The sequence below is a fragment of the Glaciimonas soli genome (assembly GCF_009497155.1).
Lineage (GTDB): Bacteria > Pseudomonadota > Gammaproteobacteria > Burkholderiales > Burkholderiaceae_D > Glaciimonas > Glaciimonas soli.
The window spans coordinates 57,672-115,342 of the sequence record NZ_WINI01000006.1; the positions used below are offsets into that span (position 1 = coordinate 57,672).

54 protein-coding genes (2 of these 54 cut by a window edge) are annotated in these 57,671 nt (G+C 46.5%); 26 read left to right on the forward strand and 28 right to left on the reverse strand.

Annotated elements, in window-relative coordinates; translation table 11 throughout:
- Positions 1-365, forward strand: the end of a protein-coding gene (locus tag GEV47_RS11425) for a winged helix-turn-helix domain-containing protein (RefSeq protein WP_153234906.1). Its footprint begins 973 nt before the window's first position; 365 of the gene's 1,338 nt are visible here — the last part of the coding sequence; its start codon lies beyond the left edge, outside the window; it ends in the stop codon at positions 363-365.
- 416 nt (positions 366-781) lie between these two features.
- On the opposite strand, the gene GEV47_RS11430 is transcribed toward GEV47_RS11425, so the two are convergent.
- Positions 782-1,336: a hypothetical protein gene (locus tag GEV47_RS11430; RefSeq protein WP_153234907.1), complete on the reverse strand. Its 555-nt coding sequence runs from the start codon at positions 1,334-1,336 to the stop codon at positions 782-784.
- 389 nt (positions 1,337-1,725) lie between these two features.
- Here GEV47_RS11430 and GEV47_RS11435 point away from each other — a divergent pair, with 389 nt between their 5' ends.
- A complete protein-coding gene (locus GEV47_RS11435; RefSeq protein WP_228124677.1) occupies positions 1,726-2,964 on the forward strand; it encodes a BamA/TamA family outer membrane protein in 1,239 nt (412 codons plus the stop codon).
- A gap of 159 nt (positions 2,965-3,123) precedes the next feature.
- On the opposite strand, the gene GEV47_RS11440 is transcribed toward GEV47_RS11435, so the two are convergent.
- Positions 3,124-3,867, reverse strand: a complete 744-nt coding sequence (locus GEV47_RS11440) for a carbonic anhydrase (RefSeq protein ID WP_153234908.1) — start codon at positions 3,865-3,867, stop codon at positions 3,124-3,126.
- Positions 3,868-4,221: 354 nt separating this feature from the next.
- Between GEV47_RS11440 and GEV47_RS11445 the strand changes: the two genes are divergently transcribed.
- From GEV47_RS11445 to GEV47_RS11455, 3 genes are read left to right on the forward strand one after another with little or no spacing between them, the layout of a single operon-like run.
- On the forward strand, positions 4,222-5,160 hold the full coding sequence (locus GEV47_RS11445) for a hypothetical protein (RefSeq protein WP_153234909.1): 939 nt from the start codon (positions 4,222-4,224) through the stop codon (positions 5,158-5,160).
- A gap of 39 nt (positions 5,161-5,199) precedes the next feature.
- Positions 5,200-6,030, forward strand: coding sequence for an isocitrate lyase/PEP mutase family protein (locus GEV47_RS11450; RefSeq protein ID WP_153234910.1), 831 nt, complete (start codon positions 5,200-5,202; stop codon positions 6,028-6,030).
- Positions 6,031-6,032: 2 nt separating this feature from the next.
- Entirely contained in the window at positions 6,033-6,611 is a 579-nt protein-coding gene (locus tag GEV47_RS11455; RefSeq protein ID WP_153234911.1) for a transglutaminase-like domain-containing protein, read from the forward strand.
- 110 nt (positions 6,612-6,721) lie between these two features.
- Here the strand turns inward: GEV47_RS11455 and GEV47_RS11460 are convergent, their stop codons facing one another.
- On the reverse strand, positions 6,722-7,354 hold the full coding sequence (locus GEV47_RS11460; RefSeq protein ID WP_153234912.1) for a TetR/AcrR family transcriptional regulator: 633 nt from the start codon (positions 7,352-7,354) through the stop codon (positions 6,722-6,724).
- 116 nt (positions 7,355-7,470) lie between these two features.
- Here GEV47_RS11460 and GEV47_RS11465 point away from each other — a divergent pair, with 116 nt between their 5' ends.
- The 3 genes from GEV47_RS11465 to GEV47_RS11475 all read left to right on the forward strand — a co-directional run bounded on the left by GEV47_RS11465 (position 7,471) and on the right by GEV47_RS11475 (position 11,112).
- Positions 7,471-7,896: a DUF6130 family protein gene (locus GEV47_RS11465; RefSeq protein ID WP_153234913.1), complete on the forward strand. Its 426-nt coding sequence runs from the start codon at positions 7,471-7,473 to the stop codon at positions 7,894-7,896.
- Positions 7,897-8,236: 340 nt separating this feature from the next.
- Positions 8,237-8,746, forward strand: coding sequence for a cupin domain-containing protein (locus GEV47_RS11470; RefSeq protein WP_153235058.1), 510 nt, complete (start codon positions 8,237-8,239; stop codon positions 8,744-8,746).
- Positions 8,747-8,823: 77 nt separating this feature from the next.
- A complete protein-coding gene (locus GEV47_RS11475; RefSeq protein WP_153234914.1) occupies positions 8,824-11,112 on the forward strand; it encodes a patatin-like phospholipase family protein in 2,289 nt (762 codons plus the stop codon).
- A gap of 145 nt (positions 11,113-11,257) precedes the next feature.
- Here the strand turns inward: GEV47_RS11475 and dapA are convergent, their stop codons facing one another.
- On the reverse strand, positions 11,258-12,220 hold the full coding sequence (dapA, locus tag GEV47_RS11480; protein ID WP_153234915.1) for a 4-hydroxy-tetrahydrodipicolinate synthase: 963 nt from the start codon (positions 12,218-12,220) through the stop codon (positions 11,258-11,260).
- Positions 12,221-12,271: 51 nt separating this feature from the next.
- Entirely contained in the window at positions 12,272-12,568 is a 297-nt protein-coding gene (locus GEV47_RS11485) for a hypothetical protein (RefSeq protein ID WP_153234916.1), read from the reverse strand.
- A gap of 400 nt (positions 12,569-12,968) precedes the next feature.
- On the opposite strand from GEV47_RS11485, the gene GEV47_RS11490 reads away from it, so the two are divergent.
- Together GEV47_RS11490 and GEV47_RS11495 are read left to right on the forward strand one after the other, a co-directional pair.
- Positions 12,969-13,148 carry a hypothetical protein gene (locus tag GEV47_RS11490; RefSeq protein WP_153234917.1) on the forward strand — a complete coding sequence of 60 codons (180 nt, stop codon included), beginning with the start codon at positions 12,969-12,971 and terminating at the stop codon, positions 13,146-13,148.
- Between the two features lie 70 nt (positions 13,149-13,218).
- Positions 13,219-14,130, forward strand: a complete 912-nt coding sequence (locus GEV47_RS11495; protein WP_153234918.1) for a 5'-nucleotidase — start codon at positions 13,219-13,221, stop codon at positions 14,128-14,130.
- An 80-nt stretch (positions 14,131-14,210) separates the two neighbouring features.
- Here GEV47_RS11495 and GEV47_RS11500 read toward each other — a convergent pair whose 3' ends face one another.
- Entirely contained in the window at positions 14,211-16,523 is a 2,313-nt protein-coding gene (locus GEV47_RS11500; protein WP_153234919.1) for an NADP-dependent malic enzyme, read from the reverse strand.
- 362 nt (positions 16,524-16,885) lie between these two features.
- Between GEV47_RS11500 and GEV47_RS11505 the strand changes: the two genes are divergently transcribed.
- From GEV47_RS11505 to GEV47_RS11515, 3 genes are all read left to right on the forward strand, one after another.
- On the forward strand, positions 16,886-17,368 hold the full coding sequence (locus tag GEV47_RS11505) for a rubrerythrin family protein (RefSeq protein WP_153234920.1): 483 nt from the start codon (positions 16,886-16,888) through the stop codon (positions 17,366-17,368).
- Positions 17,369-17,442: 74 nt separating this feature from the next.
- Positions 17,443-17,607: a rubredoxin gene (locus GEV47_RS11510; protein ID WP_153234921.1), complete on the forward strand. Its 165-nt coding sequence runs from the start codon at positions 17,443-17,445 to the stop codon at positions 17,605-17,607.
- Between the two features lie 149 nt (positions 17,608-17,756).
- Entirely contained in the window at positions 17,757-18,938 is a 1,182-nt protein-coding gene (locus GEV47_RS11515; RefSeq protein WP_153234922.1) for an NAD(P)/FAD-dependent oxidoreductase, read from the forward strand.
- 78 nt (positions 18,939-19,016) lie between these two features.
- Here GEV47_RS11515 and GEV47_RS11520 read toward each other — a convergent pair whose 3' ends face one another.
- From GEV47_RS11520 to thpR, 6 genes are all read right to left on the reverse strand, one after another.
- Complete coding sequence (locus GEV47_RS11520) at positions 19,017-19,373, reverse strand: DUF3147 family protein (RefSeq protein ID WP_153234923.1); 357 nt, start codon at positions 19,371-19,373, stop codon at positions 19,017-19,019.
- Between the two features lie 30 nt (positions 19,374-19,403).
- The gene (gene recQ, locus GEV47_RS11525; protein WP_153234924.1) at positions 19,404-21,227 is read right to left on the reverse strand and encodes a DNA helicase RecQ; all 1,824 of its coding nucleotides are present in this window, start codon (positions 21,225-21,227) and stop codon (positions 19,404-19,406) included.
- Positions 21,228-21,501: 274 nt separating this feature from the next.
- Positions 21,502-22,374, reverse strand: a complete 873-nt coding sequence (locus GEV47_RS11530) for an undecaprenyl-diphosphate phosphatase (RefSeq protein ID WP_153234925.1) — start codon at positions 22,372-22,374, stop codon at positions 21,502-21,504.
- A gap of 65 nt (positions 22,375-22,439) precedes the next feature.
- Entirely contained in the window at positions 22,440-23,012 is a 573-nt protein-coding gene (locus GEV47_RS11535; protein WP_153234926.1) for a DUF1439 domain-containing protein, read from the reverse strand.
- 20 nt (positions 23,013-23,032) lie between these two features.
- On the reverse strand, positions 23,033-23,302 hold the full coding sequence (locus GEV47_RS11540; protein WP_153234927.1) for a YkgJ family cysteine cluster protein: 270 nt from the start codon (positions 23,300-23,302) through the stop codon (positions 23,033-23,035).
- A 121-nt stretch (positions 23,303-23,423) separates the two neighbouring features.
- Complete coding sequence (gene thpR, locus GEV47_RS11545; RefSeq protein ID WP_153234928.1) at positions 23,424-24,032, reverse strand: RNA 2',3'-cyclic phosphodiesterase; 609 nt, start codon at positions 24,030-24,032, stop codon at positions 23,424-23,426.
- 311 nt (positions 24,033-24,343) lie between these two features.
- Here thpR and GEV47_RS11550 point away from each other — a divergent pair, with 311 nt between their 5' ends.
- The 3 genes from GEV47_RS11550 to GEV47_RS11560 all read left to right on the forward strand — a co-directional run bounded on the left by GEV47_RS11550 (position 24,344) and on the right by GEV47_RS11560 (position 26,754).
- On the forward strand, positions 24,344-25,033 hold the full coding sequence (locus tag GEV47_RS11550; protein WP_153234929.1) for a protein-L-isoaspartate O-methyltransferase family protein: 690 nt from the start codon (positions 24,344-24,346) through the stop codon (positions 25,031-25,033).
- 12 nt (positions 25,034-25,045) lie between these two features.
- Positions 25,046-25,369: a rhodanese-like domain-containing protein gene (locus GEV47_RS11555; protein WP_153234930.1), complete on the forward strand. Its 324-nt coding sequence runs from the start codon at positions 25,046-25,048 to the stop codon at positions 25,367-25,369.
- Positions 25,370-25,434: 65 nt separating this feature from the next.
- Positions 25,435-26,754, forward strand: coding sequence for a TolC family outer membrane protein (locus GEV47_RS11560; RefSeq protein ID WP_407646236.1), 1,320 nt, complete (start codon positions 25,435-25,437; stop codon positions 26,752-26,754).
- A 41-nt stretch (positions 26,755-26,795) separates the two neighbouring features.
- Here GEV47_RS11560 and GEV47_RS11565 read toward each other — a convergent pair whose 3' ends face one another.
- Positions 26,796-27,431, reverse strand: a complete 636-nt coding sequence (locus GEV47_RS11565; protein ID WP_153234931.1) for a TetR family transcriptional regulator — start codon at positions 27,429-27,431, stop codon at positions 26,796-26,798.
- Between the two features lie 360 nt (positions 27,432-27,791).
- Here GEV47_RS11565 and GEV47_RS11570 point away from each other — a divergent pair, with 360 nt between their 5' ends.
- The 10 genes from GEV47_RS11570 to GEV47_RS11615 all read left to right on the forward strand — a co-directional run bounded on the left by GEV47_RS11570 (position 27,792) and on the right by GEV47_RS11615 (position 41,506).
- Positions 27,792-29,054, forward strand: a complete 1,263-nt coding sequence (locus GEV47_RS11570) for an efflux RND transporter periplasmic adaptor subunit (RefSeq protein ID WP_153234932.1) — start codon at positions 27,792-27,794, stop codon at positions 29,052-29,054.
- 11 nt (positions 29,055-29,065) lie between these two features.
- Positions 29,066-32,215: an efflux RND transporter permease subunit gene (locus GEV47_RS11575; RefSeq protein ID WP_153234933.1), complete on the forward strand. Its 3,150-nt coding sequence runs from the start codon at positions 29,066-29,068 to the stop codon at positions 32,213-32,215.
- On the forward strand, positions 32,208-33,659 hold the full coding sequence (locus GEV47_RS11580; protein WP_153234934.1) for an efflux transporter outer membrane subunit: 1,452 nt from the start codon (positions 32,208-32,210) through the stop codon (positions 33,657-33,659). Before GEV47_RS11575 ends, GEV47_RS11580 begins: the two co-directional genes overlap by 8 nt.
- Positions 33,660-34,043: 384 nt before the next feature.
- Positions 34,044-35,648 (forward strand): ArnT family glycosyltransferase, encoded by a 1,605-nt coding sequence (locus tag GEV47_RS11585; RefSeq protein ID WP_153234935.1) that lies wholly within the window; start codon positions 34,044-34,046, stop codon positions 35,646-35,648.
- A gap of 4 nt (positions 35,649-35,652) precedes the next feature.
- Positions 35,653-36,324, forward strand: a complete 672-nt coding sequence (locus tag GEV47_RS11590) for a hypothetical protein (protein ID WP_153234936.1) — start codon at positions 35,653-35,655, stop codon at positions 36,322-36,324.
- 55 nt (positions 36,325-36,379) lie between these two features.
- Entirely contained in the window at positions 36,380-37,366 is a 987-nt protein-coding gene (locus GEV47_RS11595) for a glycosyltransferase family 2 protein (RefSeq protein WP_153234937.1), read from the forward strand.
- Positions 37,363-38,496 carry a glycosyltransferase gene (locus GEV47_RS11600; protein ID WP_153234938.1) on the forward strand — a complete coding sequence of 378 codons (1,134 nt, stop codon included), beginning with the start codon at positions 37,363-37,365 and terminating at the stop codon, positions 38,494-38,496. The genes GEV47_RS11595 and GEV47_RS11600 overlap by 4 nt, the downstream gene beginning before the upstream one ends.
- Positions 38,493-39,302 (forward strand): class I SAM-dependent methyltransferase, encoded by an 810-nt coding sequence (locus GEV47_RS11605; protein WP_153234939.1) that lies wholly within the window; start codon positions 38,493-38,495, stop codon positions 39,300-39,302. The genes GEV47_RS11600 and GEV47_RS11605 overlap by 4 nt, the downstream gene beginning before the upstream one ends.
- A complete protein-coding gene (locus GEV47_RS11610; protein WP_153234940.1) occupies positions 39,299-40,249 on the forward strand; it encodes a lysylphosphatidylglycerol synthase transmembrane domain-containing protein in 951 nt (316 codons plus the stop codon). Before GEV47_RS11605 ends, GEV47_RS11610 begins: the two co-directional genes overlap by 4 nt.
- Before the next feature lie 123 nt (positions 40,250-40,372).
- A complete protein-coding gene (locus GEV47_RS11615; protein WP_153234941.1) occupies positions 40,373-41,506 on the forward strand; it encodes an acyltransferase family protein in 1,134 nt (377 codons plus the stop codon).
- 61 nt (positions 41,507-41,567) lie between these two features.
- Here GEV47_RS11615 and waaA read toward each other — a convergent pair whose 3' ends face one another.
- The 15 genes from waaA to GEV47_RS11690 all read right to left on the reverse strand — a co-directional run.
- Positions 41,568-42,872 carry a lipid IV(A) 3-deoxy-D-manno-octulosonic acid transferase gene (gene waaA / locus GEV47_RS11620; RefSeq protein ID WP_153234942.1) on the reverse strand — a complete coding sequence of 435 codons (1,305 nt, stop codon included), beginning with the start codon at positions 42,870-42,872 and terminating at the stop codon, positions 41,568-41,570.
- Positions 42,872-43,753, reverse strand: a complete 882-nt coding sequence (locus tag GEV47_RS11625; RefSeq protein ID WP_153234943.1) for a Kdo hydroxylase family protein — start codon at positions 43,751-43,753, stop codon at positions 42,872-42,874. The genes waaA and GEV47_RS11625 overlap by 1 nt, the downstream gene beginning before the upstream one ends.
- A gap of 25 nt (positions 43,754-43,778) precedes the next feature.
- Positions 43,779-44,768 carry a lipopolysaccharide heptosyltransferase I gene (gene waaC, locus GEV47_RS11630; RefSeq protein WP_153235060.1) on the reverse strand — a complete coding sequence of 330 codons (990 nt, stop codon included), beginning with the start codon at positions 44,766-44,768 and terminating at the stop codon, positions 43,779-43,781.
- A gap of 2 nt (positions 44,769-44,770) precedes the next feature.
- The gene (locus tag GEV47_RS11635; protein ID WP_153234944.1) at positions 44,771-46,159 is read right to left on the reverse strand and encodes a phosphomannomutase/phosphoglucomutase; all 1,389 of its coding nucleotides are present in this window, start codon (positions 46,157-46,159) and stop codon (positions 44,771-44,773) included.
- A 122-nt stretch (positions 46,160-46,281) separates the two neighbouring features.
- Entirely contained in the window at positions 46,282-46,596 is a 315-nt protein-coding gene (locus GEV47_RS11640) for an H-NS histone family protein (protein WP_153234945.1), read from the reverse strand.
- A gap of 112 nt (positions 46,597-46,708) precedes the next feature.
- The gene (locus tag GEV47_RS11645; protein ID WP_153234946.1) at positions 46,709-47,812 is read right to left on the reverse strand and encodes an MraY family glycosyltransferase; all 1,104 of its coding nucleotides are present in this window, start codon (positions 47,810-47,812) and stop codon (positions 46,709-46,711) included.
- A 111-nt stretch (positions 47,813-47,923) separates the two neighbouring features.
- Positions 47,924-48,484: a sugar transferase gene (locus GEV47_RS11650; protein WP_153234947.1), complete on the reverse strand. Its 561-nt coding sequence runs from the start codon at positions 48,482-48,484 to the stop codon at positions 47,924-47,926.
- A 201-nt stretch (positions 48,485-48,685) separates the two neighbouring features.
- Complete coding sequence (locus GEV47_RS11655) at positions 48,686-49,966, reverse strand: glycosyltransferase family 4 protein (RefSeq protein WP_153234948.1); 1,281 nt, start codon at positions 49,964-49,966, stop codon at positions 48,686-48,688.
- A gap of 42 nt (positions 49,967-50,008) precedes the next feature.
- Positions 50,009-51,136: a non-hydrolyzing UDP-N-acetylglucosamine 2-epimerase gene (gene wecB / locus GEV47_RS11660; protein WP_153234949.1), complete on the reverse strand. Its 1,128-nt coding sequence runs from the start codon at positions 51,134-51,136 to the stop codon at positions 50,009-50,011.
- A gap of 2 nt (positions 51,137-51,138) precedes the next feature.
- Positions 51,139-52,245, reverse strand: a complete 1,107-nt coding sequence (gene wbjC / locus GEV47_RS11665) for a UDP-2-acetamido-2,6-beta-L-arabino-hexul-4-ose reductase (protein WP_153234950.1) — start codon at positions 52,243-52,245, stop codon at positions 51,139-51,141.
- 4 nt (positions 52,246-52,249) lie between these two features.
- On the reverse strand, positions 52,250-53,284 hold the full coding sequence (locus GEV47_RS11670; RefSeq protein ID WP_153234951.1) for a polysaccharide biosynthesis protein: 1,035 nt from the start codon (positions 53,282-53,284) through the stop codon (positions 52,250-52,252).
- A gap of 45 nt (positions 53,285-53,329) precedes the next feature.
- A complete protein-coding gene (locus tag GEV47_RS11675) occupies positions 53,330-54,064 on the reverse strand; it encodes a glycosyltransferase family 2 protein (protein WP_153234952.1) in 735 nt (244 codons plus the stop codon).
- Between the two features lie 124 nt (positions 54,065-54,188).
- Positions 54,189-55,358 carry a hypothetical protein gene (locus GEV47_RS11680; protein WP_153234953.1) on the reverse strand — a complete coding sequence of 390 codons (1,170 nt, stop codon included), beginning with the start codon at positions 55,356-55,358 and terminating at the stop codon, positions 54,189-54,191.
- A complete protein-coding gene (locus GEV47_RS11685; protein ID WP_153234954.1) occupies positions 55,355-56,260 on the reverse strand; it encodes a glycosyltransferase family 2 protein in 906 nt (301 codons plus the stop codon). Before GEV47_RS11685 ends, GEV47_RS11680 begins: the two co-directional genes overlap by 4 nt.
- Positions 56,261-56,473: 213 nt before the next feature.
- Positions 56,474-57,671, reverse strand: the 3' portion of a protein-coding gene (locus tag GEV47_RS11690) for a flippase (RefSeq protein WP_153234955.1). The gene runs 80 nt beyond the window's last position; 1,198 of the gene's 1,278 nt are visible here — the last part of the coding sequence; its start codon lies beyond the right edge, outside the window; it ends in the stop codon at positions 56,474-56,476.

Genomic DNA, 57,671 nt, shown 5'->3' on the forward strand with positions numbered 1-57,671 from the left:
TTACCTTAGCCTGGGTGGACCCGCAACCGGAACTCGCCCACGCCGCACGTCATTTCGTGGAAAAGAACCGCTATGCGCACGCCCTCACTTCCAGGGGCGTTGCTTACATACTTGCGCGTTGCGGTGATCATGCAGGAGCGCTGGAAGTCATTGAAAAGCATAGCAGTATCCATGGGATACATCTGGCGGCTTTAACTGCAATGGGAATGCTTGACGAGGCAATGATAAAAGTGAAAGCTGCTGCTGAAACCGGATTTGGCGGCTTGCCTTATTCACTCAACGCTCCAGAATGTGCAGCGTTTAAACAGCATCCTGACTATCCTTTGGTGCATGAGAAAGTATTTTCCCGTATGCCAAAAAAATAAATTTAGCGGCAATCCGAATATGACATTTTCCTTGGTGCAACTAATATTGAACCAAATGGAATGGACGTCCTCTCTGAGAAGAGGTAGAGAAAACTAGATGAGCTTGGAAAGCTTTAGTTTTCAGCTGCTAAATTGGAGGCTTGCTCGCTAGCCTCAACCGTAGGTGAGGACGCGGGTTCGATTCCCGCCGCCTCCACCATCACTTTGATAAACCGTTAGCGACTAACGGTTTATCGTCATAATCGGCGTACTCAGAACGATATTCGTAAATATTGTTTTGAGTACAGTTGTAAGCCAAAACTCTTCTTTTCTCATCGCCCTTCTGGTTTATTTTTGCGTTGTTCAGCAGCCACTGACGTGCTGTTGCAGGCCGATTCGTAATTTGTCGTTCGCGCCCTAAATGGTTTCAGATAACGTTAAAAACCACCTCCCATAGCCGAACCACCTCCGCCCATGCCACGTCCCTTGCCAGCGGGTTTATTCTTGGGCGCCTCCGAGCTGCGGTCGCAAGCAGCTGTATCGACACGTTGTAGCCGATCGGCCAGGAAATCCCTTGCAGTCTGCCGTTGATGGTCGTCGAGAGCATCGTTCATGGTCAGCCACAGCTCGCGCAGTTGATGCCCGTCCTGTAACGACAAAGCCGATTCCGCATCAATCGCAGCCGATAACTGACGCAGATCAAGCGCCGGATTGCTCAAGCCGTTGACCATACTCGCCTGGATTTCATGCTGCCGCCTTTCGCGCTCTCTGATGATCGCGTGCGATTTGCTTTCCAACTGATTCCATAAGATTTTCTGGTTTGAATTCAGATGCAAATCGTCCTTCACAACGTCGGCTGCCGACAAGAGGTCTTCACTACGAATATCCATCACCGGCGAGGCCAGTGCAGACATCGCCAGCCCCAGACTCAGGCTAGTTACGACGACTAGTGAAGCACGCTTAAAAATTGATGCCTGTGGCTTTTTGTGCATTGCTGTTTCCTCGAATTAAAACCTGTATTTAACCGGAGTTGTCGCGCCAAGTCGGCACATGAATCATTTGGTAACAGCAGGCCGCCTATTGATACATCCTGTTGCCGCGCGCAATTTATCGTTGTTGGCGCGGATTGCTTCGTTGGCGGGACTTAAGCAAAGGAGAAGTTGAGATGCCGACGGGCGCTCCTATCTTGTCGTGCGCCTCCAGATGGCAATTGAAATGCACCAAAGGGCAATACTCACAGTCACCAAGGTCCAATTTCTTTCGACTATTGCTTGTACGAAGATGGGACACTTCAATTGCATTTTAATCACTGCTTGGTCGAATCAAAATCGATGCGGCAAACAGAATGCAACCCCCACTACTTCCTTCAATGAGATCGCCCATGCGAATCGAACTGAGTTTTACACTTGCCATGGCGATGGCTCTTTCAGGAAGCGGAGCCGCTCTCGCCGATGACAATACAGTAGTAACGTCGCAGGAAGTACCGATCACGAATCCCGAAAGTGGAACTGCTCCCACAGTTAACAATACTGTTGCAACGTCGAAAGGAGGACTGTTCACGGATCCCGAAGACGGGCATTTCGATATGTCGCGCTGGCTGCTGGAACACCGTGGCTTTCTGCCGGTTCCCATCATCGTTACCGATCCCGCAGTAGGATATGGAGGCGGCATTGGGCTGGCGTTCTTCAGTCGGCCTGAAGGTAGCGCACCAACGCGTACCAGACCCGATGGCAGCATCGCGATGATCGCCCCGAACATCTACGGCATTGGCGCCATGAAAACCGAGGATGGCACCAAGGCGCTCGGCTTCGGCGGGGTCATGCACTTCGACAACGATACGTGGCGCTATCGCGGCGGTGTGGGTTTGGTAGATATGAACCTGGATTTCTATACCAATGGCGTGTTAGGAGCAGCGCAGAAGATCGGTGTCAACATGAAAGGTGTCGTGTCCGCACAACAGGTGTTCCGCCGCATCGGCGATCAAGATCTGTTCCTGATCGGTAGCTGGATCTTTATGGACATTGATCCACGTCTAAACCTCGCCTCCGACCGCGCTCTTCTTACGAATCTGGATTTCAAACAGCGCAGTTCTGCATTGGGCCTGGCGCTGGAATACGATACCCGTGACAACCCGTTCACACCGTCCAGCGGCTACGAGGCCTCATTGGATACATATTTCTATGACAAGGCGTTCGGCAGCGACGTCACGTTCCAAAGTTACCGCGCACACGTATTCGGTTACTGGCCGCTGGCCAAATCCGTCGTACTCGGCCTGCGTGCAGACGGCCGCATGGTCAACGGTGACGTGCCATTCTACCGCCTGCCGTATATCGACCTGCGCGGCATACCGTCGGTGCGCTATCAAGGACAGCGCGTTGGCATGCTGGAAAGCGAGGTACGTTGGAACGTTACGCCGCGTTGGGGACTGGTGGCATTCACTGGTGTCGGACGTGCCTGGGGCGAGCGAACTACGTTCGACGAAGCCAGCAACGAGGTTTCAAAGGGTGTCGGTTTTCGCTATGAGATCGCGCGCAAGCTGGGCTTACATGTAGGCGTGGATTACGCGTGGGGGCCGGAGAACAAGACGTTCTACATTCAAGTCGGCAGCGCCTGGCGCTAGGCTTGAGGGGGAATACCTCTCCTTGCGCATCATTATGTTTTGTCCCATACACGGCACTGAAACAGGACCAAGACTATCTAAAAATGCGCAATGGCAAACCCGGATTGGTATCCTCATAGGTCAAGAAACGGCTGACAAACAATGTCACCCTTTGAATTTTCAAATCATTTCAACTTTACCTGTAGCCAGCTTGTATACCCCGCCAACAATCATTAGCTTTTTTTGGCTGACAGCATCGCTCAAAATCTTCGATGAACTCTGGAGTTTGCCGACGTTATCGACAACGTTCTGGCGAATAGCATTATCGAGCAGGCTGCCGCTCTGACTTAACACTTGTTGAACAGCAGGCTTAAGTGCATCGGCTATTGCCTGAATCTGACCTGGATATTTCGCATTATCTTTTTCCGCCTTGACAGCCGCATCTATTGCACCACAACTATCATGTCCAAGCACCATGATCAAAGGCGCATTCAACACAGCTACGGCGTATTCAAGGCTACCAAGACCATCGTCGGTAACAAAATTTCCAGCAATGCGTACCGCGAAAATATCTCCACGCGCACTATCAAAAGCATATTCTGGAGCGATGCGAGAATCGGCACAACTTAGCAAGGCCGCATACGGATTCTGGCCACCTTCCAATGCTTCCCGCTCGTGACGAAAATCATGGCGACGCGCGACGCCTTTCACATAACGGGCATTGCCTGCCATCAGATGCTTTAGTGCTTCCTGAGGCGTCAATATATTTTGTGGCTTTGGGGGAGACTTGTCATTTTTCGAGGATGCAAACACATCGGTTGTCAGCAGTTGACTCGATAGTGCTGCGATACCGACTGCCGAGGTGCCAGTCAATTGGAGGAATCTACGACGCGTGGGAAGCGTATGAATATCAGATTTACACATTTTGTGCCTCACTAAAAGCTGATAAGAATTATCGATGTGCCAAGTGAAAGGTCAAAGTCCTGTGTGACATTGGAGCGGGCTAATTCTGCGGAGACTGGACAAGTCCATAATCGAAAAATTGTCTTTAATTCACCGTAAGTTATCTACTGAGGCCCGCTCTCTTCCCGCATAATATACCCATGTTGCGCAGGCGTCGTTTTGCGTACTGTTTAAGGTACTTCTTATCTGGCCGTTCAGAATTACAATTCAACCGGACCTCCGGTTTCACTTCTCCGCCAGAGAAATTTAATAAGACAATTTCGTAAAAATGGTAAATCCCGAAAAATTGAAAGTTAAACGCAAGTCGAGTTCCAAATGACACTTGGGTTTGATCTGTTGATGCGCGTCTATTACAACGTCATAGACCCGATTTTTGTCCGTTTGCGCAAGCAAGAACGCCTGAATGACTGGGCTTCTGACGGACATCCTCAGACGTTAGATCTTAATCTGAGCGAAAACTTGGCAAAAGGCGCCGGTGCCGCGATGGCGTTACAACGCTTTCGGCGCGTCGCGCTCCGCTATGACATGCGGTTTGGTGCAGAAAACGCGCAACGAGCCAAGCGACGTGCAACACCGATGATGCTCGATCTCAGTACATGCATCGACAACGAGGCGTTCGAGCGAATATTACGGCGACATTCCAACCGGACTCTGCCCAAAATTCGTAAAGCACTGCGCCTGAACTATTCGGTCAGGCAGTTTGCGCTGCCCATGCATGTCTATGACCTGCACGAGGTTAAAATTTCGATGCCGATTCGCAGTGGCGGCCCCGTCGCGGCACGCTGGTTGCTCAAACCGGACGATCTCGCGACACCGGCACAAACGTCTGTTGCGGCAGATGTTCCTGAGTGTCCGACTCACTGGACAGTCTGGTGGGGCGTATTTCTGCCGGAGCCGGGGCACATGAATGGGGCTCTGCAAACGAATGAACGGCTGGTGGCCTATATTAAGTTGACGCGGTGTGGTGATGTAGTGCATTACCTCGATATCATGGGGCACAAAGATCACCTGGAAAATGGCGTAATGATGCTGGTTCATGCACACATCGTGGCATGGTTGCAACAGGCCGCGGAACCTTCGGCCGTCGGCGTAAAGGCCATCTGGTACGGTGCATTGGAACATGGCGTACCCGGTCTCATCACCTGGAAAAAGCGGGCAGGGTTTGTTCCGGTGCGTGTCCGATTGCATCTCTCGGCGGATGCGGGCATAAGTGAACAAAAGCGCCTCGTCGAAGAGGTTCTCGAAACTACTTAAAACACAACAAATCCTTACCAACACCTACTGAGGAATGCCATGGTAACCCAAGCAGAAAAAGCGTCGATCTTTCAAGCATTACACCAACAACAAGGCGCTTTCATCATTCCCAATCCATGGGATCAAGGTAGCGCTCACCTTCTGGAAATTCTCGGCTTCAAAGCATTAGCAACGACCAGTGCCGGTTACGCCTTTACTCTGGGAAAAGCGGACGGCCAGGTGGGACGCGAACAAATGATGCGTCATCTTATCGAGCTCACTTCAGCGACAACGCTGCCGGTCAGTGCTGACCTGGAGAATGGTTTCGGTGACGCCCCGGAATATGTCGCAGAAACGATCTTGCTTGCCGGGCAGTCTGGTGTCGTTGGGGGATCGATTGAGGACTCAACCGGACGAGCAGACGATCCTATATATACAATCGATGTGGCGGCGGAGCGCATACGCGCAGCGGCTGAGGCAGCCCGTTCTTTGCCATTTAAGTTCACGCTAACGGCAAGAGCAGAGAACTTCCTTGTCGGCAGAGCAGATCTCAAGGACACCATCAAGAGATTGCAAGCCTACCAAGATGCCGGTGCAGATGTGTTGTTTGCACCTGGCCTGAAAACCCGTGATGATATTGCGGCCGTGGTCAGCTCCGTCGACAGACCAGTTAACGTGATCATGGGCATGGCGGGCGTGAAACTGACTCTTGGCGACCTGGCCGATATCGGCGTGAAACGTGTAAGCACTGGCAGCTCATTGGCCCGCGTTGCTCTCGCTGCTTTCATCAAAGCTGCAAAAGAATTGCAAGATCAGGGTACCTTCAATTATGCTGACCTTGTGATTCCCTCGCCACAAATTAATGCGCTGTTTTCACAAAACACGAGGTAGCCTTGAACCTGGAACCATTCATTCTTGCTAGTGATGTTATCAACTATGACCACCCGTCTGTCGCGAAATTAGCATTAGCATTAAAAGCCGAAACGCCGGAAGCGACAGCCAAGCGCTGCTTTGATTGGGTGCGAGACAATATTCAGCATTGCGTCGACTTTAAGCGGGAAGAAGTTCCTTATGTAGCTTCCGATGTGCTAACCATAGGAACCGGGTTTTGCACTGCCAAAAGCCATTTGTTAGTCGCTTTGTTGCGCGTCAATAAAATACCTGCTGGTTTCTGCTATCAGCGATTAACACTGAATGGAGCTAACCCGCCTTATTGTTTGCACGGATTTGTTGCTGTGTGGCTGGACGGTTTTGGTTGGTACCGCTGCGATGCACGCGGTAATAAAGCAGGAATACATTGTGAATTTACCCCGGGAATTGAGAACCTTGCCTTTCCAGTGCAATATCCAGGCGAATGCATCTACCCTGTCGTTTTAGCGGAACCATGGCCAGAACTGATACAGGCAATGGATGAGCTAGAGAATACTTCTGCGTATCTTGTCGCGCCGATCGATTTGCCTCCACCACAATAAAAAATTCTGAGTGCCCTCAACTTTTCACTTCAAAAATCTCTTACATATTTTCATTTCGATTAGCACGTCCATTTGCGAGCGCTAAGACTCGACGTGTTGGTTATGCAATGTCATGCCCGAATAGACGAAATAAACTGATCCAAAATCACGATGCTTTCCCCAAGCGCCTCACGCTCATTGAGCTCCCAACTTGGAAACTGGCCATCGATGTACATGCGCCCCAAACCGTAGACCAGTGCACGTGCGGCGATTTGATGTCGGCCTACATCTCCGGTTCTTAACAAACCTGCCGCAGCAGCCTGCTGCATCAACACCGTCATTTTGGTGCGAATCACATCATTGCGCTGCCGAAGAGTTGAGCCCTCAAAATTAATGACAGCACGGGTTGAGATCACCTGAAAATGCGTGGGATTGGCAAATACCCAGCGTAAAAAACCAACACCTATTGCACGAAACTGTAACAACGGATTTTCATCAGCGGCGGCTTGTAAGGACAAATTAATCTCCCCAGTCAACCGGTCAATCGCTTCCTCGGCTACCGCCGTCAGCAATGCAGTGCGTGTTGCAAAATGGCGAAACGGAGCGCCAGGGGAAACGCCTGTCATTTTGGCGACTTCCCTCACACTCACGGCATCCAGACCGCGTGCTTCGATTAGCTGCACTGCGGCTTCCAACAACGCTTTGCGAAGATCGCCATGATGGTAGCTGCGAGGCTCCTCTGAGAGAGAACGTTTATTTGTCATAGTAGGAAATTTTCGCGGCAGGTAAATGTAATCATTGCACACATTCTATGGAAGTCTCGCTATAATCGCAAATGTAATCATCGATTACATTTGTGCAATTCACTTTTGAGGACTTCATGAAACTCCCATTACCGGTCTTGCGTTACCTTATCATTCCATTTTTCGTTCAAACGCTGAGCATCGCCCGCGCCGATGATCACGATGCTCACTCCCTGCCTGCGATATCAGCAGAACCTGCGGCACAATTGTTTGTTGATGCACCATTGCCCGGCCCATTGGCAAAAGGCTTGGTGGTCGTACCGTTTCGCACCGAGCATGCGAAGATCGTTCCCGTATACGGCGAAGCCGCTACGCATGTAGTCCCACGCATCAGCCATCTGCATATCACACTGGATCACGCATCCTGGCATTGGCTACAGACGAATGACGAACCCATCGTCATTCAGGGATTGTCACACGGACCGCATCAACTGATGGTGGAGTTGGCAGACGCAAATCATCATCAGCTTGCGATGCAAACCGTGGGCTTTGCTATCCCCTGACTCCAGTTGAGTGGTCGCTCATTTTGAATTCGAAGGCATGTTGCAGATAAAAAATGGGCATCTCAAATAGGTGCCCATTTTTATTGACGAGGAAAATAAAACGGCGCTGTTTTCATTGCTTTTTAGACACTGAAAAAATCTCAATACCGGACAACGCATCACCAAATATGATGAATAAAAATTTAAAATCATCTGAAAATGTGCTTTTTTTATGCCCTTCACTCTATAAATTCCCCTCAGCATAGAAACATAAAAGTAGAATCTCTCACACATACCAAAAGCAAGACTTACAAGATATTTCCTGGCATCGAGCTATGCCTGCATACGGAGACGAATGACTATGACACGACCAGAGTGCATCAAACATTGGCAAGAAATTCAAAGTGAGGACAACGCTAGCTACCCCAACAGTTCAGAACTGTTGGCGATCAGCTCGCGGTTCGGCAAAGTCTTTGGCCTGACGCGCTTAGGTATCCATCATCAGGTATTGCCACCAGGTCGGCGTACGTCGTGGCCGCATGCTGAGAAAACGGAAGAGGAATTTGTCTACGTAATTGACGGGACGCCAGACGCCTGGATTGATGGCGCTTTGCACAGACTGGCTCCCGGCGACGGCGTTGGCTTCCCGCCTGGTACCGGCATCACACATACCTTCATCAATAATACCGACTCGGACGTGCGTTTGTTGGTAGTGGGCGAACATCGTTCGGACAATCAGTTCTGCTACCCACTGCATCCCAAAAGGAATGCAGAAGTCGGTGAATCATATTGGAACGACGCCCCCGCTGCTTCGCTTGCTGGACATGATGGCTTGCCCGATGCGCTGCGCAAATCGAATGGGCCATTCTAAACGTGCGCCGTCATCTGCAATTTGCTCCATCACGCAATAAATTCCGCAACAAGCGTGTTAAATCATTTTCTGCGAGTTTGACGTTCGTTATATTGGCTGCATTGTTCAGTCACTCGGCATCCGCGCAAGAAGCAACGCAGAGCATCGCACCTTTTCCGGCAACTGGAAAACCTCGCCCACGCATCGGCTTGGTGCTTTCTGGCGGCGGTGCGCGCGGCTACGCGCATTTGGGCGTATTGAAAGTATTGGAAGAACTGCATGTTCCAGTCGACTACATTGCTGGCACCAGCATGGGTGCGGTAGTAGGCGGGCTTTATGCCAGTGGCTTATCCGCCAATAATCTGGAAACCAAATTAAATAAAACCAACCTTAGTGATATTGCTTTTGATCGCAATGAACGTCAGCAATTAACTGAGTCACAACGCGAGGACAACTATCAATATCCGATTGGTTTGAATGCCGGATATGGTGACGGAAAACTTAAAATACCAGCGGGTCTGGTGCAAGGCAATCGCTTGTTGGCATTGATGCAAAATTGGACTCCGCAATTGCCAGGCAATATCAATTTTGACGATTTACCGATCCCCTTTCGTGCGGTCGCAACCGATCTTGGTACTGGTGAAGAAGTGGTATTAACACACGGTTCTTTACCGCGCGCGATTCGTTCCAGCATGGCCGTACCGGGCTTATTTGCACCATATGAACTGGATGGCCGAACTCTGGTCGATGGTGGACTGGTCAGTAATTTACCGGTTCAGCAAGCGCGCGACATGGGTGCGGACATCATCATTGCCGTGAATATTTCGACACCATTGGAAGACGCGGCGAACCTGGAATCAGCAACCTCGGTAGCACAACAAATGATTACCATTTTGCTGCGTCAAAATGTCAAAGCACAACTAGCCTTGTTGAAACCTGATGATGTGCTGATTGAGCCCGATTTAGGGGATATTTCCGTTACCGATTTTGCGCGCGGTAAAGATGGCGTCGCAGCGGGTGAAAAAGCGGCGCAACAAATGACCGAGAAATTGCGCGCATTCTCTTTATCACCTGACCAGTGGCAAGCTTATTTGAAGGCTAAGCAACCTACCAGACTTGCTGGAAAATTATTAACAGCAGAAACGCGCATTGATACCATCGACATCACCGCCAAAGGCAGAGTCCCGGCGCGCGTCGTGCAACAGCAACTGGATGTGCATGTTGGCGATCGTTATGATGTGGATACTCTCAATCAGGATTTGGCGCGACTATCGACCAATGGTGATTTTAAAAGTGTGACACAAGAATTGGTCAGTGAGAATGGCAACAACATCCTGAAAGTCAATGCCGAAGAAAAATCGTGGGGCCCACAATTTCTCTTATTCGGATTTGGCATGTCCAGCGGCTTTGATGCACACGGCGACTTCAATTTGCAGGTTGGCCACCGCTTCCCGTGGATCACCGCCAGCGGGTTGGAGTGGCGTAACGATGTGATACTCGGTACCTCCCAGATAAAGTTGCATAGCGAATTACGACAACCAATATGGGACACCGTCGGTGTATATCTTGCTCCCTATGTTGAGTATGGGCGCCGCCGTTCTGATATCTACCTTGACGATAGCAGCCCCGGTGCCGACACTTTGCCTATTACCGCATATCAATTGGACACCTCCATCGTCGGCGCAGATATCGGTGTTCCGATAGGACGATTGGGCGAATTCCGTGCAGGGATCAATTATCGTTGGTTCCATGGCTCACCTGCTTATAATGTGTCTTACCTGCAACTCGAAGACTCAGGTAACGTTCGCATTAATCAGGCAACGGCTCATGCCGCAATAACCATAGATCAGTTGGACGACCCGTTATTTCCTCGCAAAGGTTATTACTTGTATGCGAACACCGATCTGGCATTATCCAAGACAGACAATCCATATAACCAAGTCAGCGTAAAGGGATTGTGGGCAACCAGTTATGGATCACACACGTTCAACATTGCGCTGGAAGGTTCCGGCGTTTATGGAGAAAGCGGCAGCAATCCGAACAGTTTCGGCACCGACGGTTTAGGATTTACGTTAGGCGGTTTCCAGCATTTGTCGGCGTATGCCACCAATCAATTCACTGGTGATTACCTACTATATGCGCGGATGACCTATCTGAATAACTTACGGAAATTTACCCTGCCCGGCTTTACCAGTACGGTGTTAGGCAGCAGTCTGGAAATTGGTGATACCTGGATAGAACGCAACGATTTTGGTCACGGGCCGTACAAGAAAAGTGTCAGCCTGTTTTTGGGCGGAAATAGCTTGATTGGGCCACTCTATTTCGGCTTCGCCATGGCACCACAAGGCGTATGGAATGCATATCTGCAATTGGGTCGAGTGTTTTAACAGGACTCGCGCAAATTCATGCATTCAGCTCCCCTCGCTCGCGGGAAAGAGACTGGAAGAAAAGGAACACTCGACGTATTTCGCGGATGTGCTCCTCTTATTTCAAGCTCTCTCCCGCAAGTTGGAGAGAGAGGGGGACTGATCTTTACGCAGACATCAATTTTTTCGACGGTAGCTTCAGTGTATCCGCCAACCCTGGAATCTCAGGTACTAATTGTGGATATCTCGACAAATGCATAGTCTGTTCCAGTGCAATTGCCAAACGACGTTGTCCACCTTCGGACATCGGTGTCATCGGCAAACGCAACGTATTGCATAAACGGTTTTGCAAGGCTAACGCCGCTTTGACTGGCGCTGGATTTGGTTCTGAAAACAGAATACGAATCAACGGTAAAAGATTGTCGAAAATCGCCCGTGCCTGCGCCACTTCGCCGGCTCGCATCAAGGCATATAAACGCACATAAAGATCAGGCCGAATATGGGCCGCAGCCGAGATCGCACCGTGACCACCCAATAACAGTGTTGGCAAAATTAAAGTGTCGTCGCCGCATAAAACCTGCAACTCCGTGTTGTGCACCAACTCCGTCAGTTGCAATACGTCGCCACCGCTTTCTTTAATCGCGACGAACTGTGGGTTTTTCGCCAGTAATTCCACCGTTCCCAACGTGATGTTGACGCCGGTTCGACCGGGAATGTTATAAATAATAATCGGATGATCCGTCTCAGCAGCGATAGCCTGAAAATGGCGCACAATGCCGACCTGCGCAGGTTTCACATAAGCTGGTGCGGATATCAACAAACCAGCAAGATCATAACAATTAAATCGCGCCGCCTTGGCGGCCACCGCTCGCGTGTCATTACCGGCAATTCCCATCACAACAGGACAACGACCATCCACCGCTTCAATCACTGCTTCTAGCAATGTGGTTTGCTCTTCCTCCGACAACGTAGCCGCTTCACCAGTGGTACCGCCCACCACTAAACCGTGCACACCGTTTTCTACCATGTGATCGGCCAATTTTTGCGCGGCATCCACGTCAATATGTTGATCCTGCGACTGTGCAAACGGTGTGACTAAAGGAACCCAAATACCTTCAAAGATAGACATGATTTTCTCGCTTAGTTTAATAGCTGGAAATGCGTTGAAAATTAGACTCACTTAACATGGCTTAATCTTGCCAAATTCTGCACTCGGTAAATTTTGCATTACCGAAATCATCAACTGATTAACGGCAGAGGTGCTGAGCCCTAACCAAACCCGCATACGAGTAGCATGTGCCATCGGTTGAATGCGGATGAATGTCACCACACCACCGGCCATGACTAAACGTCGCAATTGCGTGACGCACTCGGTGCTAATCGTCAAATCCATAATGCATGCTTTTGCAACGTGTTGCTGTGCTTGCACAGATGGCAAGAATGAAAAATTCGATGCCTGAAACTGATTCGCTCTCATCTATAACTTTCGTCGTTACGATGGAATCAAGATTAATGGATCGCTCGTAAAGATGGTCTAAAAATATTGCGTTGCAATGTAAACATGTCGTAAAAAAACAAAGTCCATTTTTACAGCACAGGATGTATTCATAAAAGGCGATTAAATTGACACAATCACGCCCCTGTTAGAAAATTCGCCATCGTCGATTTTGACTAACCCATTTTTATAGGAAAGGAACGGCATGCCACGTACGGCTATCAACTCCAGAAAGTCATAGCCCCTGCATGTGCTCGGGCGATGACGATTTATCATTGCCCCGAGCTGGTCGTTCTGCTTCTTGAACCCCGGTGAGGAAACTCGCCGGGGTTTTGCTTTATGCACTCTCGGCCTTAGTGATATATACCCATGAGGATTTACGATGAAGATAAAAATAAAACTGCCAAAATCAGCCAAGCCGCGCAACCCGCTGGTTGCGCCCAGCAAGTTTCGCAAAGCCGGAACACATGCGCCCAGCAACCCGACGCGTCACGCCAGACGCGATGCCAAACATCGTTTGTACATGCAACTAACTGGTCGCAAGATCGAAGATGATGCGTAATGTCATTTCAAGTCAGCATAAGATGAACCTATAATGCGGAAACAACTTTCATCACCTACCCTCCAATACCATGCCAGTTTCCCTCGATAATCTGCTCGTCATCGGTATCTCATCTCGTGCCCTATTTGATTTGGAGGCCGAGCAAGTCATTTTCGAAACTCAGGGATTAGCGGCATTTAGGCAGCATCAACTTGACAACGAAAGTCAGATACTAAAAACGGGGGCGGCGTTTGCATTGGTGAAAGCGTTGTTGAAATTAAATCAGTTGCAAGCTGACAGACGCCTGGTTGAAGTCGTCATCATGTCGCGCAATTCGACGGAAACCTCGCTGCGTATCTTCAATTCCATCGAGCACTACGGCCTGGATATTACGCGTGCGGTGTTGTCAGGCGGCGCGCCATTGGCACCGTATTTACAAGCGTTCAATGTAAGTTTATTTTTGTCGCTTCATGAAGACGATGTCCAGGCTGCGATTAATGCAGGTACTGCAGCAGCGCTGCTGTATCAAAAACCAACGCAGTCACATGAAGTAGAAAACGTCGATCAAATCCGCATCGCTTTTGACGGCGATGCAGTGATTTTTTCCGACGCTTCCGAACAAATTTATCAAACTGATGGAATTGAAGCATTCGATAGACATGAACGTGAAAATGCGACTAAGGCATTACCAGAAGGCCCGTTCGCACGCTTGTTGATGGCGCTATCCTATATCCAGAATCAATGCAAAAACGCCGATGGTCGGATGGCACCTATTCGCACTGCGCTGGTTACCGCGCGCGCGTCGCCAGCACACGAACGCGTTATTCGCACCTTGCGTGCATGGGATGTGACGATAGATGAAACGTTTTTTATGGGTGGCGTTGCGAAATCAGATGTATTGGCGGCCTTTAAACCTCACATGTTTTTTGACGATCATCCCGACCATTGCGAACGGGCGTCGGATCGCGTGCAAACGGGACGCGTGCCTTGGCGTACGAATTGATTCAATTTCCGCTGGCAAAAAAAAAGCCCGAAAATACTTTCGGGCTTTTTTTATTTCTCTCGGTTACGTCTGATGAAGAGTTATCTCTCCGAAATTGCATCTACCACGCACAAAGCAGTCATGTTCACAATCCGACGTACCGTTGCCGATGGCGTCAAAATGTGGACAGGTTTGGCGCAGCCTAGCAAAATAGGGCCGACGGCAATACCGTTGCCGGAAGTCGTCTTAAGCAAGTTGTAAGCAATATTGGCCGCGTCAATATTAGGCATGACAACCAGGTTGGCATCGGCTTTCAGCGCTGAATCCGGCATCACTTTTTTCAGCAAGCTGTAATCCAATGCCGCATCACCGTGCATTTCACCGTCAACTTCGAGATCGGGAGCCAACTTTTGTACCAACGCCAATGCTTTACGCATTTTTTGCGCTGAAGCGCTGTTGCTGGTGCCGAAATTTGAATGCGACAGCAAGGCTGCGCGTGGTTTCAAACCAAAACGCTGCATTTCTTCCGCTGCCAACACCGTGATTTCGGCCAGTTCTTCCGCTGTTGGATTTTCGTTGACGTGAGTATCGACAATCACCAATTGGCGGTTCGACATGATCAACGCATTCATCGCTGCATACACACCAACGCCGTCACGACGTCCCAGTACTTTATCAATGTAATTCAAATGCAAATCGGTGGTGCCATACGTTCCGCAGATCATGCCGTCAGCATGGCCTTTATGAATCGCCATTGAACCGATCAAGGTATGACGGCGACGCATTTCCAGTTTGGCGTATTGCTCAGTCACGCCAAGACGCTTAGTCATTTGCAGGAAGGTTTGCCAGTAATCGCGATAGCGATCATCGTGCTCTGGGTTGATGACTTCAAAATCAACGCCCATTTTTAAACGCAAACCAAAACGCTCGATGCGTTGCTGTAGCACTGCTGGACGACCAACCAAAATAGGTTTGGCTAAATCTTCATCCACTACAATCTGCACTGCTCGCAATACGCGCTCTTCTTCGCCTTCGGCAAAGACGATGCGTTTTTTATCTGCAGGAGTTTTCTTGGCGATCTGGAACATCGGACGCATGAACGTACCGCTGTGATAAACGAATTGTTGCAACTTATCGATATAGGCTTGCATGTCCTGAATCGGACGCGATGCGACACCCGATGCTTCAGCCGCTTTGGCCACTGCCGGTGCGATCTTGATCATCAAACGTGGATCGAACGGCTTCGGAATAATGTATTCCGGGCCGAACGACATATTTGCTACGCCATAAGTCGCGGCCACCACATCGGATTGCTCGGCTTGCGCCAATTCTGCAATCGCATGCACCACCGCAATTTCCATCTCACGCGTGATAGTGGTCGCGCCACAATCCAGAGCGCCACGGAAAATGTAAGGGAAACACAATACGTTGTTAACCTGGTTAGGATAATCCGAACGGCCAGTGGCCATGATGGCGTCGTCTCGTACTTCTTTGACGTCCTCCGGCAAAATTTCCGGATTCGGATTCGCCAAGGCCAAAATCAAAGGCTTCGCCGCCATCACTTTGACCATATCTTGTTTCAAGACACCGCCAGCGGACAAGCCGAGGAAAATGTCCGCACCCGGCATCAGCTCTGTCAATTTGCGGGCATCGGTTTTGCGGGCAAAGCGTAGCTTGTCCGGATCCATCAATTCGGTACGACCTTCGTACACCACACCAGCCAAGTCGGTAACGAAAATATTTTCAATCGGGAAGCCAAGATCGACGATCAAATCGAGACAAGCCAACGCCGCAGCGCCAGCGCCTGACACCACCATCTTGCAATTTTTAATGTCTTTACCAACGATTTTCAAACCATTCAAAATCGCGGCGCCAACAATGATCGCGGTACCGTGCTGATCATCGTGGAATACAGGAATTTTCATCCGGTCACGCAATTTTCGTTCGATTTCAAAACACTCCGGTGCTTTGATATCTTCCAGATTAATACCGCCAAACGTCGGTTCCAGCGAGGCGATGATATCGCACAGTTTTTCTGGGTCGGTTTCGTTGATTTCGATATCGAAGACGTCGATACCGGCGAATTTTTTGAAGAGAACGCCCTTACCTTCCATCACCGGCTTCGATGCCAGCGGACCTATATTGCCCAGACCGAGCACCGCCGTACCGTTGGTAATCACTGCGACCAGATTGCCGCGGGCGGTATAACGAAAAGCGTTGAGCGGATCGGCAACGATTTCTTCACAAGCTGCCGCTACACCCGGCGAATAGGCCAGTGCCAGATCACGCTGAGTAGTCAGGGTCTTGGTGGCAGTTACGCTGATTTTGCCGGGAACCGGGAACTCATGATACTCAAGCGCGGCCTGCCGCAATTGTTGGCGTAGCTCTTCTTTTTTGTCGATCATGTTATCCATTGCTGCTGTCTCCAATCCTGCTATATCTATGTGTGAAAGGACAATTTTAGCAGACAGCGCAATAGCATTTATGCATATTCAGTATGAGAACTATACGATGGGCAATAGAGCTGAGATCCGCCTCATCCTGATGCACCTCGAATAAATGCCGAGTAGCAATGAATTATCGCCTCCACAACCTCCACAGTTTCGATTAAAGCAACTTCGCAAGAATTACTCTTCACATATGATGAAGGAAATAACTATTGAATTAATAAAATCAATCAATTTGTTTTATCGATAAATAATATCTATCATTCTAGCCTTAGTGATCGCCAAACAAAATCACTCTTCCCGCGATTAAATTTTTTAGGAGAATTTCCATGGCTAGCCAAAACACCCCATCCGTCACCATTACCAACCTCGAATCCGCTTTCGCTGGCGAATCCATGGCGCATATCAAATATCGCTATTTCGCCAAATTGGCCCGTGAAGCAGGTGCCGATGATGTGGCAAAAATCTTTGAAGACACCGCTGATCAAGAAGTCATGCACGCTTTTGGCCACCTTGACCTGCTCTATCCAAAAGCACAACTGACGCCAGCCAAGTCGCTGGAAATTGCTATCGAAGGCGAAACTTACGAGTACACAGAGATGTATCCGAAATTCCGTCATCTGGCAGTGGAAGAAGGCAACCAGGCTGCAGTAGCAGAGTTCGACGAGCAAATCGCCGAATCAAAAGAACATGCAGAGAACTTCAAGCGCACATTGGAAAAAGCAGCGAAGCGTTTTGCCGCATTGGCCAAAGTTGAAGAGCGCCATGCGAATCACTATCGTGACGCTTTGGAAGCACTGAACGCAGGCTAATCTGTAAGGATTTATGCATCCTGGCGACTGAAACTTAACACACTGAATTACACAAAATTTCTGAAGGAATAAGCATGAAACAATATCAATGTATCGTATGCGGTTTTATTTACGACGAAGCAATCGGGATGCCAGATGAAGGTATCGCGGCTGGCACAAAATGGACTGATATCCCAGAAGATTGGGAATGTCCAGATTGCGGCGTTGCCAAAGCAGACTTTGAAATGGTTGAAATTTAAGGTAAGCAATAGCACGTAATTGATTTGAAAAATATCACTGTCATCCTTGCGAACGTGGGGATGACGATGTCATTTCAAAATGACAAGTTGACCTTACTTGAGCCAGTTTGAATGTAACATTGCGCATTATTTTTAAAGAAGACAGCATTATGAAACCTATCATCATCATCGGCGCCGGTATGGCCGCTTACACTTTGGCGCGGGAACTGCGAAAGCTGGATAAAGTCACCCCTTTATTAATTGTGACCGAAGACGAAGGCGGCTCTTATTCCAAACCGATGCTGTCCAATGCGTTTGCACAAAAGAAAAGTGCGTCGCAATTGATTAATCAGAATGCGATGCAAATGGCGGAACAACTGCAAGCCAGTGTATTAACCGGCATCCGCGTTAACAATATCGATACCGTCGCCAAAACGCTGACCACCAGCACCGGCGTTTTCGAATACGAAAAATTGGTATTGGCGGTCGGTGCACAAACTATCCGTTTGAACATTGCAGGTGATGCCAGCGATACAGTGCTGTCAGTTAACCACATCGCCGATTACGCCACTTTCCGCGAAAAATTATTGCCCGATCAACGTGCGTCTGCACGCGTGGTCATACTCGGCGCAGGTCTGATTGGTTGTGAGTTTGCCGACGATCTGACTGCACATGGTCATGCTGTCACGCTGGTTGACCCAAATGCATTACCGCTGGCAGCGCTGGCTCCCCCAGCATTGTCGGAAGGGTTGCAACAAGCACTGAGCGCACGAGGCATAGTACTGAAGCTAGGCACAACAGCAACCAGCATCAACCACATCGACGGCGCATTAGAAGTCACGTTAGCCAACGGCGAAATCGTAGAAACCGATCTGGTGCTTTCTGCAGTCGGGCTGCGTCCGGATGTGCGATTGGCACAAGCGGCGCAATTGAATACCAATCGCGGCATATTAGTCGACGCACATGGCCGTACCAGCGCTGAGGATGTGTACGCACTGGGCGACTGTGCCGAATATTTGCTCGACGGCGAAGGCCGTACCGGCGCGCTACCTTATATTGCACCGATCATGAGCGCCGCCCGTGCCATCGCTAAAACATTAAACGGCGAGCACACTGCGATCGACTTAAAAGACGCGCCAGTCATCGTCAAAACACCAAGTTACCCACTGGCGTTAGTTCCGCCGCCACGTCATGCTCTCGAAGGTGGTCGCTGGGAAACCGAACACGATGGCGCTCGGACCATATGTCGCTTCATTGATGCTGCAGGCACTATGGTTGGTTTTGGCGTTGCGCCGCAAGAAACCAAAATCCGCCAGGCGTTGATGGCGGAATTGGGGGCGGTGGTAGCGTAACCACGTCATCTACGTCATTTTGCTTTGCGAATATTTCGCAAGTTCGTATAACTGTTTAGAACAGTTATACCGACTTACTTACAATAAATCGATACCGAATCGTCGCAATAATAAAGCGTAAAAATAAAACACAACTACGGTAAAAAGAATGCAAAGAACGAGCGACAAAACAAAGCTCATTCTTTGTATCAAGTACGGAAAAAGTAAAAACATCGGCAACGTAGGAATGACGTACCAGAACGTGTAGTACGCATGGTTACTCACTTTTTCGATAGGCTGCTTTTCCACATACAACCAAATTAAAGTGAGAATGGTCACCAGTGGTAGCGAAGCCACCAACGAGCCTAGCCGATCACTGCGCTTGGCCAGCTCGCTCACAAACACGACGACACCTGCGGTTAAAAGATACTTCATGACGACATAAGGTACGTTCATTTATTTATCTCTCTCATGTCTGATGTGCACTTATACAATCTCCGCAATCAACTCCACAATCTCCACGCCATACGTCTCCAGTTTCTTTTCTCCGACACCACTGACACCGCGCAAATCAGCTAATGACGACGGTTGCGCTTTAGCGATTTCACGCATGGTGGCGTCATGGAAAATTACATATGCAGGGACATTGTGTTTGCGCGCCGTTTCAACACGCCACCAGCGGAGTTTGTCGAAGATGGCTTGCTCTTCTTTCGACAAATCGGATTCAACATAGCCTTTAGGTTTGCTGGTACTGGCGCGTTTTTGTTTAATTGGTTTTTGATACTGTCGCAACTGGATTGCTTGCTCTCCACGCAATACCGGTTTTGCCGTATCGGTGAGTTTCAGCGCGCTATAAGCGTCGTGATCCACGCTAACTAAACCCAACGCGATGGTTTGCCGCAAAATCGCCCGCCATTCTGCTTCGCTGCGATCACTGCCTATGCCGAAGGTGGACAACTGCTCATGGCGCCATTGCTTCACTTTATCGGAGTCTATACCGCGCAAGACATCCATCACGTGCATCGCACCGAAGCGTTGATCAACGCGATAAATGGCAGACAATAATTTTTGGACAACGACCGTACCATCAAACGTCATAGGTGGCGTCATGCACGTATCGCAGTTGCCGCAACGATCGGCATCCTGTCCGAAATAATCCAGCAACCGAACCCGACGACAATCCAGCGTTTCGCACAGACCCAGCATTGCATCTAACTTGACGCCCAAAACCCTTTTGAATACTTCGCCAGCCTCGGATTCATCGATCATGCGACGCTGTTGTACCACATCCTGCAAACCATAAGCCATCCAGGCATTTGCTGGCGCACCGTCACGACCGGCACGACCAGTTTCCTGATAATAACCTTCAATACTTTTTGGCAAATCCAAATGCGCAACAAAGCGCACATCGGGTTTATCGATACCCATGCCGAATGCAATCGTCGCCACCATGACGATACTATCCTCGCGCAGAAACCGCCCTTGATGTTTGGTGCGCGTAGCGTAATCCATGCCCGCGTGATAGGGCAATGCCTGTACACCCTGCTGATTTAAAAACTCCGCCGTTTCTTCAACTTTTTTACGCGACAAGCAATAGACGATACCGGCATCACCGACATGTTCCGCCTGAATGAAATCGAGTAACTGTTTGCGGCCATTGGCCTTTTCGACGATTTGATAACGAATGTTGGGACGATCAAATGAAGAAACGAATTTCGCACCGTCTTCCAGCTGCAAACGCAGGGCGATTTCTTCCCGTGTCTGATGGTCTGCTGTGGCCGTCAACGCAATACGCGGCACATTGGGAAAGCGTTCGTGCAATATCGACAGCTTGATATATTCCGGACGGAAATCATGTCCCCATTGCGAAACGCAGTGTGCTTCGTCAATCGCAAACAGGGCAATCTTTGAGGCTTCCAACAACTCCAGACAACGTGGGGTCAGCAAGCGCTCTGGTGCGACGTAGACCAAATCCAGATCGCCATTACGCACCTTGCGTTCGATCTGCGATGCTTCTTCATAGGTTTGCGTGGAATTCAGAAATGCCGCACGTACCCCGACCTCTGCCAGCGCATCAACCTGATCCTGCATCAGGGCGATCAGCGGCGACACCACCACACCAACACCATCGCGCAATAAAGCAGGGATTTGATAACACAAGGATTTACCGCCTCCGGTCGGCATCAACACCAGTGCATCACCGCCACTCGCAACGTGATCGACGATCTCTGCTTGCTGACCGCGAAACGAGGGATAACCGAAGACGGTTTGCAGGATGTGGAGTGCTTCCGGATTTACTTGATGGGGCATTGAATGGGGGCTGAGCCGATACTGAAAACGTTGGATGGGTCGAATATTTAATATATGCAGCGATACCCATCAATCACTATTTATCGAACGATGGGTATCGCTGCGCTCCACCTATACTACATCGCTCTAAAGTAAGGCAGCGTAGTCAGTTTAATAAAAATTACCTCAATCCAATCTGCGTCGCCCCCGCGAACGCGGGGATCCACCTTACGTTTGACATGGATTCCCGCGTTCGCGGGAACGACGGATTTTAAAATTGATTACGTTCGATCACTTAATGCAAGATGCCTTTGCTTACCATCACCAATACAAACACACCAAACGCGATGCGATAAACAATAAACGGCCAGGTCGAGAATTTTTCGAGGAATTTCATCAAACCCCAAATCGCGGCAAAAGCCGAGATGCTGGCAACTGCCAAACCAAACAGCAACAACATCCATGCATCAGTCGGCATTTGTATATGGAACAAATGCCACAACTCTTTCAGACCCGCCAAAGTAATCGCTGGCAAACCCAGCAAGAAAGCAAAGCGCGCAGCTTCCTCACGTTTGAAGCCCAAAAATAGCGCGGCTGTTAAAGTTGCACCGGAACGCGACACGCCCGGAATCAATGCGCCAACCTGAGCAATACCAACGATCAAAGCATCCGGTAATTTCATCTGTTCGACGGTGCGCTTATGTTTGGCAGTGAATTCCGCAATCAACAACAGCAACGCTAAACCGATGCTGGAATAGCCGATGACGTTCAGTGCCCGCAACGGTGAATTACACGCATTGAGCACTGGCGCTAACGCCAAACCGAAAATCCCGATTGGGATAGTAGCGAGAATGATGGCAATACCGAGGCGGAATGACGGATCTTTATAATCACGTCGACGCAGCGCGGCAGTACCGCCGACCGCAACCTGACGCACGTCTTTCCAAAAATAAGTGATCACCGCAATTAATGCCGCCAATTGCATCGCCGCCGAAAATGCCGAGCCTGGATCACGCCAGCCCAACACCGCCGGGATAACGCGCATATGTGCGGTAGAAGAAATCGGCAGCAACTCGGAAATCCCTTGAATCACGCCAAGAATAGCGACCTGTGCGTAATCGAGTGAAGCAAAGCCGGTATCTAGGCCTGCGGAACAAACATTTGCCAAACTATTCTCCTGTTAAATGTAAATTGATGTAAAGTCCTTCGCCCACCTGTGGGAGAAAGAGAGTCTTATTTCTGCGGCTCAAACGTCACTACTAATTTATCTGACTGAGTCACGATCTTAGTCGGTAAAAATGATACGCCAGCAAAACGCAAGTCATCTGGCTTGAACGTATACAACGGTACTCGCTGCAATAATTCACCGACCAATGCGCTGCCAATTTGTGCCGTCTGTCCGCTGTAGGCTTTATCCATGCCATCTAATGCCAATTTCTCTACCCGCGCATCATTAAGTACCACTGCATTGTGCGCAGTGTCCAAGCCCAACACACCCGAAACAAGCATCTTCCCGGGCCATGACTTATTGAGTAGAGGAAACCCCATCGTGACATCCAGGTCAATAAGCAAACGCTCATTTTGCCCAGATGTATGGCCGTCGTCGGCTGAAAATGCCAGTTGCGCATGATTAGCGGTCACATCGATCAGGCCGAAATAACGTTTGGAAAATGGTAAGCGCTTATCCAACGACTGCTGTAATTTAGCCACAGGAAATACCACGTCGCGCGGACCTATCATACCGGCACAAGAGCTCAATAAAACAGCACTGATTAAAGCAATAACGACTAACCATTTTGATTTCAATTTATGTCCTTTAGCAAAACTTATGCTGCAGTCAACTGCTCAAGACGCACCAGATATTGCATGGCAAATGCATCCGACTGACCGCACATCTCTAGCGATGCTTGCAAACTACCACATACCTTTGGCCGCTCCGGCTGCCCAAAAATGCGGCAATTATTCACATCATCCAACTGCACGCAACGCACGCCCGCAGGCTTGCCATTTGGCATTCCCGGGATCGGTGAGGAGATAGACGGCGCAATACAGCATGCGCCGCAACCTTGGCGGCAGGAGGTTGGCGTAGAACTCATACTCTATGCAATCTTTTGTTTATCCATTTTGCGAGGCGCCATTTTACCTGTAAACCATAGGTCTTCTTGATTCGATGTCAGCAATACAAGCGACATGCCAAAGGATAGCCAATTTATTTACTCAGTCCGATCTGTATCCATCTTTGCTTATTTCTTTGCTAGCTAATCGCCGATAGTGTGTGCCTGAGTGCGAGTCTGCCGTCGCGGGTTGACTGGAAAACAATGTCAATGCTCGAAAACCGCACGCGGGTAACGCCCCGGCCGGCGCAATATCGGGCCAAGGACTCCGTGCCGCACGCGAGGACAATTTTGCCAACGTGATATGGGCGCGAAATGGCCGCCGTTCGGCCAGAAATCCGGCGGCGACTGCCAATGCCTCCATCCGGCTCGCCAAATCGCGCAGCGACGGTGGCATCGCCAGCAGCAACACCAACACGTGCGAGCCGTGTGTCGAACGCCAATACGTTCCGCCATTCACATCCACGGCGGGCAAATTTTCACTTGCCGCAAGCAACGCATCGGCAATTTGCACACGTTGGACATCTGTTGTGACTCCCAAAAAACGTAACGTGACGTGCAAATCTGAACGCGCTATCCAACGTATGCCCGACTCACTATGTTTGCCTGTACCGTGTATACGGTGCTGTAAATCGATCAGCGCATCCAAGATTTCATCATCGGGCTCAAGCCCGATAAAACATCGCTGAAGTATCGCGTGTGGCTGCGTCATGTTGCTTTTCTCCTGGGTTATTGAATACTGGCGGAGGGATGACCATCGTTAAAATGCAATTATCAACAAAAAGTTATCCACTTGGATTCAAAGCCAATAAAACAATAAATTCCATAAAGACAATATGCTTCGTTTGTCCGTTTAAAGCGGCAAGACACGTCTATTTGCATGATTTTGCCAGCTAACCGCATTTTAATTGCCATGAACAAGCATCAGCATCACCTTAAGTACAGAAAACCCTTAGTCAATTTGATAGAATGAGCCCTTTTATTCGCCACCAAGTATTTTCTAGCACAATCAGGAACGTCACCATGAACAACGAACAAGTCGAACAAGCAATCGAACAAACCCGTTTTAATATGATCGAGCAGCAAATCCGCCCTTGGAATGTGCTGGATTTAGATGTTCTCGAATTACTCACGGTGGTGAAGCGTGAAGCGTTCGTCCCTGCTGCATACAAAAGCCTGGCCTTTATGGATACCGAAATCCCTTTGTCAGATAAAGAAGTGATGCTCTCCCCAAAAGTCGAAGCACGCTTGCTACAAGAAGCTGCCGTGAAAAAACATGAAAACGTGCTGGAAATCGGCGCCGGTTCTGGCTATATGGCGGCATTGCTCAGCCACAAAGCACGCCACGTTGTTACCGTTGAAATTGACCCAGCATTAAAAGCAATGGCCGAAAAGAATCTGCAGGCGTACGGCATCAGCAACGTGGAAGTCGTGGAAGGCAATGGCGCACAAGGCTGGACGGCCGGAAAAGACATTAAAGACGCAGCCTATGATGTTATTGTCATTTCAGGTTCGCTGTCGTCATTACCGGAAACTTTCAAACAACAACTGAAAGTCGGTGGACGAATTATCGCCATCATCGGTGAAGCGCCAGTCATGACTGCACAAAAAATTACGCGCACTTCGGAAGCAACTTACGAAACGCTGAATTTGTTTGAAACCAGTGCCACGCCACTGCGCGAAGCTGCCGTACATTCACATTTTAAATTCTGATCGACTCTCGCCATGCAACATGTCACAGCGCAAGAACTGGCCGCATGGATCGCCGATCCTGCGCGCCCTACCCCGCTACTGCTGGATGTTCGTGAGCCTTCGGAATATGAGAAATGTCATATTCCCAACGCCAAGTTGATCCCGATGCAAACCATTCCTGAGCGCATCAATGAACTGGAAGAAGATCAAGAGATCATTTGCATATGCCATCACGGCGCACGAAGCATGTCAGTAGCCGCCTTTTTAGAGCGCAATCAGTTCGCACGCGTGATCAATCTGACTGGTGGTGTTCATGCCTGGGCACAACAGGTTGATCCCAGTATGCCGACGTATTAATTGTTAATTAATAATCTCTAAGTTAATCGTTAAGTTAATCATTAAGCGTAAGCGCGGAGAACCGGATGCGCAATTGTCGTAAGTTTCAAATGGCGCTCGCCATCGCTTCTACTGCTTTTGTGTTACCCGTTCATGCGCTTGATCTGATGCAAACCTATCAAGAAGCGTTGGCGCATGATGCGATTTATACCAGTGCGCGCTACTCTCTTGAAGCTGGTCGTGAGGCCAGCGTGCAAGGCCGCGCAGGTTTGTTGCCGCGAATTGGCTTTGGCGGAACTTACAATCGTGCGAATGATGAAAGCTCTGGCTGGAGCGCTACTCTTAAAAATTATTCATTACAACTGACTCAGCCTTTATTTCGCCCCGCCAACTGGGAACAATATGAGCAGAGCAAATTGTCAGTCGCCGGCAGTGATGCCCAATTTGCCCAGGCACAGCAGGATTTGATGTTGCGCGTCAGTCAGGCTTACTTCGATGTGTTATCAGCGCAAGATGCATTGGCATTTTTAAAGGCGCAAGAAGGTGCGATTAGCGAGCAACTCGCTTCCGCCAAACGCAATTTTGACGTCGGCACAGCTACCATCACCGATACCAACGAAGCACAAGCTAGTTATGACCTGGTGATCGCGCAACAAATTGCCGCCGCTAATAACTTGGAAGTGGCACGTAGCACTTTGCAAAAAATAATTGGCCGTGCGCCTGCGCCACTATCCACCTTGCGCGCCGGTGTCAAATTAAATGCGCCGGAGCCGCCTCAGATATCTGCCTGGGAAAACAGCGCAGAACAACAAAACCCCAGCGTAGTTGCCCAACAGATTGCACTGGAATCAGCCAAACATGAGATTAAGCGCGTTCGCGCCGGTCATTTACCGACACTCGATTTAGTCGCCGGGCGCGGCCTTAACAGCACCAAGGGTACCCCGATTTTCTATGAAAACATCAGCCAATGGTCCAATTCCATTGGGGTACAATGGAATATCCCCTTGTACTCCGGTGGCTCGGTCAATAGCGAGGTACGGCAAGCCGTATCGCTAGAAGACAAAGCCCGCTCTGATCTCGACAATGCGCAGCAAACTGCCGCGCTAAACGCCCGCCAGGCTTTTCTTGGCGTAAATAGTGGGTTGGCACAAGTAAAAGCTTATGAGACGGCAGAAGTTTCCAGCCTATCCTCGCTTGATGCCAATAAGCTTGGCTATCAGGTAGGTGTGCGTATCAATATCGATGTGCTCAACGCCCAGCAGCAATTATTTTCCACCCGTCAAAATTTAGCCAAGGCACGTTACGATACGCTAATGAGTGGTTTGAAATTGAAAGCCGCCGCTGGGACGTTGAAAGAAGAAGATTTGCAGCTAGTTAACTTGTTGTTGGTGCCAGCAGTCAACTAAACTTTATGCCAACTACGCGCCGGGCAGAAATAAATTGCCATTTATACTTTGTGCAATTGCGGCGCGTTCTTGAGCATATAAATACACAGATCAACTAAACGTTCTGTATGCGCGCCAAGATCAAAACTTTCTGGTTTGAATAACCAATTATCCAGAAATCCTGAAAGCAGTGCCTGCACCGACACCGCAGCCAACTCAGTGTCCAAATTACGCGGCAGTTGCCCTTTTGCGACTGCGAAACGCAATATTCGCTGGATATTTACCCGCCCCTGTATAAAACATTCCTGCTGGCGCATATAAATCGGCTCGGTCGGATCAACAAATTCGCATTTGTTTAAGATAATGCCAAAAACCTTACGCATCTGCGGGTTGTGCACTGCCTCTTCCAGCGCAAATAAACACCAGGTACGAAATTGCCCCAATGGATCTATCGCGCTTTCGTCGACACTATTGGTGATTAAGGCTTCCATCGGCAAACGAAATTGTTCACACATGGCATCAAATAAATCGCCCTTGTTTTTGAAATGCCAATAAATCGCTCCGCGCGTTACCTCTGCCGCAGCGGCAACGTCGGCTAACGACGTTTGCGACACGCCACGCGCATGAAACACGTCCACGGCAGCATCCAAAATGCGGCCACGGGTTTCTAATGCTTCTTCTTTAGTACTTCTTGCCATGCCAAAGCTCTCGCTATATCGGTTACCCGACTCAATGATGTTTACTTAGGGCATTATATGCGTGCAGCGCAATAAAATTCCCCAAGAGAGATACATACATTCACGGATGTATGTATAATACCACGAATATGCAGCACCTTAGCCAAAAGAAACTATGTCATTGCAAATGCAACATAGTGATTATTTAGTTATCCTATGCGTTTTGCCGTGGTTGTAATTTGTTTAGTAATCCCAGTTCCCGTCTCTTCAGCAAACAGCGTTCTGCATTAGCCGCCAAGTGTATGACACAGGCGGCCTTTTATTAAATCAACGTGCGAGAATTTTATGAATTCAGTCAGCTCCAGCTCATCCCGATACCTAATGAATCCAATGAATCGTTTCACGCGCATCGCCATCGCGGTTGCCCTATTATCCGCTGTTGCCGCCTGTGGCAAAAAAACTGATGCCGCTCATGGCGCACCACCGCCACCAGAAGTGTCGATCGTTAGCATCGCACCAGAGCGTCTGGCTCTCAGCACCGAATTGCCTGGCCGCACATCAGCAACGCGTAATGCCGTTATCCTGGCGCGCGTTGCCGGTGTTGTTCAGAAACGCACATTCGTCGAAGGTAGCGATGTCAAAGCTGGCCAAGTGCTATATCGCATTGATCCTGCTCCACTACAAGCCGCTTTCGACAGCGCAAAAGCAGCCGTCGCAAAAGCTGAAGCGACTCTGACGCAAACTACTTTGCAAGCACAACGCTATAAACCGCTGGTCGAAGCAACGGCAATCAGCAAGCAGGATTATGACAATGCAGTTGCCGCGCAATTGCAAGCAGCAGCGGATCTGGCCACGGCAAAAGCGGCGCGTCAAACCGCCAGCATCAATCTTGGTTATGCCACAGTTACCTCCCCTATTTCTGGCCGTATTGGCGCAGCATTAGTGACAGAAGGCGCGCTAGTTGGTCAAGGCGAAGCAACGCAATTGGCGGTGGTACAAACCATTGATCCGATTTACGTCGACATCACGCAATCCAGTACGGATCTACTCAAATTGGAACAAGCGTTACGTACCGGACAATTGCAAAGTGCCAACCAAAGCAAAGTGTCGCTGATTTTGGAAACCGGACAAGTTTATCCACAAACTGGCCGATTGCTATTCGCCAACCAAACGGTTGACCCTAGTACTGGTGCAGTAACCATCCGCGCAGAATTCCCTAATCCTACCCACACGCTGCTGCCTGGCATGTATGTACGCGCAAAACTGGAGCAAGGTGTCAATGATCAAGCGATCACCGTGCCACAACAAGCCGTGCAACGCGATACCAATGGCACCTCAGTATTTGTGGTCGGCGCGGACAACAAAGTCGAAATACGCCCAATCAAAGCAGACACGGCGGAAGGTCAATCATGGATCGTCACAGATGGTTTAAAAACAGGTGACAAAGTCGTAGTGGAAGGCGTGCAGAAAATCAAACCCGGTGCAACCGTGAAAACTGTGCAGTGGCAAAAAGCAGCTTCAGCGGAAGGTCAGCCAGTGGCTGCAACTGCTGCAGCGACAGATAAAGCCACCACTTCCGCAGCAGCAAGTGCCAGTTCGGCGGCCGCATCTGCGTCGGCAAAAACCACCTCTACAGCAAACTAAGGAGTTCCCATATGGGAAAGTTTTTTATTGATCGCCCCATTTTTGCGTGGGTGCTCGCTATTTTTATTCTGCTGGGCGGGATACTGTCAATCACGCAGCTGCCCGTCGCCCAATACCCAACCATTGCGCCGCCGGCCATTGTCATTAATGCCGTCTATCCTGGTGCCAACGCAACCACACTGCGAGACAGCGTCACCACGCTGATTGAACAACAGTTGAATGGCGCTGATGGATTGCAATACATCCAATCGCAGAGCCAGGGCGACGGCACGGTGGCAATTACCGCCACCTTCTCCCCTAGCACTAATCCAGATTTGGCATCGGTGGATGTACAAAATCGTTTAAAAGTGATTGAAGCGCAACTGCCGGCAGTGGTCACCCAAAACGGTATCTCCGTCACCAAATCAACGAATAATTTCTTGTTGTTCATCGGCTTGAGCTCAAGTGATGGTTCACTCGGTCCGATCGCATTGGGTGATTATTTATCACGTAACGTCATCAATGAGATCAAACGTGTGCCGGGCGTTGGTAATGCCTTGCTGTTTGGTACGCAACACGCCATGCGGATCTGGATTGATCCAGCTAAATTGGTTGGACTCAACCTGTCACCAGCAGACGTCAATGCCGCGATTCAATCGCAAAATGCACTGGTGGCTGGCGGTACGATAGGTGATTTACCTAACCTGCCAAACCAGCAAATCTCTGCCACGGTCGTCGTCAATGGTCAACTAACGAGCGTCAAGGAATTCGGCAATATTCAATTGCGCGCAAATCCTGATGGCTCCATCGTACGTCTGCGCGACGTCGCAAGAATTGAACTCGGCGGCCAATCGTATGCAACGTCAGGCCGTCTCGATGGCAATCCAACTTCGTTCATCGGCGTACAACTTTCGCCGTCTGCCAATGCGTTGAGCACCGCAACAGCGATCCACGCGAAGATGGAAGAGTTATCCAAATACTTCCCTGCTGGCGTGAAATTCACGATTCCTTACGACACCTCGAAATTCGTTAAAATTTCGATTGAGGAAGTAGTTAAAACATTGCTGGAAGCGATCGTGCTGGTGTTCCTGGTCATGTATCTGTTCTTGCAAAATATTCGCTACACCATCATTCCTACCATCGTCGTGCCAGTGGCGTTGATGGGTACTTTCGCGGGCATGTTGATCTTCGGATTCTCGATCAACGTGTTGACCATGTTTGGTATGGTGCTGGCGATTGGTATTCTGGTCGATGATGCGATCGTGGTGGTGGAAAACGTCGAACGCATCATGGCGCAAGAAGGTTTGTCGCCACGTGATGCAACCCGTAAAGCGATGGGACAAATTACCGGTGCGATTATCGGTATCACTTTAGTCTTGGTTGCCGTATTTATTCCGATGGCATTCTTCGGCGGCGCCGTGGGTGCGATTTATCGTCAATTTTCGATTTCCATGAGTCTGTCGATTGCGTTCTCCGCGTTCCTCGCATTGACGTTAACACCAGCATTGTGCGCCACCATCTTGAAGCCAATTCCTCAAGGACATCACGAAGAGAAGAAAGGATTCTTCGGTTGGTTTAATCGCAAATTTGATGTCACTGCAAAAGGCTACCAGGGTTTCATTGCAACCATGCTGAAAAAAGCTGGTCGCTACATGATCGTGTACGGCTTGATCGTGCTTTGCGTCGGTTGGCTATATACCCGCTTACCTTCTTCATTCCTACCGAATGAAGATCAAGGCTACATCATCACCAACGTGCAATTACCTGCAGGTGCAAGTACCAATCGCACGCTGGATGTGGTGCAACAGATCGAAACCTATTTCAAGAAAACACCGGGTGTAGAACACGTTGTTTCCATCTTGGGTTTCAGCTTTTCTGGTAGTGGTCAAAATGCGGCGTTAGTGTTCGTTCCATTGAAAGACTGGAAAGAACGGCGCGACCCATCCATGTCGGCGGATTCCATCGCTGGCAAAGCGTTCGGTGCATTTATGGGTATCAAAGATGCGATTATTTATCCATTGAACCCACCACCGATTCCTGAATTGGGTAATGCCACCGGTTTCGATTTCCGTCTGCAAGATCGTGCCAACCTTGGTAACGACGCTTTAGTGGCCGCACGAAATCAACTGCTTGGCATGGCCGCAAAAAGTCCAATACTAGCTGGCGTGCGTCCTACAGGTTTGGAAGATACGCCGCAGTTGCAACTTGACATCGACCGCGATAAAGCCAATGCGCTAGGCGTTTCGTTCGATTCCATTAATAGCACTCTGTCGACAGCACTCGGCTCGGCCTTCGTCAATAACTTCCCGAGTCAAGGTCTGCAACAGCGTGTGATCGTTCAGGCTGATGCAGCGCAGCGTATGCAACCAGAAGATTTGTTCAAACTGTATGCGAAAAATTCAGCTGGCAACATGGTTCCATTTTCTTCCTTCACGTCATCGAAATGGATTAAAGCACCAGTGCAACTGACCAGTTACAACGGCTATCCTGCCATGGTCATTAATGGTGGTGCGGCACCCGGGCACAGCACCGGTGAAGCGATGGATGAAATGGAAAACTTCATGACCAAGTTACCACCTGGTTTCGGTTTCGAATGGACTGGTCAGTCATTGGAAGAAAAAACTTCTGGCTCGCAAGCACCACTGCTTTATGCATTGTCATTGGTTGCCGTATTCCTGGTGTTGGCTGCGCTATATGAAAGTACTTCTATCCCGCTGGCTGTGATGCTGGTGGTACCTCTGGGTATCTTGGGCGCGTTGTTAGGCGTCACTTTGCGCGGCATGTCCGATGACGTTTACTTCAAAGTCGGGATGATTGCGGTGGTTGGTTTGTCGGCCAAAAATGCGATTCTGATTATTGAATTTGCCAAAGACTTGCAAGCGCAAGGGATGGGCTTAATCGAAGCAACTTTGGAAGCTGTCCATCTACGGTTCCGTCCTATCATCATGACCTCGATGGCGTTTATTCTGGGTGTATTGCCACTGGTACTTGCCAGCGGCGCAGGTTCGGCTAGTCAACGCGCTATCGGTACCGGCGTGATGGGCGGGATGATCACGGCTACTGTCCTGGCGGTATTCCTGGTGCCGATCTTCTTCGTCGTGGTACGTCACATATTTAAAGGCAGCAAACCAAAGATAGCTCCTGCCGACCCAAAAACAGATGCGGAGAATGAGCATGCTTGATTTTTCAAAACCCATTATCACACCACGTTTTGCGCCCCGCTATCTGGTGGGCGCTCTACTGGTCGCCGGCGTGCTATCGGGTTGTTCAATGGCACCAAAATATGAACGACCTGCGGCACCAATCGCTAGTGCCTATCCTGTTGAATCGGCTCAATCAGACACTGCTGCGCTGGGCTGGCGTCAATTCTTCCCGGACCAGCGCTTGCAAGCGTTGATCCAGGCAGCGTTGGACAACAATCGTGATCTGCGTACTGCTGCGCTCAATATTCAAGCTGCGAGAGCACAGTACGGCATTACAGCGGCCGATGCCTATCCAAACTTTAATGCCGGTTTCGGTGCGACCAAAGGCCGCACACCTGCCGATCAGTCCCCTACAGGACAGTCTTTTGTTGGCACAAGTTATACCGTAGGCCTGAACATGGCATCGTACGAGCTAGATTTTTTTGGCCGCGTACGTAGCTTGAAAGACGCAGCACTCGCCAATTATTTGTCTACCGAAGAAGCGCGTCAGACGGCGCAAATTTCGTTGGTATCACAAGTGGCGCAAGCTTATTTGGCTGAGCAAGCGTATGCCGAACAGCAGGAATTGGCACAGCAAACGCTAGATAGTCGATTACAAGACTACAAGCTCATCAAAATGCGCTTTGATGTCGGCGCATCTTCGGGCCTGGATTTACGTTCGTCAGAAACCTTAGTGCAATCGGCGCGTGTAGCGTTGTCCACCTTGGTCAGACAGCGCGGTCAAGCGACCGATGCATTGACTTTGCTGGTTGGCAAACCTATCGGGGAATTAGGTGACTTACCTGCAGCTCAAACACTGGCTTCACAACAGATTGTCACCGACATTCCAGCTGGCTTGCCGTCCGATTTGCTGTTGCGTCGTCCTGACATTCGTTCAGCGGAACAACAACTACTGGCCGCTAATGCCAACATCGGTGTGGCACGAGCTGCATTCTTCCCAAGCATCTCGCTCACGGCAGGCATTGGCAATTCGAGTCTCGCACTAGGTGATCTGTTTTCAGCCGGCAGTCGTAGCTGGTCGTTTGCACCACAAATTACTTTGCCGATTTTCGAAGGCGGACGTAATCGTGCCAATCTGACTTTGTCGGAAGTACGTAAGAATATTGCGATTGCCAACTACGAAAAAACCATCCAGACCGCATTCAGTGAAGTCGCCGATGCACTAGTCGCACGCGGCCCATTGAACGATCAACTGGTTGCGCAAGAAGCCTATTTGAAAGCGCAAGAAGGCGTCGTTGCATTAACCGACCTGCAGTATAAAAATGGCATTGCCAGTTCGAACGACATTCGCACTGCACAACGCGATTTATTTGTCGCACAGCAAGCATTAATACAAACCCGTCAATTACGTTTGAATAATGCGATTGATTTATATAGTGCGTTAGGTGGTGGATTGAATGAAGTGACGCAGAAAACTAATTGATTTATAAATAGTAATTTCCTACCGGAAAAATAAAGCCGCAACGTTGTTTTGTTGCGGCTTTATTTATTGTGTAACTCCAATGATACAAATAAAATTCTATTTATACCAATATAAACGATTCAGCACCTAAAACATTTCTTACCGGAAAAACAAAATTGCAATTTTGAATTGTTGCGATTTTATTTATTGTGTAACTTCAGTGATACAAATAAAATACTATTTTTAGCGACATAAACAGTTCATCGCTCTAAACTTATGCCCGATGTGTAGACACGAGCATATGTGCGCACATTGGCCACATCGAAAACAATATCTATTCAAATTATTCGATGACAGGGAATGTTTTAGAAATAGTTTCCGCTGAGAAAAGGCGGTATGTAGCGCATGAAAAAAATATTTGGTCATTTCCCTTTCCCGGTCTTGCTGCTCTCGTTGCTGTTCGCGGTTAAGGCGCTCTATCTTGCATTTTGTGTGACACCGTTGTGGAATATCCATGATGAAATCGGACATTATGCTTATACGCAAGACATAGCCGAAGGCAAAGGAATACCGCTGCTTGGCAAAGCCGTGATTGGCACAGATATCATGAGCTATCTGGAAGGCAAACCTAATTCTCCGCCAGCCTATAACTGGATTGCACAACATCCGCCGTTATATTACATCGCTGCGGCAGTGCCATTAAAAATAGGGAGCTGGTTCACTAACGATGTAGAGATTCTCTACCGTCTTCCGCGCATAGTGGCAGCACTGTCTGGGGCTTTGCTAATACTGGTTTTATTCCGGACATTCACTTTAATTGGATTAGATCCTTTGCGTGCTTCGGCAGTTGCAGCTTCAATAGGCTTTATCCCTCAAGTATCAAACCTGGCTTCAATTACTAACCATGACATCCCGCTGCTGTTGTGCTGCGCATTAGCTACACATTTTTTTGCGCGTTATCTTATACAGCGAAAAATTCACGATGCCTATTGGTGTGCTGGTTGGCTTGCGATTGCTGGCGGGATCAAAATGATGACACCTTGGGCCTTAGCCGCACCGATGGTAGCAATAATACTAATTGAGCTTTCTGGATCGATCAAATATCGCATTAAACATGCCATTGGTATCGCCATAGTCGCATCTTCGTTACCCATCGCATGGCTGCTTCACAATATTGTGTATTTTGGAACGCCATTTTATACATCCACAGAAGCGGCAGGCGCACTACAAATTGCTCCAATACATCAAAGCATTGCTGAATATCTGATCCTAAAACCAGTATTTCAGACTTTTATATCTACTTTCTTTGGACTATTTGGCCATATCAGTTCGGGCATTGGAAACTATGTATTAGAAATGGAGGTTGCGCCACGGCACATCCAGATTCAAGCAGCTATGATCGACGATTTGCCATTGGAGTTTTATTCGATACTTATTTTCATCCTTGGCTGCATCTGCGTGTGCTATATGCTCACACTTGCGCGCAGCGTTTTTCAAAAGACATCGAGCTCCCTACCACAAGATTCTCTCATTGCATGGATGCACTCTCATTTATCGTACGATCATTACAAACGTAGGATATTTATATATGTGATCTTGCTAGCCGTTTTAGTGGCAAGTTTCGTCGGCGTTATCAGTCAAACGGACTACAGCATAAATAATGTAGACGTGGCCATTTCAATAGCCTTGGGTATTACGTCATTCGCAATAATTTTATATGTAAATGATCCGGTTGATCGTCTTGCGCTTTACGGCCTAATGATATTTCTTTTTTTTGGCAGCGCTTTGCTTTACCACGTCTATGGCGCTTATCTGAGACTTGGGGTTATGCGCGCAACTCAGGGCCGCTACTTGTACCCTGTTATTCCTCTGATATTATTGACAGCGTCCGTTGCACTGATGCGTTTGCGCATATCGGGTGTCGTTATTTCTGGCGTAGTTGCCATACTGGCCTGTTTAGAGCTTAGCGTCTTTGTTCTTCAGGTGCTGCCGTTATACTTCGGTGGATAGTCTCATGAATTTACTAAAGCCATACGTCATTTTTTTACTGTGGGTAATTACACTTCTTATTTTTACAACGTACTATTTACGATGGAACGGCGAATATTCGGGGAGTTATGTACATACCAACCTGACGCCTCCAGAGTCACGAGATCTAATTCCTGCAGGCGAGATTGTTACTGGGTTTCACTTGAAACAGCCGGTCAACTGGCCTTCTCTTGATAACATTACCAAGCAAGATGCATCAAGCTCTGTCTGCGTAGATCTACAACTAGCAAACTATGGTGATCGTCACAATGAAGGAACAATCGCGCTCACATTACAAGCCAATGGCGTTTCTCGCCGGGTTACTGTAGATGCCAGCGCAATACGCGATAACGCATTTCATCAGTTCTGTTTTAACGATCTAATATTTGGATCAATTGCTCACGAACCGACAAACCTGATACTTGAAGGCGTAAATGGCAAACCCGGAAGCTCCATTACTGCGTGGTTGACAGCAGATAGCGTCTACGGGAAAGCACAAATTAACGGAGTCGATTCCAATAAAAGTCTTCTCTTCCGAATTAACACCGTACGGAAAAAAGATGATCAACGTATCAGTGCCATCATACTTACAATACTCTGTGGCTTAAGTGGCTTACTTCTTTTTTGGCCCGTCTTTCGCCAGCCAGCCACAAAGTGACGTTTGACGTTTTGAGCATTTTCCGTTACCGAACATTCAAGACGAGGAATCATCATTGAAACTCATCATACAAATACCCTGCTACAACGAAGCTGATACATTAGCCATCGCTCTTGCCGCGTTACCGCGTAAAGTTCCTGGTTTTGATATCGTCGAATGGCTGATCATCGACGATGGCAGCAAGGATGAAACCGTGCGCATTGCACGGGAAAATGGCGTAGATCACGTTGTTAGCCACACTCGCAATCAGGGCTTGGCACGCGGCTTCATGAGTGGGTTAGATGCCTGTCTGAGTTTAGGTGCAGATGTCATCGTCAATACCGATGCAGACAATCAATACAATGCAGATGACATCCCCGCACTTACCGCTCCTATCCTCGCGCACCGGGCAGATATCGTGGTCGGTGCACGCCCGATTGAAACCATCAACCATTTTTCTCCCATCAAGAAGATGCTGCAAAAGCTAGGTAGTTGGGTGGTACGCGTTTCCAGCAAAACCGACATCCCGGATGCCCCCAGCGGTTTTCGCGCCATGAGTCGCGCCGCCGCACAAAAATTGATGGTGTACAGCGATTACACCTACACCTTGGAAACCATTATTCAGGCAGGACAAAAAAATATGGCAATTACCTCGGTACCGATACGAGTGAATGCTGACTTGCGTCCATCCCGTTTGGTAAAGAGTATTCCGTCCTATGTCCGTCGTAGTATTGTCACTATCATCCGCATTTTCATCATCTACCGTCCAGTCCGTTTTTTTGCTTTCATTGGCTCCATTTTGTTTGCTGCTGGCTTTTTAATCGGGCTTCGTTTTGTTGTTAAATACGCCGCCGGTGAAGGCAGTGGGCATGTACAGTCATTGATACTCGCTTCCGCACTACTAATGATGGGATTTCAAACGTTCTTAGTCGCGTTTCTGGCTGATTTGCTGGCAGCAAATCGGAAACTACTGGAAGATGTGCGATTTCGGCTGCGTTCAGGCGACGAAACCGATACGGTATTAGATCGTGCCATTGATCACGATAGTCAGCCAACGAAATGAAGATCGTTTTATGGGGAACCTACGATACTGGCAAACCCCGAGTCAGGCTGTTGCGTGAAGGCCTACGACGCAATGGCTTTGAATTGATCGAGTGTCACGCCAATGTTTGGGAAGGCATCGAAGATAAAAGTCAGATTAGTGGCGGCCACCAGAAACTTGGACTACTGTTACGCTGGCTTGGCTGTTATCCCTTATTGATATGGCGATATTGCCGCTTGCCCGCGCATGATCTTGTTTTGATCAACTATCCCGGCTTGCTTGATGTCTTGTTAATCCGTTGCTTTGCCTGGTGTAGACGTGTGCCCGTCGCGTGGGATGTCTTTATTTCTGCCTACGATACGGTTGTCGAAGATCGTAAAATGATATCGCACCGACACCCTCTTGCGCGTTTACTGTGGGGCGTAGAATGGCTTGCGCTGCGTGCTGCCGATATTATTTTTATGGACACGCAAACCCATGCCAAGCGCATAGAAACGCTTTTTCATTTACGCGAAGATACGTGTGGTGCGGTTTGGGTTGGTGCTGAAACTGAAAAATTCTCCCCGCCACGGAATACTGAGTCAAATTCTGCATCGCATGCTGCATTACAAATTCTGTTTTACGGTCAATTCATTCCCTTGCATGGGATAGGATACATTATTGAAGCCGCGCGTTTATTACGCGATGCAGAGGTAGATTGGCTACTGATTGGAAAGGGACAAGAAGCCGCACGCATTCGTGAGATGCTTGCTGATGATCCATTACCACGTGTACGCTGGATTGAGTGGGTCGCTTATTCCGACCTAATTCACAACATAGCCGATGCAGATATCTGCCTTGGCATTTTCGGCACTTCTGAAAAAGCGGCGAGCGTCATTCCTAACAAGGTTTTTCAAATCGTGATGGCACAAAAACCACTGATTACGCGCGACTCTGCAGCGATACGCGAACTTCTGGATGAGTGTCCGCCATGCACCTACCTCATTCCGGCAGGCGACGCTCAGGCACTGGCCGATGCAATTGAACGGCATATAACGATAAAACGCGATGACAGGGAAATCGTTTGCCATGATGGACTAGTTGATAAAATTGATGCGGCAGCAATCGGAACACAGTTTCGTGCCTTAATCGACAACAAGGGAAAATATTGAATACAGACTCCACAATCTCCTCATTACTTGGTCCGGCGGCACCGGAGCTAGGCTGGGTTCCAGCGCCGCGCTATTTGATGCGACGTGCGCGCATTCGACATTTGATGAGGAACTTGCCAGTTGGTCGCTTGCTAGAGATTGGTCCAGGTGCCGGTGCTTTATCGGTCGAATTTTCTCAAAAGGGATTTCAATGTGAAGCGCTAGAGCTCTCGGTCGAAGCGCGTGAACTGGCGCAAACGTTTATCCGTAAATTTCGCCAGAATATTCCGATTCACGCCCAGCCTGACACGGGATGGAAAAGTAGTTTTGATGTGCTATGTGCTTTTGAAGTGTTAGAGCATATTGAAAACGACCGGGAAGCATTAGAGCAATGGGCATCCTGGCTCAAACCAGATGGCCGACTTTTGCTATCAGTACCTGCTCACATGAAGCTATGGAATGCGCGCGATGAGTGGGCGGGACATGTTAGACGGTACGAACGTGCATCACTGCAAAAAGTATTTTGGGGTGCGGGATTAGAAATAGAAACATTCGAGTGCTATGGATTTCCGCTGACAAACCTCACTGAGCGGATTAGTGCGCCAATTTACAACCGCGACATTTACAGTGGCGGCGAAACGTCTGATGACGATCGCAAACGTAATAATGATCGTAGCGGCATAGATCGCTCCCCCGATCTGAAGACCTATCCTCTGCTGCGTTCGATTCCCGGGAAATTAGCTTTGCAAGTATTTGCCATCGTCCAGGCAGCATTTATCAATACTGATTTAGGTAGCGGCTATATCGTGAAAGCTAAACGTCGATGATGAAGCGCATTTACCGGCTGCTAGGTCTGATCATTGGATCGATAGCCACCATTGCTTTCGCTATCTACGCCATCAAAAAATTGTCGATTGACGATTTCTCTCGCTACATCACACCGCCTGCACTAACAAGTATTGCTATTGCGATTCTGCTCTACATTACTATCATCCCGATGAATGCCTCGGCCTGGAGAAAAATGCTGGCTGACCTCGGCATTGCCAAATCGTGGCGCGAATTGACTATGATCATGGCCATTACTCAAATGGCCAAATATCTACCAGGAAATGTTGGACAACATATCGGTCGAGGCGCCATGTCCATTGCACGTGGCATCTCGATCCGTCCCTTCATCTTTACCGTATTTGCAGAAACCTTACTGACTTTGTTCGCAGGCACTGCCATCGGGTTGCTTTGCCTTTTATTTTCACCGGTTGCTCTTGATGCTTTAAAGCTCAGTAATCAAGCCATAGCTCTCATTGTTGGTACCGGCATCATCATTCTCGGTTTGATGATTTACCGTCCTTTGGTCAAACAGTTAATTCGACGATTTGCACCACGTTATGCAGAATCTTCACTTGATGAAGTTCTGCCGTTTCCACTTACTCTTCTGCGGGCATTTGCTACCTACAGTTTGAATTACCTCATGATCGGAGCTGGCCTCTGGTTGATGTCTTCAACACTGATCCCAGGAATACAGCACAACTTTATATTATTGCTATGCAGTTTTTCACTGGCCTGGATTATCGGATTCGTTACTCCAGGCGCACCTGCCGGATTAGGGGTTCGCGAAGCAGTTATGCTGGGCATACTTAGCGCCAGCTATTCTGGAGAAAATGGGCTCATCATCGTGATCGGACTTAGACTTGTCACCGTTCTTGGTGACAGTCTTTGTTTTCTGGTTGGGTACGGCATGCTACTTTTGCAGCGGAATAAAACCACGCTTAAGTAGTTTCCTACAAATACAAAATTTTGCCAACTGGATCTCATTTTATGGTGCGCTTTTTCAACATTTCAAAGAAGGCAACAGTTATACTAATCAGTCATAAAAATTTCATCCGTCAATAACCATACCATGCGATCAACATCAGGCGTACAAATCATCGGGTTCGATCACATCAGAGCGTTTGCGGCACTTTTAGTTTTTATGTGGCACTTCATGCATCCTCCATTTGGCTTAACGCCATTTGGACAGTTACCCGATTTTTTTGCCTCATCAATATTTAATGAAGGACATACTGGTGTCGCATTATTTATGACGCTCAGTGGTTTTATTTTTTCGTTTTTGTCATTTGGAAAAGATATCGATCTAAAGCAATTTTATATAAATCGATTTTTGCGCGTATTCCCATTATTATTTTTTTGGTGTATTTTTTGGGTGGCATTTCAAAATGAAACGGCACCAAAAATTGCTCTCAATCTTTTTACATTACTGGATAATCGTCAAATGCCCGCTGGCGGATGGACTGTTATTGTAGAAATACAATTCTATTTGCTGTTTCCATTTATCCATCCCATAATTGAAAAAAAATACCACGAAAAAAAATTATGGGGAGTCTTCAGCTATGTAATTCCTTTTTTAATTTTTACTCAATTTCTTCGATGGGGCGTATACATGAAAACCGGAAGCGCCCAAACAATCGCATATTGGACAATATTTGGAAGAGTTGATCAATTTCTTTTGGGAGTATTGACGTTTTACATATACAGGAGCGTAATCATTAATTGGAGTTCAAGAAAAAGCGCCTTCACTCTTACAATAATTTCGCTATTATTTCTGTCATTCTATCGCTGGTTTAATTCTGTAGGCGGTTACTATAAATATGACTCCTACCCATCATCAGCAATAATTTGGATAATAATACCCACGATTGAGGGTATTTTTTATGGATTATTCATATCTCTATATTTAAATATTTCTCAAAATTTCCATGGCAAGCTTTCCAAGCTACTTTCATATATTGGCACGCTTTCTTACTCAATATATTTGTCTAATTTTTTTATGATTCCAATATTGGAGCATGCACATTCGTTATATCCATTTACGAATGAAAATACATTCGGAGAATATTTTAGCTGGGGAATCATAATTGGCTTCCCCGCAATTTGTATTTTTTCACTTTTCACTTATTACTATGTAGAACATCCATTTCTTGAACGGCGTAAGCGATATATCAGCACTATAACTAAGCACAATCCACAACTGTAAAGCTTCATCACGAACTTTAGTGAGTTTACTTTTTTAGTAAAAAATGATGCTGGCTTCATTGTTATACGAACGGCGCTAACAATAATACCGTTCGCGATGCAGCACCATTATGCAGATGTCCAAAATTAGCAGCACACTGAGCCATTGCATCACGCCGTGCATGATCCCGAAACAATTCCTGTGCGGCAGTCAACATATCTACCGCATCAGCAACCCGCAAAGCAGCCCCTACTCCAATAGCTTGCTCTGTCACAGCTGCAAAATTAAAGCTAGATGGACCAATCAAAACCGGCTTACCAACCGCACAAGCTTCAATCAGGTTCTGACCGCCTAATGGCAACAAACTGCCACCGATGAAAGCAATATCAGCCGCTGCATAGTAAGCAAACATCTCTCCCATGCTATCGCCTAGCATCACTTTGCATTCGGAGCCAATAGACGCGTCACCTAATGCTGAACGCCGCATCATAGGCAAATTGTGCGCAGTAATCAGATTTGCTACTTCATCGAAACGCTGCGGATGACGAGGTACGATGACCAATAGCAGATTCTCCACAAGATCAGATGGATTTATTGCCGTTAGTGCGTCTAATATCAACGCCTCCTCACCCTCGCGTGTGCTCGCGCACAGCAGCACCGGGCGTGTGCCGATCTGCTGCCGTAGTGTTGCGCCCAACTGCAATAATTTTTCTGATGGCGTCACATCGAATTTAATGTTGCCGGTAACCTGCACATTCTTTGCGCCTAGCTGCTGCAAGCGTTCTGCGTCTTCCGGCGTTTGCGCGGCAACGCACGATACGCCGCTCGCGGCGGCTCTCATCAGCGTTTCAAATTTCATCCCACGTCGCAATGAACGTTCGGATAAACGTGCATTTACCAAGGCAACCGGAACCTTATAACGCGCGCATTGCGCAATCAGATTGGGCCAGACTTCGGTTTCCATCAGCACGCATAATTGTGGGGAAAAATGGTGCAGAAAACGCCCTACCATCCAGCCGGTATCGTAGGGCAAATAACTTTGCAAAACTCGTAGTGATGTCCCGAACAGCGCCTTCCCAGTAGCACGTCCAGTCGCCGTCATGTGTGTCAGCAAAATGGTGTGTTGCGGATAAGCTGCTAGCAGTGCATCAATCAATGGCTCTGCTGCACGTGTTTCACCGACAGAAACCGCATGCACCCATAAAAATGAGCGCGATGGTGTTTGTGGAGAAGTTGGCTTTAGTGCAGGGTAAAATCCCAGACGCTCTGCCATGTGTTGTCGGTAGCCGGGCTCTTTACGTCCACGCCACCATAAACGACACAATGCCAGTGGAGTAATGCACCACCAGACGATCGAATAAAGCGAGCGATACAAACGCGCGCGCATCAAATTAATTTGCGTCCGGTCAGGCGCGTCAGAATTGCCAGAGGGCTGGCGTTAGCATCATATTGCTTATCAGCAGACAGATGCAAAGTTTGCTCCATCATGTACTGCCCCGACATCACCGCATGCGGCGTCTGATCGGAAAAACACACCCACACCGAGCCCGCCGCAAACGGCATCGTCAGTTGCGGGCCATGCGCTTGATAATCCAGATCGGATTTCATACTGTCATGCAGTTGCAACATCAGATGATCATATTCACTGCGTAAAGATTTGGTAACGTTCAGTGTATTGAGCACTTGCGCTTGCCAGCGAGTATAAGGTTTCGCTTTAGCTAAAAAACGCTTTGCAACATCTTCAAATGGCTCGCCTACGCGCCATACGCGCGGCACACCATCGGGATTGAGATTGGCAAATACGCGCAAAATCCGTTCGCCGTAATTCGGTCGTGAAGGGAATGCATCAACATGCATGCGCTTATCATCGGCACGCCACGATTGCGCTCGTGTTTCTACCTGCATCGGTCGATAGCTAGTTGGCGCCAAGCGTAAATGAGAGCTATATGCTGGCAATATGCTATCGATTAGTTGTTGAGCCTGGTTCCGAAATCGCCCTACCATTGCGGCAAGTTCAGCCTGTATCGCTGCATCACCCAACGCGCCCTTCAAATGCCCTTTTGCATCCAGGCTAATATTGCGGCTTTTAGGATCGAGAATGGATGGTGTTAAAAAACGTTGCTCTTCCGCGGTCAACTTAAATGAAAGCTTGGGAAAGTACAAAACCTTGCCCGCTTCGAGCGCAGCAATCCAGTCCCGATCAGGGGAGTTGATATGCCAGTCAGTGCTGTCAACGGCATTTCCAATGGTAATAATTTGTTGTTCCATGCCGCATTATATTACGGGTAAGTCATTAACTAGCGAGCAGTTTAGCGATCGCCGTTGTCACTTGTTCTACAGTTGGAGGCGTTCGCTCATCGCCCAAATTGATAATGCTGGATGACCAATTGCCTTCGGTTTTCCAACGCGGGGAATCACAATACAATTCGATGGTCGGTCGCATGAACGCTGCAGCAATATGCGTTAATCCTGTGTCAACACCTATCACCAACGCAGCCCGCTGCGCCAGTGTAACCGCTTCCATTAATGGCAATTTTGGCAGCACACGCGCATTCGCCATGTTCTCGGCCAATTGTTCTGCTGTACGCTTTTCAACCTCATTCCCCCATGGGAGCAACACTTGCAAACCACGCTGAGATAACTGCTCCGCAACGGCGATCCAATCGGCGATTGGCCACTGCTTTTCTGTCCGCGCCGTACCATGGAAAAAAACTGCATATGGCGTATCTGGCAACCAGGAAGGCTGCTGCCCCGGCTGTATTTCTGGCATCTGCAAATTAAAATTTGCCGGACCATCAAGCACGTATCCCAACGCTTTTGCCGCAACCTGACGCGCACGCAAAACTGCATGCGTGCGCAATCCAACCGCAACACTTTCGGTATGAAATAGGCGTGACAACGGTTCATAGCCTGAACCTTCCGTCGCATTCGCTAAACCGACACGTTTGCCGCCCGGCGCAAGGCGCGCCATGCGCATCACGACGCTGGTTTTAATTAAACCTTGCGTATCGAAAACGATGTCATAGGTATATTGCTTAAGTTGCTGCCGAAAGTGCGCGATTTCATCTCTTGTCGAAGCCGTGAGCAGGCTTTTACGCCAGCGACGCAACGCAATAGGAATAATCCGGCGCACATCAGGATTCATGCGCACCAGACTGGTGTACCCTTCCTCCACCACCCAGTCGATATTCGCATCCGGATAATGTCGGCGAATATCAGACACCATCGGCATGTTATGAACAACATCACCGAGGGAGGAAACACGGACGATCAGAATATTCAGCATTAAAAGGGGAAAACAACATCTGGCTTCGCCGCCAGAATGACACGCTTGAACTCCGCTTGAATCTTTGCCAATGCAGCATCCGATTCAGCCTCAAACCGCATCACGACCACGGGCGTGGTATTAGACGAGCGCGCCAAGCCGAAGCCGTCCGGGTATTCGACGCGCAAACCGTCAACTTTGATGACCTCATCAGCGCCAGGAAATTTTGCCTCTTGTTGTAATTTCTCCATCAAAATGAAGTTTTCACCTTCCGCACATTTCAGTTGTAGCTCTGGTGTGCTAATCGATTGCGGCAAAGCATTGAGTACTGCTGCTGAATCACTGACACGGCTCAGCAACTCCAACAAACGCACACCAGCGTATAAGCCATCGTCAAAACCATACCAACGATCTTTGAAGAAAATGTGACCACTCATTTCACCACCCAGAGGCGCGCCAGTTTCACGCATTTTGGCTTTCACTAACGAGTGCCCCGTCTTCCACATCAACGGCTTTCCACCATGCTGCGTGATCCACGGTGCCAGATGGCGCGTGCATTTGACATCATATAAAATTTCCTGGCCAGGATTGCGCGCCAGAACATCAGCCGCAAACAACATTAACTGACGATCCGGATAAATAATCTGTCCATCCTTAGTCACCACACCCAAACGATCACCGTCGCCATCAAACGCCAGACCAAGCTCTGCATCCGTCGTTTGCAACGCGCGGATCACATCCTGTAGATTTTCGGGATGGGCTGGATCGGGATGATGATTAGGAAAAGTGCCATCAACTTCGCAAAACAACTCTTGCACTTCACAACCAAGGTTACGATACAGCTCACCAGCAAATGCCCCTGCAACACCATTACCGCAATCAACGACGATCTTCATCGGTCTTGCCAATTTCACATCGCTGAGTACGCGCTGCAAATAAGCGTCCTTAATATCGTGGGGGCGGTAAGTTCCTCTCGTTTCCGCGGTCCCTTCGGTAGCGCCGCCGACAATTGCTTTATACAGATCCTGAATGGTTTCTCCATAGATTGCTTCACCAGCCAAAACCATTTTAAAACCATTATAGTCAGGCGGATTATGACTGCCCGTCACCATCACACCAGATTTCGTACCAAGTACATTGGTTGCAAAATACACCATCGGCGTCGCCACCACACCCAAATCAATTACATCCACGCCAGCATCTTGCAAGCCGGTTGCCAACGCTGCGGCTAATTCAGGACCCGACAAACGACCATCACGTCCTATCACGACTGTCTTTTCACCTTTTGCACGCGCAGCCAGTCCGAAAGCATGCCCAATTTGACGTGCAATACCGGCTTCCAGAGTTTTACCGACTATGCCGCGAATGTCATACGCTTTAAAAATTGATTGTTCGAGTGTGAGAGTCATATATTTTATAAATTTTAAAAAAAACAAAGCGCATATTCATGCTCCAATATGCGCTCTAAAAAATACTTTATTCGAATAGTTGTTTTTGCAAATAACACAACATAAAAACATCTAAATAAATCTTATACATGCAAGGCATCTAATGTTTTTCCCGACGCAAGCCATTCTTGCACCCACTTCGGCTGACGACCACGGCCTGTCCACTGCAATGAAGCATCATTAGGATTGCGATAACGCACCGCAACCTTTTTTGCCACTCCACTTTTAACGCGAGTATTACCTAGCAAGTCTTTCAGCGAAATACCTGCACCTTGTGCAATCGCCAAAATTTGTTCGCGGGCTTTATTCTTTTCCTCGTGCTCGCGTTCTTTTAACGCTTGTTTGATTTGCTCTTGCAAGGTACGTAAATCAGCCACCGATAAATTTGATAAATCCATATTGACCTCGAAATTAATAATAGAACCAAAAATTCAATCCATTCCCCCGAAGTTCCACACACTTCATGCAAATGCATCGAGCTAAAATCAAAAGTGAATTTTACAGAAATGCTCACAAAATTTTATTTTTTTTTCGAAGAATCATCCAACGCGGTGATTTAAAACGAACAATTTTCGCGTATAACCATATATAACCGACCACAAAAATCAGACAGCAAATCATTAATACTAATTGATGCCTCCAGAATAAAGTTGCAGGCAAAACCGCTAAAAGTGATATTAACCAAAGGTATGGAGAAGTCAGGGAATTTCGACGTGTCAATGCTTTTGCATCACGACGTCCAATAGTCCAACGAACAAGTCGTTTAAAAATCAAACTGTGCAAGTGCACACCATCAGGCAAACCTGGAGATACTCCACGAACAAATTTACGACGATAAATTGAGAAAAGCGTCTCAAATATTGGGTAAATTAAAAGTAAAACAGCATACCATGCTGAAACTTGTGGATTTCTCGCAATCAATAAAACAGTTAATTCACCCAACATAAATCCTGTGAAGTAGGCTCCGCCATCTCCAAGAAAAATCAACCCAAATGGATAATTCCAAACAAAAAAGCCACCAATTGCGCCAACTAAAATTAACGCAGCGATCATGACATATGAATCTCCCACTTGCCATGCGACATACGCAAGAGAAATCATCATAAACATCGACACTACACTTGCCAATCCATTAAAACCATCAATAATATTTATAGCGTTTGCAATACCGGCAACCGCAAGTACAGTCAATGGCAAAGATAGCCAGATATAACCCAACCAACCATCAATGAAAGTAATATCTACTCGAAATATTCCTGCTTTAAGAGAAAAATATGCGACAACGGCAGAAATCATTGTAAATATCAAGCGGCGTATGGGGCTAACATTTTTTGTTAAATCTTCAATTAATCCACAACCAAATGCAAAACAACCGCACAATATTAAAGTAAAAATCCACTCCGCCACAGTAGGCAATTGTAAATATGTTACCGTTGCACCAATCAATGTAGCTATAAAAATGCCTAATCCGCCGATACGCGGCACTGGATGAAAGTGATTTTTTTGCACACCCGAAACATCATGATCCAGAACTCCCCCATGCTTGTGGGAGAATTTAACTATAAAGAACACCACTATAAATGATGCAAAAAAACTAATGGCAATGGACAGCATATATTCAACTATTAGTAGTTATCAAAAAATAATTTATTTAAATAGTATTTAAAATTAACAAATACTCGAATTTACCATCATTATTAAAAATGAACGAGGCTTACATCTTAACTAATGTGCTACATCATCACTTCGAAAAGTTTTTAAAACAGTTCTAAAAAAAATTACGATATCAAAACAAAAAGATTTATTATTTAAATACTCAATATCCAATTGCACTTTTTCTTGAATCGATAACTCATCTCGGCCATTGATCTGTGCCCATCCCGTTAAACCTGGAAGTAATCCGTCTACACCAAATTGCGTCCGCAATGCTATCAAATTTTCCTGATTAAACAATGCTGGACGAGGGCCAATAAAACTCATATCACCACGGAGAATACTCCACAACTGTGGCAATTCATCTAGGCTTGATTTCCGTAAAAAAGAGCCAATTGGAGTCAAACACTTTTCTGGATCTGGTAACAAATGCGTTGCCACTTCTATAGTATCAATCTGCATCGTCCGAAATTTTGGCATTCTAAAAAGCTTATTTCCCTGTCCAACCCTATCAGACCAATAAATAATTGGTCCTTCAGATGTTAGCTTCACAACAAATCCGATAACCAGCATTGGAATTGATAACGCTATCATAGATATTAATGCAAGAAAAAAATCAAAGACTCGCTTCATACAAAGATTGATTAATATTGATTTGTAAGTCGACCAATCGCCTCTAGAATTGCCAAAATGCTCACCACGTTACCAGTTTTATTATTTTTTATCACATAAAACAATGTGGCACTGGTGCAACTGTAAAATGATAAGGGGGTTTTGAGAGTCTCAATCTAGAATATTCAAACAAGCCCGTATCCTCCCGCGATTCCAACAAACTTATTTTTCTCTATAGCGTTCGGATAGAGTAGTTGGAGAATTTAATAAAACTTCACCTGAAATAGCCGAAGCAAAATAACTTTCCAATTTATCAAATAGCCGATCACGATCAAAATTCTGCTCGTAATATGAGCGCCCATTTCTCGCCATTGCAATTAATTCCTCTGACGAAAAATGCGCCATTTTCTCTACAATTTTTACTAAGTCAGCAGAAGCCCCAGACTCACATGTCATTGCGCCACCAGACTCATCTAGCACTCTACGTGCTTCACCATCAATCATTCCGATAATTGGGCGCCGCGAGGCCAAATAAGCTTGCACCTTTCCAGGAATGGTGCGCGCAAAAATCTCGTTAGTCTTCAATGTTACTAAAAGAGCGTCTGCGCATTCAAAAAATGCGGGCATGGACTCAATTGGGAATCTCCCAACTAGTTGTACAATTTGCTCCAGATTCCGCGTTTTAATTTGCTCTGCAACCCATTCTCGATGGCGTCCGTCTCCTACAATAATCCATCGAATTTGTTTATTGCCCTTTAATGCCTCTGCAGCATCTAAAATGGATGGAAAATCTTGCGCCACTCCGATATTTCCGGCGAATAATATCGTGAAAAATTGGTTATCACGCTTGATAGCATCTTGCTTTGCAGAATTTGCTTGACCAAACACATCCTCCGCCCAACTTGGAAAATATAAAATTTTATCGGGGCGTTCACTTGCCGGACAATAATTGTGCACGGATTCTAAAAATGCACGGGATTGAATTAAAATATAATCACATTTAGAGTAAATCCATGTAACTAATAATCCTACCGTACTTAATATTTTCGATGACTTAACTACACCAACGGCTGATAATGATTCAGGCCATAAATCCAAAACCCATAAAAATACAGGAGCGCGCTTCAAACGACCCATTACAATCGCCGGAATTGCTACTGTTATTGGTGACGTTGCATGTACAAAAATCACATCAAATTTCACCTTTTTTAATTTCCATGCGCCAATAATGGACGCACTTAAAAAAAAGGAAAGGTAATTTAATGCAAGTCTGATTTTACCGTTCCCTCTTAAAACATGTGGAACACGAACAATAGAAACATTGTGATAAGAGTTGAACTGGTCAGGATTTTTCTTAAAATCCGGATGTAAACTACCTTCCGGGTAATTGGGTAGTCCGGTCAAAACTGTCACATCATGTCCGCGCTCGGAGAAATTCATTGCAAGATCATTAATGCGAAAATTTTCGGGCCAAAAATGTTGAGAAACAATTAAAATTCTCATTAAAATACTCTCTACTTTTGATAAAAGCCGTCGTTCTTATTGCTATTTTTTCCACACTACTTGATTTACATAATTTGTATAACTATGAATTATGCGCAAAACTTTCTCCGAAACATTAGGCATGCTGTAATCGGCTATTAACCGTAAATCGCGCTCCCCACCCCGTGATTGATTAGACAAAATGGCGAGTCCCTGCAAAATGCGCTCAACTTCAAGTCCGGTCATCATTACCGCTGCTTCTTCCATACCTTCTGGACGCTCGTGCGCCTCACGAATATTTAGCGCAGGGAAATTTAAAATTGAGGATTCCTCTGTAATTGTGCCGCTGTCAGATAAAACAGCTCTAGAGCATGCCTGTAACTTCACGTAATCCTTAAAACCTAGCGGTTTAAGTAAACGAATTAATGGATGAAACTTAATGCCCTTGGCATCCACCTTCTTTTGCGTACGGGGATGGGTCGAAACAATGATAGGTTCGTTATATGTTTCTGCCACCGCATTCAACGAATTAACTAACTTCATGAAATTGATATCCGAATCGATATTCTCTTCCCTGTGCGCACTTACGACGAAATATTTTCCGTCTGTTAAACCTAAACGATTTAGTACATCGGAGGCATCTATACCCGCCTTGTAATGATGTAATACTTCATACATCGGGCTGCCCGTTTTGATAATTCGGTCAGGTAGCAATCCCTCACGCAATAAATATTCACGTGCAATATCGCTGTAAGTTAAATTAATGTCCGCTGTGTGATCCACAATCTTGCGGTTGGTCTCTTCAGGAACGCGTTGATCAAAACAACGATTCCCAGCTTCCATATGGAAAATAGGGATTTTTCTACGTTTAGCAGGAATCGCAGCTAAACAACTATTGGTATCACCCAAGATGAGCAAGGCATCTGGTTGCTCGTCCGCTAAGACGCTATCCACAGCAATAATTATCTTACCGATAGTTTCTGCCGCGTTGGCACCTGCGGCATTTAAAAAGTGGTCTGGCTTACGAACTTCTAGGTCTTGAAAAAAAATCTCATTTAATTCGTAATCGTAGTTTTGTCCGGTATGTGCAATTACATGATCACAATATTCATCCAGTTTCGCCATCACTCGAGACAAACGAATAATTTCTGGTCGCGTTCCAACGACCGTCATTACTTTCAATTTTTTCATAATTAAACCTTGTACGTAATCGTATCTGGATGCTGGCGATCAAATATCTCATTCGCCCATAACATGACAATCATTTCTTCATCACCAATATTGGTAATATCGTGCGACCAACCAGGAATTGTCTCAACCACCTCGGGTGAGTTTGCACTGGTGCTATATTCGTGCGTCGCCCCAGTATCAACATGACGGAAACGGAAACGCGCTTCGCCCTTAATGACCAAGAACTTTTCAGTTTTCGTATGATGATAATGACCACCTCGAGTAACACCTGGATGCGCAGTAAAGTATGAAAACTGGCCCGAGTCATGTGTTTTCAACATTTCGACAAAAACGCCTCTCGGATCCTCATGCTTAGTTAAAGCATAAGAAAACCGTTCAGGTGTAAAGTAGGTAATGAAGGTTGAATATAGCGCACGCGTCAATCCATTTCCCACTGGTTCCGTTACAAGCGACTTCCGACTATCCTTGAATGTCTGTAATCGTTGCGCCAAATCGCCAACCGTAATGCGGTAAGTCGGCCGAACTTCCTGGTATTCTTCACTTGATGGCCGTTGATCCATAACGCGCAAGAAATCAGCGATGACATCATCGACATACACCAATTGAATCTCGGCTGAAGGATCATTGATTTGAATTGGTAAATCGTGAGCAATATTGTGACAAAACGTTGCTACAGCAGAATTGTAGTTTGGCCGACACCACTTACCAAATACGTTAGGCAGACGGTAAATATAAGTTGCCACACTTGTTGCGACGGTTAATTCACGCAGAGCAACTTCTGCCAATCGTTTGCTTGTACCGTAAAGGTTATCGCGCTCTGCCTGAATAGAAGACGTGTAAACAATTGGCACTGAACGGCCACTGGCTCGAACCGCATTACACAAAGCAAGAGTTAAGTCCGCATTCCCCTCCTTGAACTCCACTTCCGTTTCTGGACGATTAATCCCGGCAAGGTGGAAAATGAAATCCGCCTCGGCTACTTTCTCGACCAGCGATGACAAAGAATCTGGCCTCTGGAAAGTGAGAGTCTCAACGTCGGCTCGCTCTCGTAGGTGTGCCAACAAATTTTTACCGATGAAGCCATTGGCTCCCGTCACTAACACTTTCATTACGTTATCCCTCGGCTACCGCATTCTCGCCACGAACTATGGCACGAATAAAGTCAAGTTTCTGAAGTAATCCCTCCATACCGGCCACATCCAGGCGTTCTGTATTATGGGAGTTGTAGTCCTCGCAGTTAGAGATTTTTTGCTCGCCCTGCTCTACGAATTTGCCATAATTCAAATCCCTCAAATCTGGGGGAACGCGGAAATATCCACCACGATCCTCTGCTGCAGCCATTTCCTCGCGGCTTAACAGGGTTTCATATAGCTTTTCGCCATGTCGTGTCCCAATAATATTCACTTGGTGCTCAGGTTTTTTCATTACTGACAATAATGCATTCACCAAGGTTTCTACTGTAGCCGCTGGCGCCTTCTGAACAAAAATATCTCCGTTCGCACCATGCTCGAAAGCGTACAACACCAGATCAACCGCATCTTCCAATGTCATCATAAAGCGCGTCATCGCCGGATCCGTGATAGTAATCGGCTGCCCGGATCGGATTTGATCTACAAATAACGGAATTACTGAACCACGTGATGCCATCACGTTTCCATAACGCGTTCCACAAATTACCGTTTTCGCATCATCCACATTACGCGATTTCGCCACCATAACTTTTTCCATCATTGCTTTGGAAATACCCATGGCGTTAATAGGATAAGCCGCTTTGTCAGTACTTAGGCACACTACGCGGCGAACACCGTTTTGAATTGCAGCCTCCAACAAATTATCTGTACCGATAATATTAGTTTTCACTGCCTCCATTGGATGAAATTCGCAAGAAGGAACTTGCTTCAAAGCTGCCGCATGAAAAATGAAATCAACACTACGAGTTGCATTCAACACACTGGAATAATCACGCACATCACCGATATAAAATTTCAGCTTAGGGCTGTTATATCGCTTACGCATGTCATCCTGCTTTTTTTCATCCCGACTGAAAATACGAATTTCGGCGATATCTGTATTCAAAAAACGTTTTAAAACAGCATTGCCGAAGGAACCAGTTCCTCCAGTTATAAGTAAAATTTTATTTTTAAACATTGAAAATTATTCCTATTAATACATTCAAAAATCAAACTATTATTATCACAATGGTTTTTTAAACTTCAATTTAAAAACCCTGGCGACATAAGCCTTTATCAACACAATGCGAGATTTGACAATAACCAAAGCAGAGCGACGCTTCCTTGGAGTGACATTCAATTGATGAATTCGATGTTGGAGTGTTGCTATATTTAAATTATTCACTACACCAAATGTATTTGCTATTAAAGCCATCCAAATGTCATGAGATTCTGTTTTCGCTGGAATTGGTAAACATAGTTCTAAAAGTTCTTTTTTGAAAACAAAAGTACATCCGTAATATGGCATTTTCCCTAAAAATATTTTTAACACTCTCGATAATTTAGATTTATTTTCAGGTTTTAATTTTCGAAATTCGCCAATATGTTTATCAAATTCATCTATAAGATCAAAATTACTTGCCACTAGAAGCACAGACACATCACTTGTTAAGGATAGTAGCATTTTATCAACTCTGCCAGGCAACCATATATCATCTTGATCAGAAAGAAAAATATAATCACCTGTCGCATAGGAGAGAGCTTTGGCAAAATTATTTACATGGCCAAGCCTGACTTTATTTATATGTATAGAAATTCTATTGTCTTTATAAGATTCAATTAGAGAAATAGTTTCATCCTCTGATGCATCATCACAAATAATTATTTCATCCATTGGTCCGATTTGATCTAATATTGAAGCCAATTGGCGCTCAATATAACTTGAACCGTTAAAAGTAGCAATACAAACACTAATCATAATAATTTTAAATAAAAATTAAATTGCTTATTCTTTTGAATGACATATTTCACTTGGGAGCACATTTTCATAAAGTAGCTTCATCAAATCAATTTTATTGCATATAGGCAGTATATTTTATATACTATGTCATGGTATTACATGGTTCCACATTAAAATTTGATAATTTTCGAGCTGATTTCCGACGAATATTAATGATTAATGGCCATAAGAGTTGAAGGCTCATTCCAGTAAAAGCAATCATATTATCGAAAATAGAAAATACAATTAAAGTATTAAGCAAAGCTAAGGCTGGAACAGAGTAAGCAGATTTTCTTATTGCTAGCAAATACCCAATAATAAATAAAGAAAAAAACGAAAACATAAAAATTGGCCCAAACCATCCAAGATAAGCATATGATCTGGCAAATAATCCTGAAGCATTAAGACTAGGTGATATTTGAATAATAGGTATTCTATCGTCAATATTTGCCAATGAGAAAATACGCTTGGAAATAAAATCTGGAGTCATTTCTGACGTCACAAATTCCATAGCACTCCCATTTATTTTTGTCGAGTCACTCAGAGTCTTTTCAAAATTAGCTAGTGGAGATGTCAAATATATATATGTCCAAAAGTATGATTTCGGAACTTCGGAGTCAGAAAATTCTGGCGTAGGTTGCCCTATTTCCTCAATGCCTCCCGCTCCTGAACGGATGTTCCCTAATAAGCCAAATCCATACAATACTGTTAAAGCGATAACTAGAGCAATCGAAGTTCGTTTCAACCCTAATTTCCCACGCTTAATAATTAGAACAAATGCAAATGTAACCAATGTAATCAAAACTGCGCCACGATTAACAATTAATATATCGAATACAATTGGCACAATTGCTTCGAAAAGATAACGCGATTTATGCGAGTATAAATAATCAGCAAATCGAATAGTCGCAAAAGCACCTGAAAATGTTATAATCGCAACATGCAATGTTGGAATTCCAAATGTAAGATAGCTATATTCGTAGCGATTTATCACCATCCACAATGGTACTACGCCGGTGTAAGCTATATCTATAATTAATAAAAATAACAATAAGGGAAATATCCACTTGGGCAACCTTCCTGGATTGTAATTTTTAATATTTTTAATATTTCTTGAAAATATTAAAGAAAGTGTAAAGGAAAGAAAAAATGTAAATGCGAAAAACATCAAAATATCTAATGACAAACCTGGATAAATACTAGACCAACCCAGTTGGTATGTCACTATCACAAAAAAAAATATACCTATGTATATAATAAAAGGGTTTTTCATAATTTATTTTTTCCCAATTTCCCAATACATCCATCAACCAATCCTCGCATTCCATATCTAAGAGATTTCAAGGGAAATTTATCTGAAAAAATGGAAGAAAATATTCCATTAAGAATAGTTTTGAATAAATAAATTCTTTGAGAAATCATTAATGGCTCATGGAAAATTTGATATATTGAGTTTCTCAATTGATAATATCTTCTTATTGGACTATAAGAACTCAGAGAAAATTTAGAAATTTTTGTTATTTTTTCTGATAACTCATGAACCATGTGCGCTTTAGTAGTACCCAACACAACATAATTATGTCGTATTGCATTCCAGCACCAATTCGTGTCCACTAAATCTATGAATAACCGATTGTCGAATTTCATATTTTTTGACCAAATACCGACGTCCAAAAGGCATCCAGATGTAATCACATGAGACACAGGTTGAGTTTCTTTTTTTTCTTCGCCATACCATTTTTTTATTTGAAAATTTGAAAATTTGATAAATGGCATATAAACAATATCATTTCCTCGCATATCAACAATTTGAGGACCAATTGCAACAGCTTTACAATCGGTATTTTTATATTCTACAAGTTCATTTAATAAAGTAGTAATCATTCCTTTTTCAGGAGCGCTATCTTGATCAAACGATACGGCAAATCGATAATCTCCTTCATTTGCAACGCCACAACCTATATTTAGCGCTGTAGCAACGCCTAGATTTTCATCGTTGCAAACCACATTTAATTTATCACTACCAGCTTTAAGTGATTTTATGTCTTCATTACTTAAGCCGCCATTATTAATTATAATTATCAATTCAACTTCAGAATCAATTGCACGTATTAAATTCAACAAACAATTGCAATCAGGGTTAAAACATATAATGATAGCTGCGACAGAGTTCATAAAAAATTGCTTATTAAAAGTGAGATATTAATTGAGAAAATTTAATTGCGGGCCTTAGTCAGAAAAATAAATTTACTCAAATTTAATTTCAATATAATTTTCATTACTAAACCAAGAAAAGTATAATAATTATTAAACAATATATACAACTCTATGTTCTAAAATTTAGTAAATTTAATTTAATAAAATTCAAAACAGATTATGTACATTTTATTAAGTTAGTTTATTTAGGGTTTTCTTGGCCATCACCAATAAACACACAAGATCCCCCCCCACTCTAATAGTCCAAACAATTGCAGCACCAAGAATTCCGAATGTGTGCAAGAAAAAATACAGTAATGGAATATAAATCAATAATTCCAATGCATGTAATCGCGCCGTTATTTGTGCATTCCCTGTTGCCTGAATTGCCGCAAATGGGATAAATGCAATTCCATTAAAGAGAATCCCTACGCTCATGATGCTAACAATCGCCCATGATTTTTGTGCAAAATCCTTACCCAACCAAATAGATAATCCCCAATACGACCCCAGAGCAATAATTAGGCAAATAGGTGCTAAAATTCCAGCAACCACCTTCATAGAGTTGTAATAAACTTTTTTGGCCTCTGCAGAATCAACCATTAATTTTGAGGCTAAACGCGGAAATAATGCACCACTTAGCGCTGCAGGTATGATCAATACGCGCATCAAAACTTCTGATGGAACTGTGTAATAAGCCACTGCACTTGCTCCCAATACTGCAGATATTACAAAGCGATCAGCAGTTACCATCAATGGACTAATGATATTGGAAACAGTCATCCAAACGCCAAAAGAAAGTAGTCCTTTTATATCTTTGGCGCTTGCTTTTTTCTGCCACCAATTATTTGATAATTTTTTATTAACAAGTGCAATATGTGCAAAAGTAACTATTAGTCGTGCCGCTACCAAACTAACAACCATCCAGGCTAATGATGGACCCAATAGCATTACACTTAGTGCTGGCAAACCGAAATTTGCGGCACCTAATAAAACCCTTAAGAGGTTGATATCCTTAAAATCTTCATAAGCCTCTAAAACCCCTCTCAAACCAGTGGTAACCGTCGTCAGGGGAATCCCGAAAGCAGCAATCAAAAGACAGCGCACAGTATCGGCTTGCAATGATTCGCTAACTTTTAGCCAACTATGTCCAAGTGGCGAAGCGAAAATTGCCAGTATAAAACCGCCGAGTATTCCTGTGATCGCAGTGAAAATTAAGCCAGACTTAACTAATTCTGGCACCCTACCTTGATCATCGGACACCAGACAGGATGCTACTTTTTGTGTTAATGCGCGCCCTAATCCAAAATCGAACAAACTAAAGTAGCCAATAAGTGCCCAAACAAGCGTAAGAATACCAAAGGCCTCTACCCCAATATGCTTAATCAAA

What these genes read in the sequence shown, in the direction of transcription:
- GEV47_RS11430 (WP_153234907.1), bottom strand. Translation starts at nt 1,336, where the DNA reads ATGCACAAAAAGCCACAGGCATCAATTTTTAAGCGTGCTTCACTAGTC.
- GEV47_RS11435 (WP_228124677.1), top strand. Translation starts at nt 1,726, where the DNA reads ATGCGAATCGAACTGAGTTTTACACTTGCCATGGCGATGGCTCTTTCA.
- GEV47_RS11440 (WP_153234908.1), bottom strand. Translation starts at nt 3,867, where the DNA reads ATGTGTAAATCTGATATTCATACGCTTCCCACGCGTCGTAGATTCCTC.
- GEV47_RS11445 (WP_153234909.1), top strand. Translation starts at nt 4,222, where the DNA reads ATGACACTTGGGTTTGATCTGTTGATGCGCGTCTATTACAACGTCATA.
- GEV47_RS11450 (WP_153234910.1), top strand. Translation starts at nt 5,200, where the DNA reads ATGGTAACCCAAGCAGAAAAAGCGTCGATCTTTCAAGCATTACACCAA.
- GEV47_RS11460 (WP_153234912.1), bottom strand. Translation starts at nt 7,354, where the DNA reads ATGACAAATAAACGTTCTCTCTCAGAGGAGCCTCGCAGCTACCATCAT.
- GEV47_RS11465 (WP_153234913.1), top strand. Translation starts at nt 7,471, where the DNA reads ATGAAACTCCCATTACCGGTCTTGCGTTACCTTATCATTCCATTTTTC.
- GEV47_RS11470 (WP_153235058.1), top strand. Translation starts at nt 8,237, where the DNA reads ATGACACGACCAGAGTGCATCAAACATTGGCAAGAAATTCAAAGTGAG.
- dapA (WP_153234915.1), bottom strand. Translation starts at nt 12,220, where the DNA reads ATGTCTATCTTTGAAGGTATTTGGGTTCCTTTAGTCACACCGTTTGCA.
- GEV47_RS11485 (WP_153234916.1), bottom strand. Translation starts at nt 12,568, where the DNA reads ATGAGAGCGAATCAGTTTCAGGCATCGAATTTTTCATTCTTGCCATCT.
- GEV47_RS11490 (WP_153234917.1), top strand. Translation starts at nt 12,969, where the DNA reads ATGAAGATAAAAATAAAACTGCCAAAATCAGCCAAGCCGCGCAACCCG.
- GEV47_RS11495 (WP_153234918.1), top strand. Translation starts at nt 13,219, where the DNA reads ATGCCAGTTTCCCTCGATAATCTGCTCGTCATCGGTATCTCATCTCGT.
- GEV47_RS11500 (WP_153234919.1), bottom strand. Translation starts at nt 16,523, where the DNA reads ATGGATAACATGATCGACAAAAAAGAAGAGCTACGCCAACAATTGCGG.
- GEV47_RS11505 (WP_153234920.1), top strand. Translation starts at nt 16,886, where the DNA reads ATGGCTAGCCAAAACACCCCATCCGTCACCATTACCAACCTCGAATCC.
- GEV47_RS11510 (WP_153234921.1), top strand. Translation starts at nt 17,443, where the DNA reads ATGAAACAATATCAATGTATCGTATGCGGTTTTATTTACGACGAAGCA.
- GEV47_RS11515 (WP_153234922.1), top strand. Translation starts at nt 17,757, where the DNA reads ATGAAACCTATCATCATCATCGGCGCCGGTATGGCCGCTTACACTTTG.
- GEV47_RS11520 (WP_153234923.1), bottom strand. Translation starts at nt 19,373, where the DNA reads ATGAACGTACCTTATGTCGTCATGAAGTATCTTTTAACCGCAGGTGTC.
- recQ (WP_153234924.1), bottom strand. Translation starts at nt 21,227, where the DNA reads ATGCCCCATCAAGTAAATCCGGAAGCACTCCACATCCTGCAAACCGTC.
- GEV47_RS11540 (WP_153234927.1), bottom strand. Translation starts at nt 23,302, where the DNA reads ATGAGTTCTACGCCAACCTCCTGCCGCCAAGGTTGCGGCGCATGCTGT.
- thpR (WP_153234928.1), bottom strand. Translation starts at nt 24,032, where the DNA reads ATGACGCAGCCACACGCGATACTTCAGCGATGTTTTATCGGGCTTGAG.
- GEV47_RS11550 (WP_153234929.1), top strand. Translation starts at nt 24,344, where the DNA reads ATGAACAACGAACAAGTCGAACAAGCAATCGAACAAACCCGTTTTAAT.
- GEV47_RS11555 (WP_153234930.1), top strand. Translation starts at nt 25,046, where the DNA reads ATGCAACATGTCACAGCGCAAGAACTGGCCGCATGGATCGCCGATCCT.
- GEV47_RS11560 (WP_407646236.1), top strand. Translation starts at nt 25,435, where the DNA reads ATGCGCAATTGTCGTAAGTTTCAAATGGCGCTCGCCATCGCTTCTACT.
- GEV47_RS11565 (WP_153234931.1), bottom strand. Translation starts at nt 27,431, where the DNA reads ATGGCAAGAAGTACTAAAGAAGAAGCATTAGAAACCCGTGGCCGCATT.
- GEV47_RS11570 (WP_153234932.1), top strand. Translation starts at nt 27,792, where the DNA reads ATGAATCCAATGAATCGTTTCACGCGCATCGCCATCGCGGTTGCCCTA.
- GEV47_RS11575 (WP_153234933.1), top strand. Translation starts at nt 29,066, where the DNA reads ATGGGAAAGTTTTTTATTGATCGCCCCATTTTTGCGTGGGTGCTCGCT.
- GEV47_RS11580 (WP_153234934.1), top strand. Translation starts at nt 32,208, where the DNA reads ATGCTTGATTTTTCAAAACCCATTATCACACCACGTTTTGCGCCCCGC.
- GEV47_RS11585 (WP_153234935.1), top strand. Translation starts at nt 34,044, where the DNA reads ATGAAAAAAATATTTGGTCATTTCCCTTTCCCGGTCTTGCTGCTCTCG.
- GEV47_RS11590 (WP_153234936.1), top strand. Translation starts at nt 35,653, where the DNA reads ATGAATTTACTAAAGCCATACGTCATTTTTTTACTGTGGGTAATTACA.
- GEV47_RS11600 (WP_153234938.1), top strand. Translation starts at nt 37,363, where the DNA reads ATGAAGATCGTTTTATGGGGAACCTACGATACTGGCAAACCCCGAGTC.
- GEV47_RS11610 (WP_153234940.1), top strand. Translation starts at nt 39,299, where the DNA reads ATGATGAAGCGCATTTACCGGCTGCTAGGTCTGATCATTGGATCGATA.
- GEV47_RS11615 (WP_153234941.1), top strand. Translation starts at nt 40,373, where the DNA reads ATGCGATCAACATCAGGCGTACAAATCATCGGGTTCGATCACATCAGA.
- waaA (WP_153234942.1), bottom strand. Translation starts at nt 42,872, where the DNA reads ATGCGCGCGCGTTTGTATCGCTCGCTTTATTCGATCGTCTGGTGGTGC.
- GEV47_RS11625 (WP_153234943.1), bottom strand. Translation starts at nt 43,753, where the DNA reads ATGGAACAACAAATTATTACCATTGGAAATGCCGTTGACAGCACTGAC.
- GEV47_RS11635 (WP_153234944.1), bottom strand. Translation starts at nt 46,159, where the DNA reads ATGACTCTCACACTCGAACAATCAATTTTTAAAGCGTATGACATTCGC.
- GEV47_RS11640 (WP_153234945.1), bottom strand. Translation starts at nt 46,596, where the DNA reads ATGGATTTATCAAATTTATCGGTGGCTGATTTACGTACCTTGCAAGAG.
- GEV47_RS11645 (WP_153234946.1), bottom strand. Translation starts at nt 47,812, where the DNA reads ATGCTGTCCATTGCCATTAGTTTTTTTGCATCATTTATAGTGGTGTTC.
- GEV47_RS11650 (WP_153234947.1), bottom strand. Translation starts at nt 48,484, where the DNA reads ATGAAGCGAGTCTTTGATTTTTTTCTTGCATTAATATCTATGATAGCG.
- GEV47_RS11655 (WP_153234948.1), bottom strand. Translation starts at nt 49,966, where the DNA reads ATGAGAATTTTAATTGTTTCTCAACATTTTTGGCCCGAAAATTTTCGC.
- wecB (WP_153234949.1), bottom strand. Translation starts at nt 51,136, where the DNA reads ATGAAAAAATTGAAAGTAATGACGGTCGTTGGAACGCGACCAGAAATT.
- wbjC (WP_153234950.1), bottom strand. Translation starts at nt 52,245, where the DNA reads ATGAAAGTGTTAGTGACGGGAGCCAATGGCTTCATCGGTAAAAATTTG.
- GEV47_RS11670 (WP_153234951.1), bottom strand. Translation starts at nt 53,284, where the DNA reads ATGTTTAAAAATAAAATTTTACTTATAACTGGAGGAACTGGTTCCTTC.
- GEV47_RS11675 (WP_153234952.1), bottom strand. Translation starts at nt 54,064, where the DNA reads ATGATTAGTGTTTGTATTGCTACTTTTAACGGTTCAAGTTATATTGAG.
- GEV47_RS11680 (WP_153234953.1), bottom strand. Translation starts at nt 55,358, where the DNA reads ATGAAAAACCCTTTTATTATATACATAGGTATATTTTTTTTTGTGATA.
- GEV47_RS11685 (WP_153234954.1), bottom strand. Translation starts at nt 56,260, where the DNA reads ATGAACTCTGTCGCAGCTATCATTATATGTTTTAACCCTGATTGCAAT.